This window comes from Pseudomonas sp. GM50 (genome assembly GCF_000282375.1).
GTDB lineage: Bacteria > Pseudomonadota > Gammaproteobacteria > Pseudomonadales > Pseudomonadaceae > Aquipseudomonas.
In genome coordinates this window covers 170,993-227,239 of sequence record NZ_AKJK01000040.1, presented here as the reverse complement: position 1 = coordinate 227,239, position 56,247 = coordinate 170,993, and the positions used below count along the sequence as shown (strand labels likewise).

Below are 56,247 nucleotides of genomic sequence, written 5' to 3'. Positions count from 1 at the left end.
AACTGGAAGTATTTAAAAGCAGGAATTTATTTCTTGAGAACCACCAGAACATCTTCCAGCTCGGCGATCATCTGGCGGATCATTTGTTTGTATTGGGTGGTGTCGTCTTTGGCTTCATCGCCGGACAAACGCAAGCGTGCGCCGCCGATGGTAAACCCCTGATCGTAAAGAAGCGCACGGATCTGCCGGATCATCAGCACGTCCTGGCGCTGATAATACCGGCGGTTTCCGCGGCGTTTGACGGGGTTGAGTTGAGGAAACTCCTGCTCCCAGTAGCGCAGCACGTGCGGTTTTACGGCACATAGCTCGCTGACTTCACCAATGGTGAAGTAGCGTTTGCCCGGGATGACGGGTAGTTCGTCGTTATGACTTGGTTCCAGCATAAGCCTCAACTCGGGCCTTCAACTTCTGCCCTGGACGAAAGGTGACCACACGGCGAGCCGTGATCGGGATTTCTTCTCCCGTTTTCGGATTGCGGCCAGGCCGCTGGCGTTTGTCCCGAAGGTCAAAATTGCCGAAACCGGACAATTTGACCTGTTCGTTGTCTTCAAGAGCGTGCCTGATTTCTTCAAAGAACAGTTCGACCAATTCCTTGGCCTCCCGCTTGTTCAGGCCCAGCTCTTCATACAGACGTTCCGCCATCTCAGCTTTCGTCAAAGCCCCCATACGTCACTTCCTTAACGTGGCGTTCAACCTTTGTTCGAGCGAGGTGAGGATGTTTTGCGTCGTGGTATTCACCTCATCGTCATTAAGAGTGCGCGATGGATGCTGCCAGGTCAAGCCAACTGCAAGGCTTTTTCTATGCGGATCAATGCCTTTACCCTGATACACGTCAAATAGCCTGAGGTCTGTCAGCCATTCACCTGCATTTTCACGGATTACGTCCAGTACGGCAGTGGCCGCAACGTCTTTGTCCGCCAGCAGTGCAAGGTCACGACGCACTTCAGGAAAGCGTGATAACTCCTGGAATTCAGGCATTTTGCCCAACGCCACTTCGGCCAGAACCAGCTCGAATACGAAGACCGGACGGTCGAGACCGAGGGTTTTCGACAATTCAGGGTGGATCGCGCCAACGAAACCTACCAAACGGCCTTCACGTTCGATGCGCGCGGTTTGACCCGGGTGCAATGCTGGGTGTTTGCCCGGCACGAAAGTGAACGAATCCAGTGCGCCGGCGAAGCCCAGTACCGCTTCCACATCAGCTTTGACGTCGAAGAAGTCCACGACATCGCGACCTTGTGCCCAGCCTTCCGGCAGACGGCTACCGCACACCACACCCGCCAGCATCGGCTCTTGCTTCAAGCCTTCCAGCTGACCGACGAAGCGCAGGCCGCTTTCGAACAGACGGACGCGATCCTGCTGACGGTTCAGGTTGTGCTGAAGCGCCTTGACCAGACCAGGCCACAGGGACGAACGCATGGCAGCCATGTCGTTGGAAATCGGGTTGGCCAGCAGCAGCGGCTCGACACCCGGATTAAACAACTCGAACTGTTTCGGATCGATGAAACTGTAAGTGATCGCTTCCTGATAACCACGAGCCACCAGCAGACGACGCAGCTCAGGCAGATCGCTGCGCGCTTCGGCCTTGGCTTGCGGTGCCAGACGGGCTTGCGGGTAGCGAACCGGCAGACGGTTGTAACCGTACAGACGGGCCAGCTCTTCGATCAGGTCGACTTCCAGGCTGATATCGAAGCGGAAGCTTGGCACTTCTACGCGCCACTGCCCTGCCCCATCGGCGGCAATGGTCAGGCCCAAAGCGCTGAGCAGACGCTCGACTTCGGCCGAATCCATTTCCATGCCCAGCATCTGGGTGATGCGCTGGGCACGCAGGGTGATCGGCGCGATCGACGGCAGGTGCTGCTCGCTGACGGTTTCGATGATCGGGCCGGCTTCGCCACCGGTGATTTCCAGCAGCAGGCCAGTGGCGCGCTCCATGGCTTCGCGGGCCAGCTTCCAGTCCACGCCACGCTCGTAGCGGTGCGAGGCGTCGGTGTGCAAGCCGTAGGAACGCGCCTTGCCAGCGACAGCAATCTGGTCGAAGAACGCGCTTTCCAGGAAAATATCGCGAGTGGTCGCGGTGTTGACGCCGCTGTGCTCGCCACCCATAACGCCGGCGATAGCCAAGGCACGGGTGTGGTCTGCAATCACCAGCGTATCGCTACGCAGGCTGACTTCCTGACCATCAAGCAGCACCAGCTTCTCGCCTTCTTCGGCCATGCGTACGCGGATGCCGCCATTGATTTCGGCGAGATCGAACGCGTGCAGCGGCTGACCCAGTTCCAGCATCACGTAGTTGGTGATGTCGACGGCAGCGTCGATGCTGCGCACGTCGGCACGACGCAGACGCTCGACCATCCACAGCGGCGTAGGCTTGGACAGGTCAACGTTACGGATCACACGACCCAGGTAACGCGGGCACGCGGCCGGTGCCAGTACTTCAATCGAACGCACTTCATCGTGCACGGCCGGAACGCTGGCAATCGCCGGGCGCACGACTTGGGCAGCATAAAGCGCACCGACTTCGCGGGCCAGACCGGCCAGCGACAGGCAGTCACCGCGGTTCGGGGTCAGATCGACCTCGATGCTGGCGTCATCCAGGCTCAGGTACTCACGAATGTCCTGACCGACCGGCGCATCAGCCGGCAATTCCATCAGGCCATCGTTGCCTTCGCCGATTTGCAGCTCGGCCTGGGAGCACAGCATGCCGTTGGATTCAACGCCACGCAGCTTGGCTTTCTTGATTTTGAAGTCGCCTGGCAGTTCGGCACCGATCATGGCGAACGGGATCTTCAGGCCCGGGCGCACGTTTGGCGCACCGCACACGACCTGGAAGGTCTCCGAGCCATTGCTGACCTGGCAAACACGCAATTTGTCGGCGTCCGGGTGTTGCTCGGTGCTCAGCACCTCGCCAACCACCACGCCACTGAATTCACCGGCGGCCGGCGTAACGCTATCGACCTCAAGACCGGCCATCGACAGACGAGCAACCAGCTCGTCGCGACTTACCTGCGGGCTTACCCAGCCACGCAGCCATTGTTCACTGAATTTCATCCTGCTCTCCTAAGAATTCGTTACGACTAGCGAAATTGCGCGAGGAACCGCAAGTCGTTGTCGAAGAACAGACGCAAGTCGTTCACGCCGTAACGCAGCATGGCCAGACGCTCAACGCCCATGCCGAAGGCAAAGCCCGAAAACTCTTCCGGGTCGATCCCGGACATGCGCAGCACATTCGGGTGAACCATGCCGCAGCCCATCACTTCCAGCCAGCCAGTCTGCTTGCAGACGCGGCAGCCTTTACCGCTGCACATCACGCATTCCATGTCGACTTCAGCGGATGGCTCGGTGAACGGGAAGTACGAAGGACGGAAACGCACGGCCAGTTCTTTTTCGAAGAACACGCGCAGGAACTCTTCGATGGTGCCTTTCAGGTCGGCGAAATTGATATCGCGGTCGACCAGCAGGCCTTCGACCTGGTGGAACATCGGGGAGTGAGTGATATCGGAGTCGCTACGGTACACACGGCCTGGGCAGACGATGCGGATCGGCGGCTGTTTCGATTCCATGGTGCGGACCTGTACCGGCGAGGTATGGGTGCGCAGCAACATGTTGGCATTGAAATAGAAGGTGTCATGCATCGACCGGGCCGGGTGATGGCCTGGGATGTTGAGCGCTTCAAAGTTGTGGTAATCGTCTTCGACCTCAGGGCCTTCGGCGATGCCGTAGCCGATATGGGTGAAGAACTGTTCGATACGTTCCAGAGTGCGAGTAACCGGATGCAGACCACCGGAGGTCTGACCGCGGCCAGGCAGGGTCACGTCAATGGACTCGGCAGACAGTTTGGCGGCCAGGTCGGCCTCTTCAAACAGTGCCTTGCGGGCATTGAGAACCTCTGTGACACGCTCCTTGGCAACGTTGATCAGCGCGCCGACTTGCGGGCGCTCTTCTGCCGGCAAATTCCCCAGGGTCTTCATCACCTGAGTCAATTCGCCCTTTTTGCCAAGGTAGTGAACCCGGATTTGCTCCAGGGCATTGATATCTTCAGCGCTTTGCACAGCCTCTAGTGCTTGAGAGACGAGCGCATCCAGGTTTTCCATGTACAGACTCCAGATACAAAATAGGGGAAGAGCTTGAAGGCTCTTCCCCTATTTATGACGTTTAACACCTGGCCCCACAGAGGTGAGGCCGGGTGACTGTCGGGGGTACTTAAGCCAAGGTGGCTTTAGCTTTCTCGACAATCGCAGCAAACGCCGCTTTTTCGTTCACTGCCAGATCAGCCAGAACCTTACGGTCGATCTCGATGGACGCTTTTTTCAGGCCGGCGATGAAACGGCTGTAGGACAGACCGTTGATACGTGCACCAGCGTTGATACGAGCGATCCACAGAGCGCGGAACTGACGTTTTTTCTGACGACGGTCACGGTAGGCGTATTGGCCTGCCTTGATTACCGCTTGCTTGGCAACACGGAATACGCGCGAGCGAGCACCGTAGTAGCCTTTAGCAAGTTTCAGAATTTTTTTGTGACGTTTACGGGCAATGACGCCACGCTTTACACGAGCCATGAGTTACTTCCTCTATTCTTGACTAAAATTAACGAAGGCGCAGCATGCGCTCGACTTTTGCCACGTCAGACGGATGCAGCAAGCTGCTACCGCGCAGTTGACGCTTACGCTTGGTCGACATTTTAGTCAGGATGTGGCTCTTGAAAGCGTGCTTGTGCTTGATACCGTTAGCAGTTTTCAAAAACCGCTTAGCAGCACCACTTTTAGTTTTCATTTTTGGCATGTTCGGATACTCCGCATTCAGTTGATAAACATAATCAGAAGGCCTGCCGTGCCCTATTGATTACTTCTTCTTTTTCGGGGCGATGACCATGATCAGCTGGCGTCCTTCCATCTTAGGATGCTGTTCGACCGAACCGTACTCGAGCAAGTCACCTTCAACTCGCTTGAGGAGTTCCATCCCCAGCTCCTGGTGGGCCATCTCACGGCCGCGGAATCGCAAGGATACCTTGGCCCTGTCCCCATCACTCAGGAAACGTACCAGGTTGCGCAGTTTTACCTGGTAATCCCCTTCCTCCGTCCCTGGACGAAACTTGATTTCTTTAACCTGAATCTGCTTCTGGTTTTTCTTGGCCGCGGCAATCTGCTTCTTCTTCTCGAAGATCGATTTGCCGTAGTCCATCAGTTTGCAAACAGGGGGTACTGCATCGGCGGAAATTTCCACCAAATCCAGCTTGGCCTCTTCAGCCTTAAGAAGCGCGTCTTCAATTGACACAATCCCAAGCTGTTCACCTTCAGCCCCAATTAACCGAACCTCGCGTGCCGAGATATTCTCGTTGATCGGGGCTTTCGGTGCAGCTCGTTTATCTTGTCTCATTTCACGCTTAATAGTAATTACTCCGAATCTGGGCGACCACGCCGGGAAACCGCTTGCGCGAGAAACTCAGCGAACTGGGCGACGGGCATCGAGCCCAGGTCAGCACCTTCACGAGTACGCACAGCGACAGTCTGCATCTCGACTTCCCGATCTCCGATAACCAAGAGATAGGGAACCTTGAGCAAAGTATGCTCGCGGATTTTAAAGCCGATCTTTTCATTTCTCAAGTCAGACTTGGCACGAAATCCGCTTTCATTGAGGGTTTTTTCAACCTCGGCGGCAAAATCAGCCTGTTTATCAGTGATATTCATGATCACTGCCTGGGTCGGAGCCAGCCACGCGGGGAATGCACCCTCGTAGTGCTCGATCAGGATTCCGACGAAACGTTCGAACGAACCCAGGATCGCCCGGTGCAACATAACCGGGTGCTTGCGACTGTTGTCTTCGGAGACGTATTCGGCTCCCAGACGGACAGGCAGGTTAAAATCGAGCTGAAGGGTACCACACTGCCAGACACGGCCAAGGCAATCTTTCAGCGAGAACTCGATCTTCGGACCGTAGAACGCACCCTCGCCTGGCTGCAGATCGTACGGCAAGCCAGCGCTATCAAGGGCTGCAGCCAGTGCAGCTTCAGCGCGATCCCACAGTTCGTCGGAGCCGACGCGTTTTTCCGGACGAGTGGACAGCTTCATCTCGACGTCCTTGAAGCCGAAGTCGGCATAAACGTCCATGGTCAGCTTGATGAACGCAGCGGATTCGGCCTGCATCTGCTCTTCAGTACAGAAGATGTGAGCATCGTCCTGAGTGAAGGCGCGAACGCGCATGATGCCGTGCAGTGCACCCGACGGCTCGTTACGGTGGCAGGCACCGAACTCGGCCAGACGCATCGGCAGCTCGCGGTAGCTTTTCAGGCCCTGATTGAACACCTGCACGTGGCACGGGCAGTTCATCGGCTTGATGGCGTAGTCGCGGTTTTCCGACTGAGTGGTAAACATGTTGTCGGCGTAGTTGGCCCAGTGCCCGGATTTCTCCCACAGGCTGCGGTCAACGACTTGTGGAGTTTTGATCTCCAGGTAACCGTTGTCGCGCTGAACCTTGCGCATGTATTGCTCGAGCACCTGGTACAAAGTCCAGCCGTTCGGGTGCCAGAACACCATGCCCGGCGACTCTTCCTGGGTGTGGAACAGGCCCAGGCGCTTGCCGATCTTGCGGTGATCGCGCTTCTCGGCTTCTTCGATGCGCTGGATGTAAGCCGCCAGTTGCTTCTTGTCCGCCCATGCGGTGCCGTAAACGCGCTGCAATTGCTCGTTCTTGGCATCGCCACGCCAGTAAGCGCCGGACAGCTTGGTCAGCTTGAAGGATTTCAGGAAGCGCGTGTTCGGCACGTGCGGACCGCGGCACATGTCGACGTATTCTTCGTGATAGTACAGGCCCATGGCCTGCTCGTTCGGCATGTCTTCGACCAGACGCAGCTTGTAGTCTTCGCCGCGGGCCTTGAACACTTCGATCACTTCGGCGCGCGGAGTAACCTTCTTGATCACGTCGTAATCTTTCTCGATCAGCTGCTGCATGCGCTGTTCGATGGCGGCCAGGTCGTCCGGCGTGAAAGGACGCTCGAAGGCGATGTCGTAATAGAAGCCTTCGTCGATGACCGGACCGATGACCATCTTGGCCGTCGGGTACAGCTGCTTGACCGCGTGGCCAACCAGGTGGGCGCAAGAGTGGCGAATGATCTCCAGCCCCTCTTCATCCTTTGGTGTAATGATTTGCAGCGAGGAATCGCTGTCGATGATGTCGCTGGCGTCGACCAGCTTGCCATTGACCTTGCCGGCCACGGTGGCCTTGGCCAGACCGGCACCGATGGATGCGGCGACCTCGGCTACGGAAACCGGGTGATCGAATGAACGTTGACTGCCGTCGGGAAGAGTAATAGTTGGCATGGCGCCTCCTCTCCTAGTGGTGACCCCTACCAAAGGTCACGTGGGTTGGGATGAGCCAGTACAAGATCCGATCCAGGCCATTCAATAACGAACGCCTGCCTTACAGCGGCAGGAGCCTTGCGGCCAACCGGAAAACCGAACCAGAGTGACTGGGATTCAAATCAGGGTTATTCGAGCCGCTGCCGCTACCGGGACTGAAGGTCATCCGGAGCCTGCAAACGCCCGAGCGAAGCATGCTAGCACAGATGAACGGTCATCGCGGTGGCAAGGTTTTCTGCTGGGGCAAATCAGGCATTTTTATGCCAGAGTGCTGAACTTGAACCCCGCTTTACCCCTCAGATAACAAGACATTGACCCAAAAGGAGCATCCCAGCATGCGTCTGAATCGTTTATTCGCCATCGTCGCACCCGTCGTCCTGTTGCTGCCGCTGGCTGCCCATGCCGATTGGCCAAAGGGCGAGCGCGAGAAATACATGGCTCAGTGCACTCAGGCGGCCACTCCGCAGATCGGCGCTGCGGCAGCCAAGTCGCACTGCGCGTGCGGGGCCGACGCAATCAAATCGTACCCGGCCAGCGACATTCAGTCGTTGATGGACAACAAGGCCAGCCCGGAACTGCAACAGAAGGCACTGGGCCAGATCGCCAAATGCAAGGCCAATGCACCGGCGAAAAAGTGAGAAAAAAGCCCTTGTGATTCGGCCCATCGCTGAAAAAAAGGGCCGGATTTCACCTTTTTCGTACGATTTATGCAGGTTTTACAGCTTTTTTTATTGTCTTTACTTTCGGCTGAAAGCCTTTTAAACCGGGGCTTTCAGCCACACGAAGCAACAAAGCAAACGCTACTGAAGGGCAAACAGCACACCCGGGGGGCTCCCAAAGCGAACATTTCGACTATGATACTCCGGTGTGCCCAGTTGGCCTGAGCAGCACAGTACTACTGAAAATATATGTTTCTTGGAGATACACCATGTCTAATCGCCAAACCGGCACCGTTAAATGGTTCAACGATGAAAAAGGCTTCGGCTTCATCACTCCTCAAGGTGGCGGTGACGACCTGTTCGTACACTTCAAAGCTATCGAAAGCGACGGTTTCAAAAGCCTGAAAGAAGGCCAGACCGTTTCCTTCGTGGCTGAGAAAGGCCAAAAGGGTATGCAAGCTGCACAAGTCCGCGCTGAGTAATTTTCAGCCGCACTAAAAAAACCCCGTCCATGTGACGGGGTTTTTTATGGGCGAAACAAAAGCCTGAAGCAATCAGCCGCAGTTGACGCGGGTGACCACCAGATTGTTATCGGTGTTCAGGTTCAAGCGATCGGAGCGGTACTCCAGGGTCACCATGTCATCAGGCTTGAGGAACCGGGCATTCTGCGCGCCTGCGCGGGTACGTGCCTGCTCCAGCAGTTCGGGCGAAGCCTTTTTGCCAATGGTGAATTCGGCAGCCTTTGCTTCACAACGGCTGTGGCCGGTGTCGGTCACCACAGGGTCCTTTGCCGACTCGGTGGACGTACTGCTGCAACCGGCCAGCAGGGTGGCGGCCAACAAAGTACCCAATGACGCGAGCTTCCAAGGCATGAAGCCTCCTTTTTTCAATAGTTAAGCTGAGATCGTGCGACCGCCATTTTGGCGTTTGGTTTCAGAGCGGGCTATCGCCCTGCCCTCGATCCAGGCAGCGGCGAGTGTGCCTGAGCATCGGCATGCCGTTCATCACTCAATCGTGACTGAATATGAATGGCGTTCAATAAACGTCGATGTAGTCGAAAGGCGGCTTCGGCCAGTTCTCCTTGAGCGCATTGAAGATCTGCATGACCCAGACCTCGTCGCTGGCCGCGACCAATCCGACATAACCGGAGCCCTTGGCCCAGGTCTCCAGGCGAAACAGCAACCCGTCGATGTCGGTGCCGCCCACAACGCCCGACGAAATGTAGGCTATGCCGCCCTTGGTGACCCGCAGCTGGGTGTGTTCATCGTCGCTGGCAGAGGCCAGCAGCTGACGCACCGCTTCGAGGGTCAAGCCGTCAGGAGTGTTCAAATCGATCTGCACAGCACGGTCCTTGAAAATTCTTCAAAGACCAAGTGTCGCATAGCCCTCCCCTCATGCCTAAGTCGGAGTGCCAAACGCCGCGCAAAATGGTTAACTCGACATTCAGACATCCCGATTTCACGAGCGCCATCATGACCACCGTAAGTATCGACGCCAACATCACAATCAAGTGGCCACAGGGCCACAGCTCTTACAGCCCGGGCAGCCCGGAAGAGTTGGCAATCATTGGTATCGATTTGCTGGTCAAGGAACTAGGGACACAAGCCGCCCAGACATTCATCGCCCAGACACTCGAGAAGTACCCTGCCGATTACATGGGCCTGACAGATAGCGAGTGAGTGTAAAAACCCGCAGGCTGGCACCTGCGGGGGCAGGGCTTACTTCAGACGCGCCAGACGCTGGGTCAGCAGGTCGAAGAAGCCCTGAGCGTCGCCATTTTCAACCCAGAAGGCGTTTTTCGGTGCCTTCAGGCCGTCATACCAGTCGACGATGGTCTGGCCGAAGGTCGGCCCTTCGCGACTATCAACCACTACGTTGACCGAACGCCCGGTGAACAGCTCCGGCTTGAGCAGGTAAGCGATGACTGTAGCGTCATGCACCGGGCCACCCGGAATGCCGTAGTGCTCCATGTCGCCTTTGACGTACTCGTTGAGAATATCGCCCACCAGCTTGCTGGCATTGTTGTTCAGGGCGGCGATCTGCTTCAGGCGCGCTTCACTGGTCAGGATCTTGTGGGTCACGTCCAGCGGCAGGTAGGTCAGCTTGACGCCACTTTTGAGCACCACTTCCGCAGCCTGAGGGTCGGCGAACAGGTTGAATTCGGCCACCGGGGTGATGTTGCCGCCGTTGAAGTGCGCACCACCCATGATCACCACTTCCTTGATGCCCTGAACGATTTCAGGTTCCTGGATCAGCGCCAGGGCCAGGTTGGTCTGTGGACCGAGCATGGCGATGGTGATGCTGTGGGGTTTGGCGCTCTTCAGGGTATCGATCAGATAGTTGACCGCATTGCCTTCGGCCAGGCCTTTCTTCGGCTCGTGCACCGTGACACCCGACAAGCCTTCCTTGCCGTGAATGTTCTCGGCATAGATCGGCGTGCGCATCATTGGCTTCGGCGCGCCCGCGTAAACAGGCACCTCCTCGCGCCCTGCCCACTCACGGGCCAGCCGCGCATTACGCGAGGTCTTGTCCAGACGCACGTTGCCAGCAACGGTGGTCAGCGCACGAATATTCAGCTCTTCAGGCGATGCCAGGGCAAACAGCAAGGCGACCACGTCATCGGCACCCGGATCGGTGTCGATGATCAAGTCGATCTTTTCCGCCGCTTGGGCGCTTGTTGCGGTAATCAGGGACAAAAGCAGCAGACTCCGAAGCAGATGATGCAGTTTCTGAGCATAGCGGTGCATAGCGCACTCCTTGTGCGTGGGAAGAACGGAACGTTAAAACGTTACTCCAGCCACCAAAACGATGTTGCAGTACGGCTGACATTCGCCTGTACGAACAATCGCCCGTGCTTGTCGGCTGAGTGCTTTGAATTGGTCGTGACTGAGCAGTTCGCGCCGGCCCAGCGCACCTTCGGCATTCAGTTCATCCAGCGCGCTCAAGGCCGACGGTTTCTTGTCCAGAATCTCATGGGCCAGCACATGGCTTTCGACCTGCATTTCGCTGAGCACGACCTTCAAGGTACTGATGAAATCCGGAATGCCGTGAGTCAAGGCCAGGTCGATCAATTCGACGCCGGGTGGAACCGGCAGGCCGGCATCGCCGATCACGACCGTGTCGCCATGGCCCAGGGAGGCGATCAGCCGCGACAGCGCGACGTTGAGCAAAGGAGTCTTTTTCATGGTGCTTTAAAGGCCTGTACGTCGGACAAGGTGGGAATCGAAGGTTGCGCGCCAGCCCGGGTGACCGACAGCGCCGCGGCGACCTGGCCGAAACGGATCGCATCGGCCTCGCTTTTGCCGGCTGCCAAGGCCGCTGCGAAACCACCGACGAACGTGTCGCCGGCCGCGGTGGTGTCGACCGCTTTCACTTTCGCTGCCGGGAAATGCTCGAAGCGTGTGCCATCGGCGAACAGTGATCCTTGAGAACCCAGGGTGATGATCACTTTGCCAGCACCCATGGCGATCAAGCGGGCCGCGGCGGTTTCGGCGCTGCTCAGGGAGTCCACCGGCAAACCGCTCAAGGCCGAGGCTTCGCTTTCGTTGGGGATCAGGTAATCGATGGCCGCATACCAATCCGCCGGCAGCGGGCGGCTGGCCGGCGCCGGATTGAGAATCACGGTTTTACCCAGCTCACGACCGCGCTTCAGAGCATGGCCGACCGTGGCATCCGGCACTTCCAGCTGACAGATGATGACATCCGCCGCTTGTAGCACCGCGTCGAAACGGTCGATCACTTCGGGCGTCAGCGCACCGTTGGCACCGGCGACAATCACGATCGCGTTCTGACTGTTGTCGTCGACCACGATCAACGCCACGCCGCTGGAGTCTTCGACCGTACTGACCGCCCGGCAATCGATCTGCTCGGCCAACAACGCCCCGCGCAGCGCTTCGCCATAGGCGTCGCTGCCGACACAACCGACCATCGACACCTGCGCCCCCAGCCGCGCCGCGGCCACGGCCTGGTTCGCGCCCTTGCCGCCGGAAACTGTGGCAAACGATTGGCCGATCAGCGTTTCACCACCACGGGGCAGCCGTGGCGCCCGGGTTACCAGGTCCATGTTCAGGCTGCCTATTACCACTACTTTTGCTGGCATACATCACTCGTCAATTCTGTTTCTGCGGTGCTTTTGGTTTTAGCGGTGCTTTTTGTTTAGCGGAATTGAGCGAACACACCGGCCAGCGGCGCAGTCGATTCTCGCAGGACAATACTGGGCGTCACGATGCGCTGATCGGTCGCCAGACCCGGTGTGGTAATCCTGCGCAACAGCACTTCGGCCGCCATCTCGCCAAGCTGCAGGATCGACTGGCCCACGGTGGTCAGCGCTGGATAGACGTAACGGCTCATCTGGATATCGTCGAAGCCAATCACGGACAGCTCGGTGGGCACGCGAATATTGCGCTCGGCAGCGGCGCGCAACACACCGATGCCAATCATGTCGTTACCGGCGAAGATCGCGCTGGGCGGGTTCTTTTCCAACAGGATCGCGGCGGCGTTGTAACCGCCCGTGCTGGTGAAGTCGCTCTCCAGCATGCGCTCGCGCGGCACTTCGACGCCTGCCTCTTTCAAGGCGCGGCAATAACCGGCCAGACGCATCTGCGCCACGCTGGTGCTTGCCGGTCCACCAATCGTGGCGATGTCGCGGTGCCCCAGATCCAGCAGGTGCCGGGTCGCCAGATAGGCACCGTATTCGTGATCGATGCGCACCAGATCGGCATCGAGACCTTCGAGCCCACGGTCGACGATCACCATTGGCGTACGCACACCCGCCAGACCTTCGGCAAGGCCGCTGTCACCACCGGCAGAAGCAACGATCAAGCCGTCAATGCGTTTTTCCAGCAACACGCGAAGGTAGCTGCGTTGCTTGTCCGGGTTGTCGTCGGAGTTGCAGAGGATGACGCAATAGCCGTTGCGCTCGCAGTAATCCTCGATGCCACGGGCCAACTCGGCGAAGTACGGGTTGAGGCTGTTGGGCACCAGCAGGCCGATGGTCGCGGTGGTTTTCGCTTTCAATGACCGAGCCACGGCACTGGGTACGTAGTCGAGGCTTTTGATCGCCGCCTCGACCTTGACCCGCACTTCCTCACTGACCGGCCGCGTCTTGTTCACCACATGGGAAACCGTGGTGTAGGAAATGCCCGCGAGTGCCGCTACATCCTTGATTGTTGCCATGACTCAGGTCCGCCGGCTTGCGCGCTGACTGCGATAAGTATCAAGCACCACCGCCACCACGATCACCGCACCGGTGATGATGCGTTTGGTGGGTTCGGTCGCGCCGATCTGCGCCAGACCAGCCGCCAGTACGGAGATGATCAGCACACCGAAGAACGTGCTGATGACCGAGCCGCGCCCGCCCATCAGGCTGGTGCCGCCAATCACGACCGCGGCGATCACCTGCAGCTCCAGACCGGAGCCGGCATTCGGGTCCGCCGCTTCCAGGCGAGAAATCTGAAACAACGCAGCGATACCGGCCAGCAGCCCCATCAGACTGAAGACCAGGATCTTGTAGGGCTTCGGATTGATCCCCGCCAGACGCACCGCCTCTTCGTTGGTGCCGATGCCGATCAGGTAACGACCGAACACCGTACGCGTCAGCACGGCCTGGGCGATGAAGATAATCAGCAAGGCAATGATGAATGACGGGGAGATGCCGAAAGCGATAGGGTTGGACAGCCAGGCAAAGGCATCACCGATGTAGGCGGTGCGCGAACCGGTCATTTGATACGCCAGGCCCCGCGCCATTTCCAGCACGCCGAGGGACACAATGAACGACGGAATCCGCCAGGCCACGGTGATCGAGCCGGTGATGGTCCCGGCCAATGCCGCCACCGCCATGCCGAGCAAGGCCGCAGGCAAGACGCTCCAGCCCCAACCGAGAATCGCCACACTGACCGCCGAGGCCGCGAGCGCCAGTACCGACCCCACCGACAAGTCGATACCGCCGATGATCAATACGAAGGTCATGCCGACCGCCAGTACCATCAAATCGGGAATCTGGTTGGCCAGGGTGCTGAAGGTGTCGTAAGACAGGAAATGGCTGCTCAGGACCGAGAACAGCGCGACCATCGCCAGCAAGGCACCGGCCAGGCCCAGATATGTGCCAAGGCCGTAAAAATTGCCACTACGTTTGCCGGCCAAAGATGCAGTATTCATGGAAGATCCCTAGGCGCTGCTTCGTTGAGCAACGCATCACGTTTTTGGTAGCCGGCGAAAGCGGCGGCAAGCAAATCATCCTGGGTCCAGCTGTCACGCTCGAAGGTGTCGATCAGACGCCCTGCCGACAGCACACCGATGCGATCGCAGATCAGCATCAGTTCGCGCAGGTCGCTGGACACCACTACCAGCGCTTTGCCCTGACGGGTCAACTCACCGAGTAATGCGTAGATATCGAACTTGGCGCCGACGTCGATGCCACGGGTCGGCTCGTCGAACAACATCACCGTGCAGTCGCGCTCGAGCCAGCGGCCGATCACGACTTTCTGCTGATTGCCGCCGGACAGTTCCGAGACCAATTGCGTCGGGCTGGAGCTGCGAATGCGCATGGCGTTGATCTGACGCTGGGCCAGAGACATCTCGTCACCGTTATTGACGAAACCACCGCTGGAAATCACCGGCATATTGCCCAAGGCAATGTTGGCGCTGATCGATTGCGTCAGCAGCAGGCCTTCGCCCTTGCGGTCTTCGGTGATCAGGGCGACACCGTGACCGACCGCGTCGGCCGGCGAACGAATACTCACCACCTGAGCCGACGCCCCCAGCGCGACGGTGCCGCTGTCAGCTGTATCGGCGCCGAAGATCAGGCGCAGTAACTCGGTGCGCCCTGCCCCGATCAAACCGGAAATTCCGAAAATTTCGCCGGCGCGCACTTCGAAGGACACATCGCGGACTTTGTCGGAACGGGTCAGCCCTTTGACCGTCAAGGCCGGCGCGCCAATCTTGCGCGGCCCCATGTCGATGTGCTCGCCCAATTCACGGCCGACCATCAGGGTGACCAGCTGCTCGCCGTTGTAATTGGCCATCGGCTCGACACAGACCAGGTTTCCGTCGCGCAATACCGCGATGCGCTGGGCCACTCTCGCCAGTTCTTCGAGGCGGTGGGAAATGTAGATGATCGACACGCCACGAGCCTGCAGGCGAGTGATCTGCTCGAACAGCATTTCGACTTCACGGGCCGTGAGCATTGCTGTCGGCTCGTCGAGAATCAGCACGTGGCAATCGCCGATCAGATTGCGGGCGATCTCCACCATTTGCTGATGGCCGATACCCAGTTCGCCGACCAAAGTATCTGGATCGATGGCGTCCAGGCCGACCTGGGCCATGGCCTCGATCGCCGCCTTGCGCAGTTGCTTGCGGCTGATCCAGCCACCGTGGCTGGGCAGGTTGTCGAGAAACAGGTTTTCCGCCACCGACAACGTCGGCAACAGATTGAGTTCTTGCATGACCATGCGGATGCCCAGCTCTTCGGCCTGGCTCCGGCTGCCGGGACGGTAATCCTGCCCCTGGAATTGCATCTGGCCGGTGGTTGGCGTGACCAGTCCGCCAATGATTTTCGACAGCGTACTTTTGCCGGCACCATTCTCACCGGTCAGCGCCAGCACTTCACCGCGCATCAGCGTCAGGTCGATACCGGTGAGGACGGGTTGGGCATAGGTTTTACCGATACCGCTGACCGAGAGCACAGCGTTCGGGGCGCAAACGGACATAAAAACTCTCCATGTGCTCGTCCCAAGAGGCGAGCACCGTTGTGTCGCCAGAAGGACTACTTGGTAACCAGCTCTACCGGAGTTTCGATGACGCCATTGACGCCGCTATCGACTGCCTCGCCCTTGATGATTTTCAGCGCAGTCTCAATGCCGAACACCGCTTGCCGGGCAGCAAACTGGTCGGCGGTGGCCAGGACGCGGCCATCCTTGAGCATTGGCTTGATGGCGTTGATGTTGTCGTAACCGACCACTTGCACCTTGCCGGCCTTGCCCGCCGCGCGCACGGCAGATACTGCGCCGACGGCCATGCTGTCGTTGCCGGCCAACAGGGCCTTGATGTTCGGGTATTCGCTGAGCATCGACGAGGCAACCTTGCCGCCCTTGTCGATTTCCCAATCGCCGGACTGCAGGGACACGACTTTGATCTGCGCCGCCTCCATCGCATCCTTGAAGCCCGCCGTACGCTGCTGGGCGTTGGTGGTGGTGGAAACGCCTTCGATGATGCCGACTTCGTCACCAGCCTTCAGCTGTTTGGCCAGGTACTCACCCACCAGTCGCGCGCCTTTGCGGTTGTCCGGGCCTACGAACGGAACGGTAATGTTTTTGCTTTTGACCACGGCCGGGTCCAGCTGGTTATCGATGTTGATTACGGTGATGCCGGCATCGACTGCTTTCTTGATGACCGGGACCATGGCCTTGGAGTCTGCCGGGGCGATGACCAATGCGTTGACTTTGGACAAAATCATTTGCTCGACGATACGCGTCTGGCCGGCCGTGTCCGTTTCGTCCTTGATGCCGTTGGAGATCAGTTCGAAGTCGCCGGAGTGGTCTTTCTGGTAGGACTTGGCGCCGTCTTCCATGGTCAGGAAGAATTCGTTGGCCAGCGATTTCATGACCAGTGCGACTTTGGGTTTTTCCGGGGTTTCGGCGAAAGCCGAAGAAACAGGCAAAGCGGCGGATGCGGCAGCCAGCATTGCGACAGCGAGAAGACGTCCAGCGAATGGCAGCTTCATGGGTTCACTCCGATCTTATGATTATTCTGAGCAACGCTTGCGCTGGAGTACGCCTGGACCCTGAGCCTCACTGGGTCAAGCTCATCGAAGGCGACCGCGCAAACGTTTGCGTAGACCGAACTATGCGAACCCTGTCGAGATTTGTCAACGACCCGTTAGTGTCTCGGTTGGCCCTTTTACATCACGCCGTTGTGCTGACCAGACTGCCACTGCTGGAACCCTTTGCCAGCTCTTTGACCAGATTGCCTGTCACTTGCGCGAGCGCACCGCTGGTATCGGCGATTTGCCCCTGAATCGACATGACCGCGGTGGCTTTGGCTTCCGGAGTTGGATAATTCGCTGCCTGAGCGGCCGCCAGTTGCTGCTGCTGTTCGCGCAGTTGCTGCTGCAGTTCCTGCATGCGCTTGAGCAGTACCTGCACCGCAATACTTTGATTGCTGCTTTTTTCGGATTTGGTTTCGCCCTGAGTCTGCGCAGCACCACCGGTTCTGACTACTTGGTTGTCGCTCCCCTCCTCTTCACCCAGCGCTTGGGCCGAGGCGTCGGAGGTCGCTTCACTCAAGGCATTGATGGTCGCCGGGGACTTGCCCGCGATAGTGATTGCGCCTGCATTTGGAAAACCGACAGTAAACGACATATGAACTCCTGGAAAATATCCCTTTAGAGGAGCATCGACCTGTGCGGGGATTTCTTTAGCACTGATTTCCGATTTTGCAAGGCGACTTTCTCAATGAAGGTCGGAGAGCCGAACGTAAAAGCTACATATGTTCGGAAACCCGGACAGCCAAGTGCGAACACTTTTCCAGACGTTTCAATAATTTATATAAAAATCATAAGGTTAAAAGATCTTATTGTTGAATATCAGGCTGGTACAGATCCTGCTCTTCTCCTGCACCCCCGGCGTTCAGATTTGCTTGGGGCCGTGTCTAGATGAACCTGCATCCGCAACGTTTCACTACGAGAGAAAACAATAATGAAATCTGCCTTCAACACTTTTATTCCGGGCGCTATGGCCCTGCTATTGCTTCTGCCCACCGCCCTTCAGGCAAAAGAAGTCGAAACCCAACAGAAATTGGCAAACGTGGTGATCCTGGCCACCGGCGGCACCATTGCCGGCGCGGGAGCCAGTGCCGCGAATAGCGCCACCTATCAAGCGGCGAAAGTCGGTATCGAACAGTTGATCGCAGGGGTTCCGGAACTGAGCCAATTGGCCAACGTTCGCGGCGAACAGGTCATGCAGATCGCGTCCGAAAGCATCACCAACGACAACCTGCTGCAACTGGGCCGTCGCGTGGCTGAGCTGGCCGACAGCAAAGACGTCGATGGCATTGTCATCACCCACGGCACCGACACGCTGGAAGAAACCGCTTACTTCCTCAACCTGGTGGAAAAAACCGACAAGCCGATCATCGTCGTCGGCTCCATGCGCCCTGGCACCGCCATGTCGGCCGACGGCATGCTGAACCTGTACAACGCCGTCGCCGTGGCCAGCAGCAAAGACGCGCGCGGCAAAGGCGTACTGGTGACCATGAACGATGAAATCCAGTCGGGTCGCGATGTCAGCAAAATGATCAACATCAAGACCGAGGCATTCAAAAGTGCCTGGGGCCCACTGGGCATGGTGGTCGAAGGCAAATCCTACTGGTTCCGCTTGCCAGCCAAGCGCCACACCATGGATTCGGAATTCGACATCAAAACCATCAAGAGCCTGGCTGACGTCGAAATCGCCTATTCCTATGGCAACGTCAGCGACACCGCCTACAAAGCCCTGGCTCAATCGGGCGCCAAAGCCATCATCCACGCCGGTACCGGCAATGGCTCGGTTTCGTCTCGCGTGGTTCCCGCCCTGCAAGCCCTGCGCAAGGACGGCGTACAAATCATTCGTTCTTCCCACGTCAACGCCGGTGGTTTCGTACTGCGTAACGCCGAACAGCCTGACGACAAGTACGACTGGGTTGTGGCTAACGACCTGAACCCGCAAAAAGCCCGCATCCTGGCCATGGTCGCGCTGACCAAGACCAACGACAGCAAAGAGCTGCAACGGATGTTCTGGGAGTACTGATTCGCCCTCGCCCGACCTGTTCTGGTCGGGCATCGCTGCCACCACTCGCCAGCCTTGGTGAGTGGTTCACGACCTTTTCCGATAAAAAAATCCCCATCGTCCTACACCAAACGGAAAAAACTACTGTCAGAGGATTTTCTTGAATTTTAAGCAGTTGCGAAAATGCTTACAGTTAAATACTGTATGCACGTACAGCTTAATAAGGATTATTCCGTGGCCACTCCCTCTGTCTCTCCTGACGCCTATGAACGCCTGGGTATGCGCGTTCAGAAAATCATCAATTCCCCCACCGCCCAGAAAGCCAAAGCTGCGCTGATCTTCCGTCTTCCGGACGAACCCATGGATGAGTGGGAGCGCTTGCTCGAAGAAATCGACGAGAACGACAACGTCACCCTCGCCCATCGCGACGATGGCGGTGTGCAGATTTTCTGGGTTGTGCCGAAGGAAGATTGAGTCAATGAGTGTCCGCTGGTTTGCTTTACTACTTCTGTTCATCACCCTCGGCGCCCAGGCTGGCGCCCCACGCACCTTCAACGAAGCCAAGAAAGTCGCGTGGAAGTTGTACGCCCCGCAATCCACCGAGTTTTATTGCGGCTGCAAATACACCGGCAACCGCGTGGACCTGGCCGCCTGCGGCTATGTGCCGCGCAAAAACGCCAAACGCGCCTCGCGCATCGAGTGGGAACACATTGTCCCGGCCTGGCAGATCGGCCATCAGCGCGAATGCTGGCAACAAGGTGGTCGCAAGAACTGCACGCGGTACGACCCGACCTATCAGAAAGCCGAGGCCGATCTGCACAATCTGGTGCCAAGCATCGGCGAGGTGAATGGCGATCGCAGCAACTTCAGCTTCGGCTGGTTGCCGGTGCAAACCGGTCAATACGGTTCGTGCCTGACACAGGTCGACTTCAAGGCGAAGAAGGTCATGCCCCGCCCTTCCATTCGCGGCATGATCGCCCGGACTTACTTCTACATGAGCAAGCAGTACGGCTTGCGCCTGTCAAAACAGGATCGGCAACTGTATGAAGCCTGGAACAAGACCTATCCGGTACAGGCCTGGGAACGTCAGCGCAACCAGAGCGTGGCGTGCGTGATGGGGCGCGGCAACGAGTTTGTCGGCCCGGTAGACATGAAAACCTGCGGCTGACCGGCCGCTGAAAACACAAAGGCCTGGGGCATTACACCCCAGGCCTTTGTTCGTTTCTAATCGGCGCTTTTGGTTATTGGGCTGTCGGGTGTTCAACGACCAACGACTCGATGTTCCTTTTTTTCGCCCGGGTGAGCGCTGCCGTCACTTCAGCTTGCTTGGCTTCTGCCTCGGCTTTCGAATTGAACGGTCCGACCAGAATACGAACCTTTCCATTCTCCCTGATGACGCTGGAAACGAAGCTATGCTCAATCAACCAGCCGCTCAGGTCGCTGACCGCCTGGGGGGTTTCGCCACGCACCTCGACGTCCCATTGCGGACCGGTTGTCGCCGCGGGTGCGGAAGCGACTGTCGGTTGCGGCTTTTGCGCGCCAACCCCCTTACCCTCATCGCACCCGGCCAACGTCAATACTGCGATTACCAAGGCCATTTTGCGCACAACGCTTCCCTCTGAATGCTGAAAGCGGCGATTTTAACACTCATGGATCCTGCTCGAGCGCCGCAAAATGGGCGCAAAACAACGAGAATGATGGTTGCGGCCTCTGTATAGTTACGCCTTGGGAATTAATGCAGCATCTGCGCGTCAGAAAGAGGCACCCAAACTGCGAGACTTCGCACTAATCTATACCTATACCGACCTCTGCACTGTCCGAATCAGGTGCCCTACAAAGCAATCAAGGAGAAAACCATGCTGATACTCACCCGCAAAGTCGGTGAAAGCATAAACATCGGTGACAACATTACGATCACCATTCTGGGCGTTAGCGGCCAGCAAGTCCGGATCGGCATCAACGCCCCGAAAGACGTTGCGGTGCATCGCGAAGAAATCTATCAACGCATTCAGGCCGGCCTGACCGCCCCAGACAAACCGCAAACCCCCTGAATCCTGCTGTGGTCAGTAGCCAGCCCATTCTGCCTCGAATAACGGCTGGCTAAAGATTCAAGCACCGCATCGCCCCTCTGCCCAGCCTCTTTGCGATACCGTCGCAACGTGGAGCCGATACTACCGCCCCCGCTCATGCCATGACTGTCAGACGTTTCGGATTTACTGCGAGAAAGAGCTTCCTCCTTCCTGGCTAACCAAACGTTACCCCACGCGCCATGCCCGTGGCGGCCACGACCATCAGCATCAGCAGCAGCGCTTCGATATGACTGATACGGGCAAACAGTGTTGCGCGCCCGGTATTGATCGCCGCCCCACGCCCCAGCGCAATCCGCCATTTGATCAGCGCCACCATCGGCGCAATTTCAAGCAACAGGATAAGGACGAAGAGCGTCATCTTGAGATGAAACAGCGGTTGGTGAAGATAGTAATCAGTGCCTTTTTCATACCCGCCAAAGGCTCGCATCCCACCCGTGACCAAGAGAATGACTGCAGAGATCCCCCACAGATTATCCGCAACCAAAACGCTGCGCGCCTCCCCCACCCCGGCAATCAGACGACGTAAAGCCGTGCCGCGGGTCAGTACCGCCCAGAAGCCCAGCGCAAAGGCCAAGAGGTGAATCGCCGCCAGAAACCAGTGAGCCAGCATCGACATACTCCCTACAGACGAAGTTGAAACAGCCCTACAGTAGTAGTTCATCGGAGGGGATTTGCCCACGTACCTGGCTCCGCTGATTACCCGCACATCACCACCGCCAGGGCGACCAATATGCCGGGGGTTTCAACGTCAGACTCAACTGGTAAATAGCAGGCACAAAAAAACCGGGTTCCTGATGGATACCCGGCTTGAGAGTCTTTGACTCAATGCGTTCTTTTTGAAATCGAAGTGCGAGCGTTACTCAACCCTTTCGTGTTGTGATCGCCAGGCCTGGAGGCCGAAATGGCAGAGGCCTTCGCCACCCCTCGCGTATCCCTGGAATGGGCAATGCCCGAAGTGACTGAACCACGGCCGCGATCACCGTTACGATCGCTACCATAGTGGTTGCCACTGAGGCCATGGTCCCGAACCGCTCTGCCTGCGTGATCACTGCTCAAACCTGCGCCGTGGCCATTGCTGCTGACGCCGCCAGAATGGCCGGAATTACCGCTGCCTCCATGACCACCGCCGTTACCGCCGCCATTGCCACCGCCGTTACCACCGCCACCGCCACCATCCTTCGCGTAGGCGGAACTCATGATGGACAGATCAGCGGGTAATAATGGGGCGGCTGCAAGCATCAGCACGCAGGACATGACAGCTGCAAAACTCTTGTTTTTTAATAACATGGGTGGGTTCCGTGAGGTTGATATCGCACGGAGTAATTGACTGTTTCGGCACCACACAGTTCAAAGGTTGACGACCAGCGGGCAGGCAATGTGCAGCTATCGAACGATGCACATTGCTTCCCGTGATTTTGCCGGTCGCTATGCGGCGAGGGAGCGGTTGGAATTTGTCGCTTTCATATCAATCGAACGCGCCATTAAGAACTTCATAGATGATTCCGGTAGCGATCGCTACCAATATCAAATCAGTGCCAGCCTGTCGCCACTCGTAGCCATCGTAGTGTGGAAGCCTGCCGAGCAATCGGCCATCGAGTTTCTTGGCGATCCCCGGCGGTAATGGTTTTCCGCGTGCGAGATTTTTTTGAATGCCGGGTGGCAAGGCAGGCCCGGGGCTCCAGTAGTCGCGATAACCACCCACGATTCCAAGGACACTCCCGTGGTTGATGCTCGGGCCGTGACTCCAATCATCACCCCCTGAACCTTTGCCTTTGTTTCCATGGCTGGCGTTGCCATGGTCCTGGATGTTTTGTGGATTTCCCTTGCCGCTTCCCTGGCCCTTCCCGTTTCCCGGGTCGGCCAATGCAGTCATTGAACCGGACGCCAAGGCAAGACACGTCATAGCGGCAATCAACGAGCGAGATCTAAACATATCCGTTCTCTCAGAAAGGGGATGCCCCCTGCAATGTATAGACGGTTATGGGAGTGTTAGTTCAGAAGCTGTGCGCACTGGAGATGGCGACAGGGCCAGACGGGAAAAACCGAACGATTGGAGAGTAAAGCTGGCCCAGTCAGTTGATAGCCTGGGGCTGCAAAGTTTTGCAAATCACAGACAACAAAAAAGGGCCCACCTTTCGGTGAGCCCTTCTAGACCGCCCAGCAGAGCGGATTTTGTTTGGTAGGCGCGATTGGACTCGAACCAACGACCCCCACCATGTCAAGGTGGTGCTCTAACCAACTGAGCTACGTGCCTGCTGTGAGGCGGCATTCTACGGAATTCCGGAGGGGTGTCAACACCTTTTTTTCACCTAACCCTATGAATATGCAAAATATTTAATTTTGCTGCGGCAAAGAAGATTTTCCGGTGGCTGGCGGTCATTTTTTAACTCGGGTAGGATCGATGCACTCGTAAAATATATTAAACAGAGGCTGCAGGATGGCGAACACTCCCTACCCAGAGTCCTATTACGCCGCGTCGGCTAATGTGGCGCCGCCGCGCCCGGCCTTGCAGGATGATGTAGAGACTGATGTCTGTGTCATCGGCGCCGGTTATACCGGCCTGTCCTCTGCCCTGTTTCTGCTGGAGAACGGTTTTCGGGTAACGGTCCTGGAAGCCGCCAAAGTGGGTTTTGGCGCATCGGGGCGCAACGGTGGCCAGATCGTTAACAGCTACAGCCGTGATATCGATGTGATCGAGCGCAGTGTCGGCCCCAAGCAAGCTCAGCTGCTGGGGCAAATGGCGTTCGAGGGTGGACGGATCATTCGTGAGCGGGTGGCCAAATACAACATCCAGTGCGACCTGAAGGACGGCGGTGTGTTCGCCGCCATTACCGCCAAGCAGATGGGCCACTTGGAATCCCAGAAGCGCCTGTGGGAGCGTTTCGGTCATACGCAACTTGAGCTATTGGATCAGCGACGCATCCGTGAAGTGGTGGCTTGCGATCAATACGTCGGCGGCATGCTCGACATGAGCGGCGGGCATATTCATCCGCTCAACCTTGTCTTGGGCGAGGCAGCAGCCGTGGAGTCGCTGGGCGGCACTATTTACGAGCAGTCGCCAGCGGTGCGCATCGAGCGCGGCGCCAATCCGGTGGTGCATACGCCTCAGGGCAAGGTCAGGGCCAAATTCATCATCGTCGCCGGCAATGCTTACATCGGTAATCTGGTGCCGGAGCTGGCGGCCAAGTCGATGCCCTGCGGGACTCAAGTGATCGCAACCGAACCCTTGGGCGATGAATTGGCCAAGCGCTTGTTGCCCCAGGACTACTGTGTCGAAGACTGTAACTACCTGCTCGACTACTACCGCCTGAGCGCTGACAAACGCCTGATTTTCGGCGGCGGCGTGGTCTATGGCGCGCGCGATCCGGCGAACATCGAGGCGATCATTCGACCGAAGATGCTCAAGGCCTTCCCGCAGCTCAAGGACGTGAAAATCGATTACGCCTGGACCGGCAATTTCCTGCTGACGCTATCACGCCTCCCCCAAGTCGGACGGCTGGGCGACAACATCTACTATTCCCAAGGTTGCAGCGGCCATGGCGTGACGTATACGCACCTGGCGGGCAAGGTACTGGCCGAAGCATTGCGCGGCCAGGCCGAGCGCTTCGACGCCTTTGCCGACCTGCCCCACTACCCGTTCCCGGGCGGACAATTGCTGCGTACACCGTTCGCTGCGTTGGGCGCCTGGTACTACGGATTGCGGGACAAGTTCGGATACTGATCGATAGAGGTGAAACGGGGCCGCTGAATGCGGCCAGGACACGTAGGAGCCAGGCTTGCCGGCGAAGGCGTCATCAAGTGCGCCTTCGCCACCAAGCCTGGCGCCTACGAAAAGCGGCCCTGTCGCTGACTCAGAAGTCGACCGTCGCCGAAAGGAGGTAGGTGCGCGGGGTCGACAACGTCAAGCCAGGCTCGCTGTCATCCGAGGCCCCAGCCGAACTCCAGTAGCGTTTGTCCGCCACGTTCTCGACATTGGCACGCAGGGTGATGTTCTTTTCGTCAACCTTGAACGCGTAGCGTGCACCCACGTCGAAACGCTCCCAGGCGTCGATTTCCTTGTTGTTGGACTGGTCCAGATACTGCGAGCTGGAATAGAGGCCGCGGCTGGTCAGGGTCAGGCCCTGTACGGTCGGTACATCCCACTCCGCGCCCAGGTTGACGTTGTATTTCGGCGTGGCCGGTGCCCGGTTGCCGTCATAGGTGCCATTGGTGGTATTGGTCAACTCGCTGTCGATGTACATGACACCGCCGAGCAGGCGAAAGCCTTTGAGCGGCTCACCGAACACACTCAGTTCCACACCCGTGTTCTCACGCTTGCCGTTCGGGCCGAAAACCCGGGTCGTAGCGTTGGTCTCATAGGCCGGCTGCTTGATCCGGAACACCGCGGCAGTCACGGCGAACGCACCCGCGTCATACTTGGCGCCAACCTCGACCTGGCGGCTGATGAACGGCGGGAATATCTCGTCCTCGTTCACAGAGGTCGACGGCGCGATCTTGCCCTGGCTCAGGCCCTCCATGTAATTGGCATACAGCGACAGCTTATCGGTTGCCTTGAACAGGATGCCGCCCGACGGAGAAACCTTTTCCTCATCGTAGGCCGTGGCGCCTTTGACATCATCCGTCCAGTCGTCAACCTTCACGCGCTGCCAGCGGGCGCCGAGGGTCAGCAGCAGCCGGTCATCGAAGAAACCCAGCGTGTCGGACAACGCCACGCCGCTGAAGCGGTTCTCGGTGTAGACCTTCGAATCGAGTCGAGTCGGTCTGCCAGGAGTTGGTGTTTCCACCGGGTCGTAGAGGTTGCTGCGGGACGCGGCATAACGGGCGCCGCCATTTTCGAAATCCATGTAGAAATAGCTGGCGGCCAGGTTGATCTCATGGCTCACCGGGCCGGTATGAAACCAGTTGCGCACCCCTGCCGTGGCCGTCCGGACATTTTCGTCACGGGTGAAATCTCGCGGCTGAACGCTGAAATCGCCAGCGTCATTGGTGACAGCAACGGCATGCCGGAGAAAGTCATGATTGCTTTTACGCGCGCCCACACCGCCGTACAGCATGACGGAATCGCTGACATCGAATTCACCGTTCACCGCCCCGAACGTGTCGTTGGTACTCGCCTTGCTCCAGGGTTGCGCATAGTTGTCGCGCACATCGTTCGCATTCGGCACCTTCGCATTGGCGCCGACCTGCACGCGCTCCTGCGGGGCGTCGGTATCACGCTCGGTGCGCCCGAGGTCCGTCGAGAGTCGCAGGCGCTCACCACGAAAATCCAGGCCCAGCACGGCCATCTCGCGGTCGACACTCTGGTGATCCCATTCGGTGTCGCCGGACTGCTTCACGCCGTTGAAGCGAACACCGAACTTGTTGTCCTCACCAAAGCGCCGACCGACATCCACCGCACCGCCGACCTGGTTGTCGGAAGCGTAGCTACCGGTAAACGAAGTGATGGGCTTGTCGGTCGCGCGCTTGGGCACCACGTTGATCCCGCCACCCACACTGCCCCGCGGCGATATGCCGTTAATGAGCTGGCTCGGGCCTTTGATGATGTCGACACGGTCGGCCATCTCCATGTCGATCGTATAGGTCGGCAGGACGCCGTAGAGACCGTTGTAGGCGACATCACTGTTGAACAGGCTGAGCCCGCGAATGGTGAACTGCTCATAACGCCCACCCGCCGGGTTGGTGGCACGAACCGAAGGATCACTGGCGATCAGGTCGCCCAAGGTACGAGCCTGCAGGTTTTTGACCGCCTCGCCGGTGTAGGTGGTCATGCTGAACGGCGTTTCCATAAAGTCTTTCGAGCCCAGCAAACCTTGCGAACCGCGGCGCGCGACCTGGCCGCCGGCATACACCTCGCCGTCCGCCCCGCCCGTGGCACCGAGAATCGAGGTGGGGGCCAGTTGCAGGCTGCTGCCTTCTGGCGCCGGAGTCAGGATGTAGGCCTGCTCTCCCACCGGCTGCAGTTGCAGACCAGAACCCTGCAACAACCGGGCAAAGCCTTCCTCGACCGCGTATTCGCCGGAAAGACCAGGGCTGGTGCGACCGCCCACCAGTGCCGGATCGACCGAGAGATTGACGCCAGACAGACCGGCAAACCGGGTCAGCGCATCGCTCAGGCTACCGGCAGGCACCTGATAATTGCGCCGGGCACTGTCTTCGGCCCAACTGGCAGTGATGAACAACGGACTGGCACTCAGGCCCAACAACAGGCTCAAGTGCAACAACGGACGCAGGCGAGAAGAAGCCGGACGCGGACAGCAAGGTATTACTGCGGGCATTGAAATAGCTCTCTTGATTCGTTCACATGCCTTGAATGACAAGCGAGTCGAAAAAAGGGGACAGGCTTCACACACTATTTTTGCGCGGCAGCAACGTCACCCAATAACGGGTACGTGAATGCACCTCCAGCGGCAGGCTGGCCGCGAGCAATGCGAGGACGCGATCGGTGTCGTCCAGGCGGAAACTGCCGGTGACCCGCAACGCTTCAAGCTCCGGCTCCCAACGCAACACGCCCGGTCGATACGTCCTGAGTTCGCGCAGGAAATCTCCCAGCGGCTGGTTTTTCGCCATCAGCACGCCCTCTCGCCAACCCGGCGCAAGCACATCGAATGGGCTGATCGACCCGACGCCGACGGCTTGAAGACTGACTTGTTGACCACTGCGCAAAGCCAACACCGCCCCCTGCAAGGGCTGCAATTGCACGGCGCCGCTGTACACCGACACGCGGCAACCGCGCGCCTCCTGGCGAACACAGACTTCGCTTTGGCTGACCATGATCTGTCCAAACTTCGTTTGGATCGTCAGCGGCGATGCACTCGGGACCTTCAGCGACAGCTCGCCCTCAATCAGCTTCAAGCGACGGCTCTGCAAATCCACATCGACGGCACTGGCCGTATTGAGCTGCAAGGAACTGCCATCAGCGAGCTGCACCTTTTTGCGCTCTCCGGTGGCCGTATGCAGATCAGCTCGCCAGACATCCAGGGGCAATTGTCGGCTGATCAGCCAAGCGGCCGGCACCAACGCCACCGCACCCAATGCACGCTTGAGCACAACGCGCCGCCCCGGCTCGGGGCGATCCAGACTTTTGAGCGCCAACGCTGAAGGCAGACTGGCAAACCGCTGACGCAAGGCTTGAGCCTTCTGCCAAGCCTGCTCGTGACTGACGCAACTGTCGCGCCAACGCTGCAGATTCGCTCGATCCTGCTCACTGGCACTTCCAGATTCCAGCAAGGCGAGCCACTGCGCGGCAGCTCGCACCGCCTGACGGGCATCGGGCACCGGACTGTTCACAGTTCCACCAACAGACAATGCTCATAGGCTTGCGCCATGTAGCGTTTGATCGTGCGCTCCGATACCTGCAGGCGCTCGGCGATTTGCTGATAGTTCAAGCCTTCCAGCTGACTCCAGAGAAACGCCCTACGCACCGCCGCTGGCAGTCCATCGAGCAGTTCATCCAGGGCTTGCAGGGTTTCGAGCAACAACCAGCGCTGTTCGGGCGATGGCACACAGTCTTCCGGCAACGCCGCCAGTGCCGTCAGATAAGCCTGCTCGAGGCTTCGACGCTTATAGAAATTACTCAGCAGGCGCTTGCCCACCGTCAGCAGATAGGCACGGGGCTCTTGCAGATCGGCAATTCGTTGAGAGCTGGCGAGCAAACGCAGGAACGTATCCTGGCTCAGGTCCGCCGCATCACAGCCATTGCCCATGCGTCTTCTCAACCAGCCTTCCAGCCAGCCACGGTGATCGCGGTACAGGTCGTGGAAGGTTTGCTCCTTCGGCATCGCTGCATCACTCATCTCAAGAAGCCCTGTGCCAAGGAGTTATCGTAAATGAGAGTGATTCTAATTAATGTCGAAGCGGTGAACCAAGTCCTTTATGCAATTGGGGCGCAGAAAGGTTGGGCGGGAAGGACATGAGAGAGGAAAAGCCAAATCGCAGACACAAAAAACCCCGGTCTTTCGACCAGGGTCTTTGCTATCGACTCGAAACAGAAACTGGCTTTACCAGCGGCTTGCTTCGTAGCTCCAAGGCGTTCAGTGGGCCTTGAAGCAGATATGGCGCAGCGGACGGGACTCGAACCCGCGACCCCCGGCGTGACAGGCCGGTATTCTAACCGACTGAACTACCGCTGCGTATCGCTTTGGACTTTCGCCCAAGTAACTCGTCTGACTGGAAAGCTTCGAGGCTTTTCAATCTCGAGTCAGGTAAACCTGACTCGGAAAATATGGCGCAGCGGACGGGACTCGAACCCGCGACCCCCGGCGTGACAGGCCGGTATTCTAACCGACTGAACTACCGCTGCGCGTCGGTGGAGGCTTTTAAAAGCTTCCATCTTGCTTTCGCAAGACTCTCGGAAGTGGTGGGTGATGACGGGATCGAACCGCCGACATTCTGCTTGTAAGGCAGACGCTCTCCCAGCTGAGCTAATCACCCGTTTGCATCTCCGAGGCCGCGAAATTTACGCAGGTACCGAAGCTAAGTCAATACCCCGCTTGAAGTTTTTCGAAAAAAGACAAAATCGTGTCATTCCGAACGAGGTCGGCAACCGTCAGACCGCTTTCGCGAGCAGGCTCGCTCCCACAGGGGACCGCGTTTATTCAGACAACATGCTTTCTAATGTGGGAGCGAGCCTGCTCGCGATGATGGCGGCACATTCAACATCAATGCTGGAGACAGCGCCCCGCCCTATTACTCGCTGTAAATCATCTTCTTGGTCATGCCACCATCGACCACGAATTCCTGGCCCGTGACGAAACCGGCGTTCTTGGACAGCAACCACGCCACCATCGCCGCCACGTCCTCGACCGTCCCTACCCTGCCCGCCGGATGTTGCGCATGATCGGCGTCGGTCAACGGTTCGGCACGCCGCGCTGCCGGGTCTCGCGCGTCGATCCAGCCCGGGCTGACCGCATTGACGCGAATCTCCGGCCCTAGGCTGATGGCCAAGGCGTGCGTCAGGGCCAACAAACCGCCCTTGCTCGCCGCATAAGCCTCTGTGTCGGGTTCTGACTGCGCGGCACGGGTCGAGGCCAGATTGACGATCGCGCCGCTGTGAGCTCGCAGGTACGGCGCACAGTGCTTGGCCAACAGCATCGGCCCGCTGAGGTTCACCGCCAACACCCGGTTCCAGTAGGCCAGGTCGAGGCTTTCCAGGGTGATGTTGTGCGGGTCGGCCACCGCCGCATTGCACACCAGCGCATCCAGGCGCCCGAACTGTCCCAGCACCTCGGCCACGCCTAGTGCCACCTGCGCTTCATTCGCGACGTCCATGGCGATGAACCAGGCGTTTTCGCCAAGCACCTTCGCCACTTTCGAACCGCGCTCACGATCCAGATCGGTCAGCACCACCTGCCAGCCTTCGCTGATCAGCCAGGCCGCAATCCCCAGACCGATGCCGCGCGCAGCACCGGTGACCAGCGCGACGCGGCCATGGGTACCCGTGGTCGGCGTCGACAACTCGATCACAAGGCAGCCAACCCACGCGCCAGATCGGCCTGCAGGTCTGCCACATCTTCCAGGCCGACCGCTACGCGGATCAGGCTGTCACGAATCCCCGCCGCTTCACGCTCTTGCGGCGCGAGACGGCCGTGAGAGGTGGTGCTCGGGTGTGTGATAGTGGTTTTGCTGTCGCCCAGGTTGGCGGTGATGGAGATCAGGCGCGTCGCATCGATAAAGCGCCAGGCGCCCTCTTTGCCACCCTTGACCTCGAAACTCACGACCGCACCGAAACCCTTCTGCTGACGCTGGGCCAGTTCGTGTTGCGGATGGCTCTTGAGACCGGCGTAATGGACTTTCTCGATACCGTCCTGCTGCTCCAGCCATTCGGCCAGTTGCTGAGCATTGGCGCAGTGCGCCTTCATGCGCAGGCCCAGCGTTTCCAGACCCTTGAGGAAGATCCAGGCGTTGAACGGGCTCAGGGTCGGCCCGGCAGTACGCAGGAAACCGACGACTTCTTTCATTTGCTCGCTACGACCGGCCACAACGCCGCCCATGCAACGACCCTGGCCGTCGATGAACTTGGTCGCCGAGTGCACAACGATGTCCGCGCCCAGCTTCAACGGCTGCTGCAACGCCGGTGTGCAGAAGCAGTTGTCGACTACCAGCATCGTGCCCTTGGCGTGCGCGATTTCCGACAGAGCCTTGATGTCTACCAACTCGGCCAGCGGGTTGGAGGGCGACTCGACGAACAGTAACTTGGTGTTGGCCTTGATCGCCGCATCCCAGCCGGACAAGTCCGCCAGGGGCACGTAATCGACTTCGATGCCGAAGCGCTTGAAGTACTTCTCGAACAGGCTGATGGTCGAACCAAACACGCTGCGCGAGACCAGCACATGATCGCCGGCGCTGCACAGGCTCATTACCACAGCCATGATCGCGGCCATACCGGTGGCAGTAGCCACGGCTTGCTCGGCGCTTTCCAGCGCGGCAATACGCTCTTCAAACGCGCGCACGGTCGGGTTGGTGTAGCGCGAGTAAACGTTGCCCGGAACTTCGCCAGCAAAGCGCGCAGCCGCGTCGGCGGCGGTACGGAATACGTAGCTGGAAGTGAAGAACATCGGATCACCGTGCTCGCCTTCCGGCGTGCGGTGCTGACCGGCGCGTACGGCCAGGGTATCGAACGCTACGCCTTCGAGGTCGCTGTCCAGCCGACCGGCATCCCAATCCTGACTCATGCTGTCACTCCTTGCCTTGTTCGGTAGTAGATACAAAACCGGCCTTGAGGCAGGACACCATTGTAGGAGCGAGGCTTGCCCGCGAAGAGGCCCTTGGGAACGCCAAAAGCTTCGCGGGCAAGCCTCGCTCCTACAGGCCGGTTCTTACTCAGTTGTTGTACAGATCAATGATCGCGCTGACTGCCTGGGTCTTGACCTTGGAGGCATCGTTGCGCGCCTGCTCGATCTTGTTCAGGTAAGCCTCGTCGACGTCGCCGGTGACGTACTGGCCGTCGAACACCGCGCAATCGAATTTCTCGATCTTGATCTTGCCGCCACCGACCGCTTCGATCAAGTCAGGCAAGTCCTGATAGATCAACCAGTCTGCGCCGATCAGATCGGCAACGTCCTGGGTCGAACGGTTGTGGGCGATCAGCTCGTGAGCGCTCGGCATGTCGATGCCGTAGACGTTCGGGTAACGCACGGCCGGTGCCGCGGAGCAGAAATAGACGTTTTTGGCGCCGGCTTCGCGAGCCATCTGGATGATCTGCTTGCAGGTGGTGCCGCGAACGATCGAGTCGTCCACCAGCATCACGTTCTTGCCGCGGAATTCCAGCTCGATGGCGTTGAGCTTCTGGCGTACGGATTTTTTCCGTGCAGCCTGACCCGGCATGATGAAGGTCCGGCCGATATAGCGGTTCTTCACGAAACCTTCGCGGAACTTGACGCCCAAGTGGTTCGCCAACTCCAGGGCCGCGGTGCGGCTGGTATCCGGAATCGGGATAACCACGTCGATGTCGTGATCCGGACGCTCGCGCAGGATCTTCTCGGCAAGCTTCTCGCCCATGCGCAGGCGGGCCTTGTAGACCGAGACGCCGTCGATGATCGAGTCCGGACGCGCCAGGTAGACGTGTTCGAAGATGCACGGGGTCAGGGACGGGTTGGTCGCACACTGACGGGTATGCAGCTTGCCGTCTTCAGTGATGTAGACCGCTTCGCCCGGTGCCAGGTCGCGAATCAGGGTGAAACCGAGTACGTCCAGAGAAACGCTTTCGGAGGCGATCATGTACTCGACGCCTTCGTCGGTGTGACGCTGACCGAAAACGATCGGGCGGATGCCGTGCGGATCGCGGAAACCGACGATGCCGTAACCGGTCACCATCGCCACGACCGCGTAACCGCCGACGCAACGGTTGTGCACGTCGGTGACGGCAGCGAACACGTCTTCTTCGGTCGGCTGCAACTTGCCACGCTGGGCCAGCTCGTGTGCGAACACGTTCAGCAGCACTTCCGAATCGGAGTTGGTGTTGACGTGGCGCAGGTCAGATTCGTAAATCTCCTTGGCCAGTTGTTCAACGTTGGTCAGGTTACCGTTATGCGCCAGAGTGATGCCGTACGGCGAGTTGACGTAAAACGGTTGAGCTTCGGCCGAGGTCGAGCTGCCCGCGGTCGGGTAACGCACATGGCCAATGCCCATGTGCCCGACCAGGCGCTGCATGTGACGCTGATGGAACACGTCACGTACCAGGCCATTATCCTTGCGCAGGAATAACCGGCCATCATGGCTGGTCACGATACCGGCAGCGTCCTGGCCGCGGTGCTGGAGGACGGTTAGCGCGTCATACAGCGCCTGATTGACGTTCGACTTACCGACGATACCGACGATGCCACACATGCGACGCAACCCCTACTTAATGGATCTGAACTGAACACAACTCACTGAGGCGTTTTGGCCGTCGGCAAGAGGTGCTCCTTGAACGGTATATCAGCGGGTACGCTGATTCCGCTGGCAAGCCACTGACTGCTCCACCCAAGAATCAGGTTTTTGGACCAGTCTGCGACCAATAGAAATTTTGGCACGAGCTGTGATTCTTTCCACCACCCGTCCTGCTGTACCGGCCCCAGGCTCAACAGCCCGACCGCCACGACCACCAGCAACACGCCACGCGCGGCGCCGAAGGCCATGCCGAGGAATCGATCGGTCCCGGATAGCCCGGTGACGCGAACCAACTCGCCGATAAGATAATTGATCATTGCGCCCACGATTAAAGTGGCGACAAACATGATGGCACAGCCCGCGATCACGCGAGCCGACGGCGTTTCGATGTATCCGCCGAGGTACTCGGACAATGAGCCACCGAACATCCAGGCAACGGCTCCTGCGATGATCCACGTCAGCAGCGAGAGTGCTTCCTTGACGAAGCCGCGGCTAAGACTGATCAAAGCGGAGATGGCGACGATTGCAACGATCGCCCAGTCAACCCAGGTAAATGGCACAGTGCAGCCTACAGACAGATAAGGCGGCGCATTTTAGCAGAGCCCATGGCTATCGGTAAGCTGAGATTGTCAGTGCTTTTAAAATCGGGGCGATAGCTTTAACCGCGCTCAGGCTGGAAACGCACCACAAAACCTTTGAGATTCTGCTGGCGACTCAACAAGTCACGCAAACGATCGGCTTCCGCACGCTCGATCAGCGGCCCGACGAATACCCGATTCTTGCCATCGGCGGAGCGGATATAGGCGTTATAGCCTTGGCTGCGAAGGGTTTTCTGCAGGCTTTCAGCACTCTCACGGCTCGACAGGCTGGCCAGTTGCACGGACCAGCTGACAGACAGGCCATTGGCATCGACGCGGCTTGGGGTGGCAGCCGGCTTGGTCGGTGCAGCAGCGATTGGCTGGGCAGGTGCTGGCGCAGGCTTGGCGACGGGTGCCGGAGGCGGTGCGACCGGCTTGGCGGGCGGCGCTGGCGCTACGGGCGCACTTGGCGCAATCGGCGTCGAAGGCGCTTGCTGCGCGGCAATTTCCTCATCGCTTGGCACAGGCTCCTGCGGCAACGCCTGCGGTTCAGGCACCACCACCGGCTCGATCTGCACTTGCGGCACAGCCGGTGCTTGCGGTGCAGCCGGTGCGTCAACACTCACCTGGCGCTGTTCGTCCTGACGGGAAAACAGCATTGGCAGGAAAATCACCGCCAACGCCACCAACACCAGGGCACCGACCATGCGTTGCTTGTACGCCTTATCCAGCAAAGCCATTTGCCGCTTCCTCCGTGGAGCGCCGGGCCAGCCATTCAAGGGCCTCGGCGACACAATAAAATGATCCGAACAACAGAATTTCATCGTCGCTCGTCGCCTGCGCGCACTGCCCTTCCAGGGCGGCGGCCACGCTGTCATAGGACGTTACCGAGGCACCAAGGTTCTGCAACGCCGCGTGCAACTGCTCGACGGGCCGCGCCCTCGGTGAATCCAGCGGGGCGACTGCCCAATGCTGGACACTAGCATTCAATTCACCGACAACACCATCCAGATCCTTGTCCGCCAACAACCCGAACACCGCCAGACGCTTGCCTGCCGGCGGCCGACTGGCCAGACGACGGGCCAGGTATTCTGCCGCATGAGGATTGTGCCCCACGTCCAGCAACACATTCAGACGCTTGCCCTGCCAGTCGAACTGACGGCGATCGAGACGACCGACCACGCGTGTCGCTTTCAGGGCTTCAATAATCTGTGCATCCACCCAAGGCAAACCGAGCAGCAGGTAAGCTTGCAATGCCAGTGCGGCGTTCTCCATCGGCAGATCGAGCAATGGCAGATCATGCAACTCGACTGCACGCCCTTGAGCATCAATGCCGCGCCATTGCCAGTTGTGATCGGTGATACCCAGGTCAAAATCGCGCCCACGCAGGAAAAACGGGCAATTGAGCTCGCGCGCTTTATCCAGCAGAGGTTGAGGGGGATTCAGATCGCCACAGAGCGCAGGCGCGCCCTGGCGGAAAATACCGGCTTTTTCGTAAGCCACGGACTCACGGGTATCCCCCAGATAATCCGCGTGATCGACGCCGATGCTGGTGACCAGCGCCATGTCCGCGTCGACCACGTTGACCGTGTCCAGACGACCACCCAGGCCGACTTCCAGCACCACCGCATCAAGCCCTGCCTGTTGAAACAGCCAGAACGCCGCCAGGGTGCCCATCTCGAAGTACGTCAGGGAAGTGTCGCCACGACCGGCCTCGACCGCTGCGAAGGCTTCGCACAGCTGGGCGTCAGTGGCTTCGACGCCATTGACCTGCACCCGCTCGTTGTAACGCAGCAGGTGCGGAGAATTGTAGACACCCACGTTCAGGCACTGCGCCCGCAGCAACGAAGCCACGAACGCGCAGGTAGAACCCTTGCCGTTGGTGCCGGTGACCGTGATCACCCGAGGCGCCGGCTTGCCCAGTCCCATGCGGGACGCTACCTGCTGCGAACGCTCCAGCCCCATGTCGATGGCCGAAGGATGCAACTGTTCAAGGTAGGCGAGCCACTCGCCAAGGGTGCGTTGGGTCATATGTTGGCAGGCACCGGCGGAACCACGATCGGCTCGATCGGCGCGGCGACGAATTTTGGTGTCGGCAGACCCATCATTTGTGCCAGCAGGTTACCCAGACGCGGACGCAGTTCCTGACGGTGAATGATCATGTCGATCGCACCGTGTTCCAGCAGGAACTCACTGCGCTGGAAGCCTTCCGGCAGTTTTTCGCGAACGGTTTGTTCGATAACGCGCGGACCGGCGAACCCGATCAGGGCTTTCGGCTCACCGACGATTACGTCGCCGAGCATCGCCAGACTGGCGGAAACGCCGCCGTAGACCGGGTCGGTCAGTACCGAGATGAACGGAATGCCTTCTTCACGCAGACGCGCCAGCACCGCGGAGGTCTTGGCCATTTGCATCAGGGAGATCAGCGCTTCCTGCATCCGCGCACCACCGGAAGCGGCGAAGCAGATCATCGGGCAACGGTTTTCCAGGGCGTAATTGGCGGCGCGCACGAAGCGCTCACCGACGATGGCGCCCATCGAACCACCCATGAAGGAGAATTCGAAGGCCGATACCACGACCGGCATGCCCAGCAAGGTGCCGCTCATGGAGATCAGTGCATCTTTTTCGCCGGTCTGCTTTTGCGCAGCGGTGAGGCGATCCTTGTACTTCTTGCCGTCGCGGAATTTCAGACGGTCAACCGGCTCCAGGTCCGCGCCCAGTTCGGCACGGCCGTCAGCGTCGAGGAAGATGTCGATGCGCGCGCGAGCGCCGATACGCATGTGGTGGTTGCACTTGGGGCAAACGTCCAGGGTCTTTTCCAGCTCCGGACGATACAGCACCGCCTCGCAAGACGGGCATTTGTGCCACAGACCTTCAGGCACCGAGCTCTTCTTGACCTCGGAACGCATGATCGAAGGGATCAGTTTGTCTACTAACCAGTTGCTCATGCTTTCTTTCTCCAGTACCGGCGGCCCGAACGCTCTGGTTCGCAGCCCCGCGTATGCCCTTGAGCTAAATTCATATGTGTGGCGATGATTGATCGGGTGGCCGGGTCAGCGAGACGTGACCTGCGTACAACCCATCAATCCTCAGCCGTGCCTGCTGTGTGCAGGTGCACCTCTTTTGTACAGAGCAGTGGACGGCGGCAGTCTGCCAGCCGTCACATCAACATCCGGATCAAAAGATCGCAGCCTCGTTTCACTCGACAGCTCCTACAGGCTCCTGCGTACAGCTTTGATGAATGCCTGAATCTTTGCGTGATCCTTGATGCCCTTGCTCGCCTCTACTCCACCGCTGACGTCCACCGCGTAAGGCCGAACCCGGGCAATCGCCTCGGCGACGTTGTCCGGTGTCAAACCGCCAGCCAGGATGATCGGCTTGCTCAGGCCTTGCGGTATCAGAGACCAGTCGAACGCTTCACCGGTTCCGCCGGGAACGCCTTCGACGTAAGTGTCGAGCAGGATCCCGCTGGCACTGGCGTAGGCATCGCAAGCTGCGGCGATGTCATCACCGGCCTTGACCCGCAACGCCTTGATGTATGGCCGATGCCAGCCTTCGCAGTCGGCCGCGGTTTCGTCGCCATGGAACTGCAACAGGTCCAGCGGCACGGCGTCGAGGATTTCCCCCAACTCGCAGCGACTGGCATTGACGAACAAACCCACGGTGGTCACGAACGGCGGCAAGGCCTTGATGATTGCCCTCGCCTGCTGAAACGTCACGGCCCGCGGGCTTTTGGCGTAGAACACAAATCCGATGGCATCAGCCCCGGCCTCAACCGCCGCCAACGCATCCTCTATGCGGGTAATCCCACAAATTTTGCTGCGAACGGCTGACATGTCGATAGAACCTCAGGACAAATCCGGGAAAGTCCCGGATGGTAACAAAAGCGTTCGAGGGCGTCAGCCGTCAAGTTCCGAGAAACCGGTGAGGAAGTGTGGGCCGATGTAACGCTCGGGGAGTTCGAACTCGTCGCGGTACTCGACCTGAACCAGGTACAGGCCAAACGGATGGGCCGTCACCCCGCCGGAACGACGGATACGACTTTCCAGGACTTCCTTCATCCATTCCACGGGACGCTCGCCGGCGCCGATGGTCATCAGAACCCCGGCGATGTTGCGCACCATGTGATGCAGGAACGCGCTGGCGCGGATATCCAGCACGATCATTTTGCCATGGCGCGTGACGCGCAGGTGATGCAGCTCCTTGATCGGCGACTTGGCCTGGCACTGACCGGCGCGAAATGCACTGAAGTCGTGGGTGCCGACCAGATACTGGGCAGCCTCGGCCATGCGCTCGACGTCCAGCGGGCGGTGGTTCCAGGTAATTTCATCGTTCAGGTGCGCCGGACGGATCTGATCGTTGTAGATCACATAGCGATAGCGCCGGGCGATGGCCTTGAACCGCGCATGAAAATGCGCCGGCATGACTTTGGCCCAACTGACGCTGACGTCATGGGGCAAGTTGATATTGGCGCCCATGACCCAGGCCTTCATTGAACGCTCGACCTGGGTATCGAAATGCACCACCTGACCGCAGGCATGCACACCGGCATCAGTGCGCCCGGCGCAGAGCAGCGACACGGGTGAGTCGGCGACTTTGGACAAGGCCTTTTCGAGGGTTTCCTGCACCGTGAGCACACCGGAGGCCTGACGCTGCCAGCCGCGATAACGCGAACCTTTGTATTCAACGCCCAACGCGATCCGGAAAAAGCCGTCGGCTGCCATTTCGGCGGCCGGATTATCTATATTTGCCAAGGGGTGACAGCCTGCTGATCTGCGCAAAGGCAGGCATTATAAGGCCGCCGGACCGGGATGCCAGAGCCGCGTGATCTTCGCGCCCTGCCCGACCGGCGCAATGTCGGCCTTGATGTTGAACGGGATGCCCTCATCGCGAGCAGGCTCGCTCCCACAGGGGAATGGGTGGCAGACACAAACGATGCGGACATCCCCGATCAAATGTGGGAGCAAGCCTGCTCGCGATGGCGGTATAACTGCCGACAGTTGGGTTGAATGTGTCGGCCTCTTCGCGGGCAAGCCTCGCTCCTACAGAGGAATGGGTGCCAGGCGCAAATAACGCGAATAACCCCGATCAATGTAGGAGCGAGGCTTGCCCGCGAAGGCGATCCAACAGACGCCATCGCATCACCGCCCAAACAAAAACGGCAGCCTCGATGGGCTGCCGTTTTGTTTACGCACCGATGACTCACGCCAGACGCGAGAGCATTTCCTTGGCTTCGCTCTTCTGCCCCGCATCACCCTCGGTTACCACCTCATTGAGGATGTCCCGAGCGCCGTCGTTGTCGCCCATGTCGATATAGGCCTGGGCCAGGTCGAGTTTGGTGGCGACTTCGTCGGTGCCGGAGAGGAAATCGAAGTCCGGCTCATCAGCCGCGGTAGCCAACGCGTCTTCGGCGGTGAAGCTAGGCTCACCTAAACTCTGGGACAGACGATCCAGCTCGGCGTTGACGTCGTTGAGTTCGCTTTCGAAGGCGTCAGGCTGATCGCTTTCGAAAGCGCCAAGCTGATCCGGGGCGGCGTCCATTTCATCGGCCAGTGACAGGTCGAAATCCGCAGGTAACTCCAGGTCGTCGAGCACCGCCTCGGTCACGGTTGGCGCTTCGGTGGCAGGCAAGTCCTTGAGATCCTCATCCAGACTCAGCAGGAAGTCATCTTCGGCCAGGGTTGCCGGCGAGGCGTCGCCGCCCAGATCCATGTCCAGGTCGAAGTCCGACAGATCGTCGAGGTTTTCCTTGATTTCAGTCTGCTGCTGCAACACCGACTCAAAGCTCAGATCGTCGTCCAGCGGGAATTCATCCAGCTCAGCCAGAGCTTCTGGTGCTGGTGTTGACTCTGGTGCTGGTGTTGACTCTGGTGCTGGCTCTGGCTCCGCAGCGACAACTGGCGCGATCGGAGTAACCGCCTCCAGATCGTCCAGGCTCAGATCGAAGGCGCTATCAAAGTCGGACAATGCCGGCTCCGGGGCTTGCGGCTCGTCCAGCAGCAGGTCCTTGACGTATTGCGCGTCCAGCTCTGCGGCGATGGCGGCGGCAGCCAGACCGCTGGCCGCCACAACAGCCATGGCCGGGAAGCGGCTTTTCAATTCTTCAACCCGGGCGAAGTTATCGCCGTTGGCCACCAGTTGACGCTCCTGGGCGACGAACGCATCGCGGTCGCCCTGCTGACCGTACACTTCCATCAGCTTCAAGCGCAGGTCACTGCGTTGCGGCTCTTGTTTGATCGCATCTTCCAACAATGCGGCGGCCTGATTCAGACGACCGCCTGCAATGTGCGACTGTGCCTGAGCCAGTACGTCGTCGGAACGATCGGAACGCTCGGCGGCAGGCGACACCAGTGGCGCAGCGATCGGCGGCGTTACCACAACTGGAGTAATCACCGGGGCCGGTGCTGGCGCAGGCGTTGGTGCGGTTGCAAGCTTCACGCTCGGCGGCGGAACCTCCAGACCTTCGAAGCTGCTTTCCGGCAGGTCCTGGTCGGCGGAAAACTCTTGCTCCTCCGCCAAGGCACGAGCCATGCGCAGATGCTTCTCGGCCTCTTGCTGGGCTTTGCGGCGACGGGCCAGCAACAGCAGCAAGAGCAGCAGAACCACCGCACCGCCACCCACCAGACCCAGCAGGATCGGGTTGGTCAGCAGCTCGTTGAACTTCTGATCGTCGGATGTCGCAGGCGCTGGCTCGACGGCTGGCGCTGGAACGGCTTCCGGTGCGGCAGCCTCTGGCGCAGGGGCCGGGACCGCGTCCGCAGGCGTTGCCGCAGGACCGGCTGTCAGCTCAGCCGACATCGCCGGAGCGGTCGTAGCCGCCGTCGGTGCGTCCGCGCCGCCTTCAGCCTGCAACTTGGCCAATTGGTTGTTCTTCAGTTCGATCAGGCGTTGCAGCTTGTCCAGCTGGCTTTGCAGATCGCTCATGCGGCTTTTCAGTTCAGCGTTGTCACGACGAGTAGTGTCGAGGCTTTCCTGGGTGACGGCCAGTTTGTTGCTCAACGCTTTCGCATCACCAGCGGCACCTTTGCCACCCTTGCCGGTATCGGCAGAGACCAGGCTCAGTTTGTCTGTGGCGGCTTGCGACGAAGCACCTTCACCGCGAGCGCGTTTGGTGGCGTCGAGTTGCTGCTGACCGGTTCCCGGTTTCGCCACGTAGCGACGACCCTGACGCCAAGCGGTGTTCTGCGCGGCGACTTCAGCGATGGCCTTGGGTTGTGGCAGGTTGGTGCTCTGCACCTGATCAGGCAGGCGCAGCACATGACCGGTTTTCAGTCGATTGATGTTGCCGTCGATGAACGCATCCGGATTCAGCGCCTGGATGGCCAGCATGGTCTGCTGAATCGAACCGCCATTACGCGCCTTCGCGGCGATTTCCCACAGGGTATCGCGCGGCGTGGTGGTGTATTGCGACGATTTGGTCGCGCCAGTGACCGGTGCGGTCACTGTTTGGGCTGGCGCCGGTTGTGCGGCAGCATCGGCGGTCTGCGGCGAAAACTTGGATGGATCGAGCAGCACGCTGTAATCGCGCAGCAAACGACCGTTGGGCCACATCACCTGAACCAGGAATTTCACCATCGGTTCGGACAGCGGTTTGCTGGACGTGACGCGCAAGATGCTTTTGCCGCTGGCGTTAAGCACTGGGGTGAAGGTCAGGTCATTGAGAAACGCCTGACGATCGACACCGGCCTTGGCGAAATCGTCGGGCGAGGCCAAGCTCGGCACCACTTCGGCAGCCGTAAGGTCCTTGACGTCGAGCAACTCGATTTCTGCTACCAGAGGCTGGTTCAGCGTCGATTTCAGGGTCAATTCCCCGAGCCCGAGGGCATGCGCCATACCGGAGGACAGCGCCGAGGCGGCCGCTATTGCTAACACCAGTTTGCGAACTTGAACCATAACCTCTTCCTTTGTTTGAACATTCCTCGGCCAGCGAGAAGGTGTTGATTGCCGCTGCCGTAAGGCATTGCGCGCGGCGGCGAAGGTCGTCGCGCGCGATCATTTCATTCATGCAATGGGAAGCCCTGCGGGGTGGCTCACCTTAAGCATTCCAGCCAAGCATGACGCTCGACGGGAATCATTCGATAAATTGTTGCCAAGTATCTTTTACAGCAGGTCTTTTATCAACAATTCAGCCACCTGCACAGCATTGAGCGCGGCGCCTTTGCGTACGTTATCTGACGTCAGCCACACATTTAGTTCCGCCGGGTCGTCGATCCCGCTACGAACCCGACCAACGTAAACCACGTCCTGCCCTACCGCATCGCCTACCGGGGTCGGGTAATCGCCCGCCTCGACCAGTTCGATACCGGGCGCCGCCTCCAGAGCCGCGTTGACTTTCGCCAGGTCGACAGCGCTCGACGACTGCAAGGTCACGCTAAAGCTATCGCCAAAAAACACCGGAGCTTGAATGCAAGTGACGGAAATCTTTAATGAAGGTAGCGCCATGACCTGACGCAGCTCGCGCACCAGGCGTTTTTCCAGCAGCGTATGACCTTGAGCATCAGGTGTACCGACTTGCGCCAGCAGGTTGAACGCCATCTGCCGATCGAAAAACGCTGGCTCCAGCGGGCGCACATTGAGCAGCTCGGCGGTTTGCCGGGCCAGCTCGCTGACCGCTTCGCGGCCTTGGGCAGAAACCGCCAGACACGCCGTCAAGCTGATGCGTTGCAGGTCGAGCAAACCGAGCAACGGCGCCAGCACCACCGCCAGCGTCGCAGCCGAAGGGCTTGGGCTGCTGACCTGGAAGGGCTTTTTCAGGCTGGCCAGAATTTCAGCGTTAGCCTCAGGCACCACTTGCGGCGCCTGATCGGCCGGCAAGGCGCCGGACAGGTCGATCAGCGAGCAACCGGCGGCCGTGGCACGCGGAGCGAAACTGAGGGTCACCGCCGGACCGGCGGCAAAGAACACCAACTGGACTTTGCTGAAATCGAACTCATCGACTTCCCGCACCCGCACGTTCTTGCCGCGAAACGGCACCGAATGACCGGCCGACTCACTGCTCGCCAGCAGGTGCAGGTTACCGACCGGAAAGTCCCGCTCTTCGAGAATCTGGACGAGTGTTTCGCCGACAGTACCGGTGGCGCCGATCACGGCAATATCAAAGGACTGGCTCATGGTTCTACCTCTGGCGAAACGGGGGGAGCGGCACTTTACCGGGTGGTTGGCAGTGAGGCAATTCGACAGGGGATTTGTGATGGGTGTACCGGCCTCTTCGCGGGCAAGCCTCGCTCCTACAAGGTGAGTGTCGAACCCATCATCGACTCGGTCCTGTAGGAGCGAGGCTTGCCCGCGAAGAGGCCCTGACAGACGGCACAACTCCAAAAAAAAACCCGCACCTCTTTCAAGGCGCGGGCTCTTCATTACTTCAACAGATCAACGTTCAAGCAGAATCCGCAGCATGCGACGCAGCGGTTCGGCCGCGCCCCACAGCAGTTGGTCGCCAACGGTGAAGGCACCAACGAACTGCGAACCCATGTTCAGCTTGCGCAGACGGCCAACCGGCACGTTCAGGGTACCGGTAACCTTTGTAGGGCTCAGCTCCTGCATGCTGATCTCGCGGTTGTTCGGCACCAGTTTGACCCAAGGGTTGTGCTGGCTGATCAGCCCTTCGATGTCGGCGATCGGCACGTCTTTGTTCAGCTTGATGGTCAGCGCCTGGCTGTGGCAACGCATGGCGCCGACGCGCACGCAGATGCCGTCCACCGGGATCGGGCTCTTGAAGCGACCGAGGATCTTGTTGGTCTCGGCCTGGGCCTTCCACTCTTCGCGGCTCTGACCGTTCGGCAGTTCCTTGTCGATCCACGGGATCAGGCTGCCAGCCAGCGGTACGCCGAAGTTTTCGGTCGGGTACGCGTCGCTGCGCATGGCTTCGGCAACACGGCGGTCGATGTCGAGGATGGCGCTGGCCGGGTCGGCCAGTTGATCGGCGACAGCGGTGTGGGTCACACCCATTTGCTTGATCAGTTCACGCATGTGCTGCGCACCGCCACCGGAGGCCGCCTGATAGGTCATGGCGCTCATCCACTCGACCAGACCGGCTTCAAACAGGCCACCCAGGCCCATCAGCATCAGGCTGACGGTGCAGTTGCCGCCAATGTAGTTCTTGGTGCCCGCGTCGAGCTGCTGGTCGATGACCTTGCGGTTCACCGGGTCCAGCACGATCACCGCGTCATCCTGCATGCGCAGGCTGGAAGCGGCGTCGATCCAGTAACCCTGCCAGCCGGCTTCGCGCAGCTTCGGGAAGACTTCGCTGGTGTAGTCGCCACCCTGGCAGGTCAGAATCACGTCGAGGGTTTTCAGCTCTTCAATGCTGTAAGCGTCCTTGAGCGGAGCAATGTCCTTGCCCACGGACGGGCCTTGGCCACCGACATTGGAAGTGGTGAAAAACACCGGCTCAATAAGATCGAAATCCTGCTCTTCCAGCATCCGCTGCATGAGCACGGAACCGACCATACCGCGCCAACCGATCAGACCTACACGTTTCATCGCAACTACACCTTCTTAAAAGTGGGCCGCTGCTTTCATGGTTGAAAGTTGCAGCGGGCCAAAGAGATTACAGATTCCGCAGCGCGGCGACTACTGCATCGCCCATTTCCTGCGTACCGACCTTGGTGCAACCGGCCGACCAGATGTCGCCCGTGCGCAGGCCCTGATCCAATACCAGGCTCACGGCCTTCTCGATAGCATCGGCCGCATCCTGCAGATTGAAGCTGTAACGCAGCATCATCGACACCGACAAAATGGTCGCCAACGGGTTGGCAATGCCCTTGCCAGCGATGTCCGGCGCCGAACCGTGGCACGGCTCGTACATGCCTTTGTTGTTGGCATCCAGCGACGCCGACGGCAGCATGCCGATGGAGCCGGTGAGCATCGACGCTTCGTCGGAAAGAATGTCGCCGAACAGGTTGTCGGTGACGATCACGTCGAACTGCTTCGGTGCTCGCACCAGTTGCATGGCGGCGTTATCGACGTACATGTGGCTCAGTTCGACGTCCGGGTAGTCCTTGGCCACTTGTTCGACGACTTCACGCCACAGTTGGCTGGACGCCAGCACGTTGGCCTTGTCCACCGAGCACAGCTTCTTGCCGCGTACGCGGGCCATGTCGAAACCGACACGGGCGATACGGCGGATTTCAGTTTCGCTGTACGGCAGAGTGTCGTAAGCCTGACGCTCGCCGTTTTCCAGCTCGCGCACGCCACGTGGCGCGCCGAAGTAGATGCCGCCGGTCAACTCACGGACGATCAGGATGTCCAGGCCCGCCACGATTTCCGCCTTCAGGCTGGAAGCCTCGGCCAATTGCGGATACAGGATTGCCGGACGCAGGTTGCCGAACAGGCCCAGTTGCGCACGGATTTTCAGCAGGCCGCGCTCAGGGCGGATGTCACGTTCGATGGTGTCCCATTTCGGACCGCCCACGGCGCCCAGCAATACCGCATCGGCGGCACGGGCACGGGCTAGGGTTTCGTCGGCCAGCGGCACGCCGTGCTTGTCGATGGCAGCGCCACCGATCACGTCATGGCTCAGTTCGAAGCCCAGGCTGTACTTGTCGTTCGCCAGCTCCAGCACCTTGACCGCTTCGGCCATGATTTCCGGGCCAATACCGTCACCCGGGAGAATCAGAATCTGCTTGCTCATGCTTTCCTCATGTCATCAGTCGGTACGCCCGCGGGCGCACCCGGAAAAAGTCTTGGCGCTTATCGTTCAGCCATCAGCACGAGTACATCTGTACTGAACGAACCATCGGCCTCAATCTCAAAATATTCGCGAACTTCACTGCCCATCGATTGCTGCAACTCGCGGATTGCCGCGCGCATCACTTGTGGCGTACGCATGCGCTCGACCCAGGACGTATATTCAAGGCGCAGCCGTTGGCGCGTGGTGCTGCGGGTATGCAACCCCGCTTCGCTGACCTGACGCAGCCACTCGCCAGCAGAATAATCGCGCACGTGGCTGGTGTCGCGCAGCACTTCGACGCTTTGCAGGTAAGTGTCGAACAACGGGCTGCCTGGTGACAACACATCGATGAACGCCGCCACGCCGCCCGGCTTCAGCACCCGACGAACTTCGCGCAGGGCCAGCCCGAGGTCGCTCCAATGGTGCGCCGAATAGCGGCTGAAAACGAAATCGAACTCGCCATCGGCGAACGGCAGGCGCTCGGCGGCACCGAGCACGGTGGACACATTGCTCAAGCCGCGATCGACGGCAGCCGCGGCCACCACGTCGAGCATCTGCTGGGACAAGTCATAAGCCACCACTTCCTTGACCAGCGAAGCCACATGAAAACTCACATGACCGGCGCCGCAACCGAGGTCGAGCACGCGAGCATCACCCTGCCCCGCCAGTTCAGCCTGTAGCAGCGCGAACTCAGTGCCTTGAGCGTGTACGGCGCTGCTCAGGTAGGCCGAGGCCTGTTCACCGAATTGCTTTTGTACGACCTGACTGTGCTGGGCGGTGCTGGTCATCGGGACTTCCTTTTGGGAATGAGTCTGTGGTGTCTGTACGGGCCTCTTCGCGGGCAAGCCTTACGCAAAATCACGCGTCGCGAAACAACCACGGCTGGCTCGCGCGGTGTTTGGCTTCAAACGTGGCAATCGCCTCGTGGTCCTGCAAGGTCAGGCCGATGTCGTCCAGGCCATTGAGCAGGCAGTGCTTGCGGAACGCGTCAATCTCAAAGCTCAACACCTTGCCATCCGGACGGGTCACGGTCTGAGCCTGCAGATCAACCTGCAACTGATAGCCCGGAGTCGCCTCAACCTGCTGGAACAGTTCATCAACCTCAGCGTCGCTCAGGATGATCGGCAGCAAGCCGTTCTTGAAGCTGTTGTTGAAGAAGATGTCGGCATAGCTCGGCGCGATGATGCTGCGGAAACCGTACTCTTCCAGCGCCCACGGCGCGTGCTCGCGGCTGGAGCCGCAACCGAAGTTTTCGCGGGCCAGCAACACACTGGCGCCTTGATAACGCTCGGCATTGAGGACGAAGTCCTTGTTCAACGGGCGCTTGGAGTTGTCCTGATACGGCTGCCCGACATCCAGGTAACGCCACTCATCGAACAGGTTCGGGCCGAAACCGGTGCGCTTGATCGACTTCAAGAACTGCTTCGGGATGATCTGGTCGGTGTCGACGTTGGCACGATCCAAAGGCGCGACAAGACCAGTGTGCTGGGTAAAAGCTTTCATGCTGCGCTCCTTTAGATCAATTCACGGACGTCGACGAAACGACCGTTCACAGCGGCGGCGGCGGCCATGGCCGGGCTGACGAGGTGCGTACGGCCACCGGCGCCCTGACGGCCTTCGAAGTTACGGTTGGAGGTCGACGCGCAATGCTCGCCCGACTCCAAACGGTCCGGGTTCATCGCCAGGCACATCGAGCAACCCGGCTCGCGCCATTCAAAACCGGCTTCGAGGAAAATCTTGTCCAGGCCTTCGGATTCAGCCTGAGCCTTCACCAGCCCCGAGCCCGGCACCACGATGGCCTGCTTGATGGTCGAAGCCACTTTGCGGCCCTTGGCGATCACGGCAGCGGCGCGCAGGTCTTCGATCCGCGAGTTGGTGCAGGAGCCAATGAATACGCGGTCCAGCTGAATGTCGGTGATCGCCTGATTGGCGGTCAAACCCATGTATTTCAAGGCGCGTTCGATGGAGCCACGCTTGACCAGGTCCATTTCCTTCGCAGGATCGGGAACGTTCTGATCCACCGCCAATACCATCTCGGGCGAGGTGCCCCAGCTGACTTGCGGCTTGATCTGAGTGGCATCGAGCTCGACGATGGTGTCGAACTTGGCATCCGCGTCGGAAACCAGGTCTTTCCAGGCCTCGACAGCCAAATCCCATTCCGCGCCTTTCGGAGCAAATGGACGGCCCTTCACGTAAGCCACGGTTTTTTCGTCAGCCGCCACCAGGCCAACGCGAGCGCCGGCCTCGATGGACATGTTGCAGATAGTCATGCGGCCTTCGACCGACAGATCGCGAATCGCGCTACCGGCGAATTCGATGGCATGGCCGTTACCGCCGGCGGTGCCGATTTTGCCGATCACGGCGAGGACGATGTCCTTGGCGGTCACGCCGAACGGCAATTGACCTTCGACCGATACCAGCATGTTTTTCATCTTTTTCGCGACCAGGCACTGCGTGGCGAGCACGTGCTCGACCTCGGAAGTGCCGATACCGTGAGCCAAGGCACCGAACGCGCCGTGGGTCGAGGTATGGGAGTCGCCGCAAACCACGGTCATGCCCGGCAAGGTTGCGCCCTGCTCCGGGCCGATGACGTGGACGATGCCTTGGCGGACATCATTCATCTTGAATTCGACGATGCCGTATTCGTCGCAGTTATCGTCGAGGGTCTGAACCTGCAAACGCGAGACCTGGTCGACAATCGCTTCGATGCCGCCCTTGCGCTCCGGAGTAGTCGGAACGTTGTGGTCCGGGGTCGCGATATTGGCATCGATGCGCCAAGGCTTGCGCCCGGCCAGACGCAGGCCTTCGAAGGCTTGCGGCGAAGTCACTTCGTGGATGATGTGACGATCGATATAGATCAGCGCCGAGCCATCGTCGCGCTGCTTGACCAAATGCGAATCCCAGAGCTTGTCGTAGAGCGTTTTGCCGGCCATCAGACGGTTCCTCATCAGCTTGTTTCTATGCCCCGGATTTTGAAAGTTTCAATAACCCTTTGGCTTGTGAGGTCGATCCTAGGGGGTTACATTAAATAACTCAAATTCATATTTTTCATGCTTTGCATAACCAACTGGAATGCCACCGAGACATCATCATGGACCTCGCCAACCTCAATGCTTTTATCGCGATTGCCGAGACCGGAAGCTTCTCCGGCGCTGGCGAACGGCTACACCTGACGCAACCCGCCATTAGCAAGCGCATCGCCGGGCTGGAGCAGCAATTGAAGGTGCGGCTGTTCGATCGTCTGGGCCGGGAAGTCAGCCTGACCGAAGCCGGTCGCGCCCTGCTGCCACGGGCCTATCAGATTCTCAATGTGCTGGATGACACCCGCCGCGCCCTGACCAACCTGACCGGCGAAGTCACCGGTCGTCTGACATTGGCCACCAGTCATCACATTGGCCTGCACCGTTTACCACCCTTGTTAAGGGAGTTCACTCGACGTTACCCACAAGTGGCGCTGGATATTCAGTTCCTCGATTCGGAAGTGGCTTACGAAGAAATCCTCCATGGCCGCGCCGAGCTGGCGGTAATCACTCTTGCACCGGAGCCCCACGCACTGGTCAAGGCCACGCCCGTGTGGGACGACCCGCTGGATTTCGTGGTCGCCCCGGAGCATTCGCTGATCGCTAACGGCCCGGTCAGCCTGGCGGATATTGCCCTGCACCCCGCGGTTTTCCCCGGTGGCAACACCTTTACCCACCACATCGTGCAGCGCCTGTTCGAGGCCCAGGGCCTGACGCCGAACATCGCCATGAGCACGAATTATCTGGAAACCATAAAAATGATGGTCTCGATCGGCCTCGCCTGGAGCGTTTTGCCGCGCACCATGCTGGACGATCAAGTGGCGCGCATACCTTTGCCGGGCATACAGCTCACTCGCCAGCTAGGCTATATCCTGCACACCGAACGGACGCTGTCGAACGCGGCACGGGCCTTTATGGCCTTGCTGGATGCACAAATCGATCAGCCAGGGACTCGCGGCTAAGCTGTGCTACTTCTTTTTGTGCTACGCCTATAGAGCCCCAAAACCCTGTGCCTAACGCCCAATTCAGCCCAAGGCCTGTTATCCATGCCCAAATCTGTTGAACGTATGCCGCCGATGCCGCGAATTCAGGCACTTGACCCCAAACGGTCCGAGCAGAGCTGGGAAAGCGCCCCGCAGTTGCTGGCGGCCCTTAACGGCGCTCGGCTAGGCGCCTGGTATTGGGACATCGAGCGGGGGCAAATCAGTTGGTCCCGGGGGACTCAGGCGTTGTTCGGCTTCGATCCCCGGCAACCGTTGCCCGAGGACCTGGAATACCTCGACCTGCTGCCCCAGGAGGATCGGGCGAAAGCCATCCGCGCCTTCAATGCAGTGATCGCCGGCGCCCCGCTGGAACAGGCCATGCATCATCGCATCCGCTGGCCCGATGGCAGTCTGCATTGGCTGGAGATCAACGGCAGCCTGCTGCCGGACAAAAACGGCCGGCCGCGCATGATCGGGGTCATTCGTGAAATCACCCATCAGCGCCAGCGCGAACAGGCGCTGAGCAGCTCGGAAAAACGCTTCGCCACGCTGTTTCACCTGTGCCCGAACATGGTCCTGCTGACCCGTCAGGAAGACGGCCTGATCAGCGAAGCCAACCAGTACTTCGAAAGCCTGTTCGGCTGGCCGGTGCAAGACGCCATCGGCCGAACTACGCTGGAACTGGGCCTTTGGGTCAATCCGGAACAACGGGTGCAACTGGTCAAGGCCACTAAAGCCAAAGGCGAGCTTATCAACATGGAGGTGCAGTTTCGCGCCAGCAATGGGCAGGTTCACGACGGCATCCTCAGCGCGCAAAAGGTCGAACTCGAAGGTCAGCCTTATCTGCTGAGCACGTTCCTCGACACCACCGAACGTAAAATTGCCGAGCACGCCCTCAAAGACAGCCAGGAACGCCTCGACCTGGCCCTGGACTCAGCGCAACTCGGCACCTGGGACTGGCACATTCCCAGCGGCATGCTTTACGGCTCGGCACGGGCCGCCCAGTTGCATGGGCTAGAGCCCAAACCCTTCCATGAATCCTTCGATGCTTTTTTCGAAGGCGTTCCCGACGAAGAACGCGGCACCATGCGCGATGCCTACCGCAGCTTGCGCGAAGGCCCGGCCGGCAATTACCAGCTGACTTATCGCGTGCAGCTAACGGATGGCAGCTCGCGCTACCTGGAAAGCCGCGCCAGACTCTACCGCGATGAACAGGGCAACCCGCTGCGCATGGCCGGCACGCTGCTGGACATCACTGATCAGGTAGAGCGCGAACAGCAACTGGTGGCGTCGGAAGAGAAATTCGCCACCTTGTTCCAGGTCAGCCCGGACCCGATCTGCGTTACGCGCCAGGACACCGGTCACTTCATCGAGATCAACTCCAGCTTCACTCAAACGTTCGGCTGGAGCACCGTCGACGTGATTGGCCGCAGCGCCGACGAAATCGGCCTGTGGGACGCTTCGGCGAAAAGCCTGCAAAGGATCGAGCGGGTCATCCGCGAACAGGGCCTGAACAATGTGGCGATCATCGTCCAGCACAAGGACGGACAGTCCCTGACCTGCGTGATATCGAGCCGGCAGATCAGCGTCGGCGACCAACCGTGCATCGTCACCACCCTGCGCGACATCACCCAGCAGCAACGCTCGGAAGCGGCGCTCAAGGCCAGCGAGGAGAAGTTCGCCAAGGCCTTCCACTCAAGCCCCGACGCCATCACCATTACCGAGCGCGACACCGGACGCTACCTGGAAGTTAACGATGGTTTCTGTCGCCTGACTGGCTACCGCGCCGATGAAGTGGTCGGCCGCACGGTGTATCAGGTGGGCATCTGGGCCGAAGAGAAACAACGCTCGGCGTTGCTGGCGGAACTACAGATCAAGGGCCGGGTTCACCATCAGGAAATGCTCGGGCGCAACAAACGCGGCGAGTTGTTGACCGTCGAAGTCTCGGTGGAGCCGATCACCCTCAACGAAACGGCGTGCCTGCTGCTGACCGCCCGGGACGTCAGCTTGCTGAAAAACGCTGAAGCGCAGATCCGTCACCTGGCCTACCACGACCCGCTGACCAACCTGCCTAACCGCGCCCTGTTGATGGATCGCCTGAGCCAGCAGATCGCCCTGCTCAAACGCCACAACCTTCGCGGCGCGCTGATGTTCCTCGACCTCGATCACTTCAAGCACATCAACGACTCCCTCGGTCACCCGGTGGGCGATACGGTGCTGAAGATCATCACCGCGCGCCTTGAAGCCAGCGTGCGCATGGAGGACACCGTCGCGCGCCTGGGCGGTGACGAATTCGTGGTGTTGCTCAGCGGTCTGGAAGGCTCGCGCAGCGACGTCAGCGTTCAGGTCCGGGAGTTGGCGGACACCTTGCGCGAACTGCTGTCCGAACCGATGTTCCTCGACGGACAGCGCCTGCAAGTGACCCCGAGCATCGGCATCGCGCTGATCCCCGACCACGGCTCGACTCCGACCGACCTGCTCAAACGCGCCGATATCGCCCTTTACCGCGCCAAGGACTCGGGCCGCAACACCACGCAGATGTATCACAACACCATGCAAAAGGCCGCCAGCGAACGCCTGCGCATGGAAACCGATCTGCGCCTGGCCCTTTCCCGGGGTGAGTTCAGCGTGCAGTACCAACCTCAGGTGGACGCCCGAAACAACCGCATTACCGGCGCCGAAGCCTTGGTGCGCTGGCACCATCCGCAGCTGGGCGCGCAATCGCCCACCGAGTTCATCAAGGTGCTGGAAGACAGCGGGCTGATTCTGGAAGTCGGCACGTGGATCCTCGATGAAGCCTGCGCGGCCTTCAAACATCTGATCGCCAAAGGCCTGATCGACCCGCTCGATTTCAGCCTGTGCGTGAATATCAGCCCACGGCAATTTCGCCAGACCGATTTCGTCGAACGCATCGAACACAGCCTCGGCAGCTACGGCCTGCCCTGCTCGTTGCTGAAACTGGAAATCACCGAAGGCATCGTCATCCAGAACCTGGACGACACCATCAGCAAAATGCGGCGCCTGAAAAAACTCGGTGTGAGCTTTGCGATGGACGATTTTGGTACCGGTTATTCCTCGCTGACCTACCTCAAGCGCCTGCCGGTGGACACCCTGAAAATCGATCAATCGTTCATCCGCGACGCCACCACCGACCCCAACGATGCCGAAATCATTCGCGCCATCGTCGCCATGGCGCGCAGCCTGGAGCTGGAAGTCATCGCCGAAGGGGTGGAAACCCTGGAGCAGCTGGAGTTTTTGCAGGGGCTGGGCTGTCATTTGTATCAAGGGTATTTGCACAGTCGGCCGCTGCCGGTTGAGGAGTTTCAGAAACTCCTCAAATGAGTCGGACACAGGCACAAAAAAGGGCGCCAGTGGATGGCGCCCTTTTTTTTGCTCTGACTCAGCGTTGCAGAGCTGGCTTCTGCGTCCCGTTGATCGGGATGCGTTTGGCTTTCGCCTCTTCCGGAATCACGCGCAGCAGGTCGATGCTCAACAAACCGTTGCGCAGTTCGGCGGCCTTGATTTCAATATGGTCCGCCAGACGGAACGACAGTTTGAAGGCGCGCTGAGCGATGCCTTGGTACAGGTAAGTGACGCTTTCGTCCGCGTCACGTTTGCCGCCACTGATGGTCAGCACACCTTTCTCCACTTGCAGGTCCAGGTCTTCTTCCTGGAAACCGGCGGCCGCTACGACAATGCGGTATTGATCATCACCGTATTTTTCAACGTTGTAGGGTGGATAGGTGCTGCCTGGCTCATTGCGCAGGGCGGTTTCGAACAGATCGTTGAAACGGTCGAAACCTACCGAGGAACGGAACAGTGGGGCCAGGGAAAATGCAGTACTCATGATTCAAATCTCCTGAACATAATCAGCAAGTTTTTTTGTCTCCGCGACCCGAATTCGGCATCGCGTAATCCTTAGATAAGGACCGCTGATTGCTTTTCAAGAGATTATTTCAAGATTTTTTCAGGCCGCTTCAGACACCTGCAGACCCAATAAACGCGAGACATTATCCAGTTCGGTCTCACGACGCAGGACGGTGAACAGCTCTACCGCTTCGGGATAATTACGGGTCAGCATCGCCAGCCACTGCTTCAAGCGACCCGGCGATTGGCGTGGCGTCATCTGCGCCTTGGCTTGCAGCCAGAAGTCCTGAATCAGCGGCAGCAGCTCGGCCCAGGTCATCTCGACGACCTCTTCACCGGCACGGGCGGCGGCGATCTGCCTGGCCAGATCCGGGCGCGATACCAGACCACGACCGAGCATGATGTCTTCGACGCCGCTGATCTCGCGGCAACGACGCCAGTCCTCAACGCTCCAGATGTCGCCGTTGGCAAACACCGGCACCTTGACCACGTCCTGCACCCGAGGGATCCACTCCCAGTGAGCTGGCGGCTTGTAGCCATCGGTCTTGGTCCGTGCGTGAACCACGATATGCGCCGCGCCGCCTTCGGCCAGGGCCGTGGCGCAAACCAGCGCACCGTCCGGGCTGTCAAAACCGAGGCGCATCTTGGCAGTCACTGGAATGTGCGCTGGCACCGCACGACGGACATGTTCGACGATTTGGTTAAGCAGCTCAGGCTCTTTGAGCAGCACCGCGCCGCCACGGGATTTGTTGACGGTCTTGGCCGGGCAGCCGAAGTTCAGGTCGATGACCTCGGAACCCAGCTCGCAGGCCAGTGCAGCGTTTTCCGCCAGGCACACCGGATCGGAGCCGAGCAGTTGCACTCGCAGCGGCACGCCGGAGGCGGTTCGGGCGTCGGTCAGCAGTTCCGGGCCGAACTTGTGATAATAGGCAGGCGTGAGCAGTTGATCGTTGATCCGAATGAATTCGGTCACGCACCAATCAATACCGCCCACACGGGTCAGCACGTCCCGCAGGATATTGTCGACCAACCCCTCCATGGGCGCCAAAGCAATTTGCATGAAAAACACACTCAACGAAAAACGTGCGGCAGTTTACTGGATTGCGCGGAAAATCTGCAGAACATCGCAGATCCCTTGTGGGAGCGAGCCTGCTCGCGATGAACGATGACGCTGTGTACTTGATAAACCGCGCCGCCTGAATCGCGAGCAGGCTCGCTCCCACATTAGATTTGGGTTGTATCCAGATTTTGTATTTGCAACGCCGGGCCATAGCCCTCGATAAACTCCGCCGGCATGCGCTTGGGCTTGCCGGTCGATAGTTCGATGCACACGAAAGTGGTTTGTGCCCGCAGTAACGTCGTGTTGTCGCTGAGGCGCTTCAATTGAAAGTGTCGGGTCATTTTCAGGCGCTGGTCCCAATCGACGATCCAGGTCGCCAACTGCAACTCATCGCCCTCATAGGCCGCCGCCAGATAGTCGATCTCGTGCCGTACCACCGCCATCGCCCGATCCAGCCGCCGGTACTCGACCAGATCCAGCCCAAGCCGTTGCGAGTGGCGCCAGGCGCAGCGCTCGAGCCAGGTCACGTACACCGCGTTGTTCGCGTGGCCCAGCCCGTCGATGTCCTCGGCGGCCACTTCCAGATCAATGATAAACGGCGTTGCCCGATCCCAGCCCATGCCCCACTCCCGGTCAGATTATTTCGACAGGGGCAGTGTAACGGAAGCTCAGGCCGATTGGCGCGATTGCAGGCTGCGACCGGCCAGCAGCGAGAGAACGCCTTCGATCACCCGCGGATCCGCCAGCACCCGCTGATGCCCACCCTCTTCCAGGCGTAACAGACGGCTGTCGAACCAGGCTTCGTGGATCAACTGGGATTCCTTGACCGGGACAAAGTTGTCGTCCACGGCATGGACGATCAGCCCCGGCATGTCGAGCTGATAGCGCGCAACATCCAGCGCAGCGGCGCGCATACCGACGTCTTTCTCGACCTGGCGAATAAACGCCGAACGCGCTTTGGGCGGCAGGCGCACATAGCGTGCGAACCCACGCAGTACCCCGAGAATTCGCGCCGGGGCGGCGATCGAGACCAAGGTTTCGGTGCGCAAGCCCAACTGAACTGCGAGCATGGCACTGGCGCCGCCCATGGAGTGACCGATCACCGCTTGCAGCGGCGGCAATTCAGCGGCCGCTTCGAGCATGGCCCGAGCGAACAGCACCACATTAGCCTCACGACCTGGCGAACGACCGTGTGCCGGGCCGTCCAGGGCAACCACGGTGTAACCGGCATCGACCAGCGCCGTGATCAGCGCAGCAAACTGCGTTGGCCGGCCTTCCCAGCCGTGCATCAACAACACTGCCGGCCCCTGGCCCCAGCGCAGCGCCGAGAGGCCGAAGCGCAAAGTGATTCGTTCGGATTTCGCCAGTAGCGGCAACTCCCAATCACGCGGCAGCAATTGCCGCGGGGTCATGAATGCCAGACGCATCTTGCTCGCCACCAGCTTCGGCGCGAACCAGCCCAAGGTGCCATTAACGCCACGAACCCAGCTCAACGTGTTCATCGCCCATCTCCTCAGGCTGACGCCTTTAGGTCATAGCACCGCCGACTTGGCGGCGCGCAGCAATCGATCGGACAACTCTCCTGGCCCCAGCGCCCGTGCCAGAGCCAAACCACCGACCATCAAGGCCATGTCGGCCAAGGCTTTGTCAGCCTCTTCCGGGCTGGCCGCCAACTGCGCGACCATCAACTCGACATGTTCATTCAACGCCACACGAAACTCGTCCGGCAGACGGCCCAGCTCGCCGACCGACGCCGGAATCGGACATGCCTGCTCGGTGGAATCACGGTGTTTGCGCGACAGGTAGAACGCCGCGACCAACGCGCGACGCTCTTCGC

Annotated in this window: 56 protein-coding genes and 4 tRNA genes (1 of these 60 running past the window's edge); 10 read left to right on the top strand and 50 right to left on the bottom strand. The window is 59.4% G+C overall.

All coding sequences use genetic code 11. From position 1 onward, the window contains the following. Positions 1-26: 26 nt before the first annotated feature. From PMI30_RS22920 to thrS, 8 genes are all read right to left on the bottom strand, one after another. Complete coding sequence (locus PMI30_RS22920) at positions 27-383, bottom strand: MerR family transcriptional regulator (RefSeq protein WP_003179985.1); 357 nt, start codon at positions 381-383, stop codon at positions 27-29. Then, positions 364-666, bottom strand: coding sequence for an integration host factor subunit alpha (ihfA, locus tag PMI30_RS22925; protein WP_002553164.1), 303 nt, complete (start codon positions 664-666; stop codon positions 364-366). The genes PMI30_RS22920 and ihfA overlap by 20 nt, the downstream gene beginning before the upstream one ends. A 3-nt stretch (positions 667-669) precedes the next feature. Continuing rightward, positions 670-3,051: a phenylalanine--tRNA ligase subunit beta gene (gene pheT / locus PMI30_RS22930; RefSeq protein ID WP_008007262.1), complete on the bottom strand. Its 2,382-nt coding sequence runs from the start codon at positions 3,049-3,051 to the stop codon at positions 670-672. A 26-nt stretch (positions 3,052-3,077) separates the two neighbouring features. Further along, on the bottom strand, positions 3,078-4,094 hold the full coding sequence (gene pheS / locus PMI30_RS22935) for a phenylalanine--tRNA ligase subunit alpha (protein ID WP_007905876.1): 1,017 nt from the start codon (positions 4,092-4,094) through the stop codon (positions 3,078-3,080). A 109-nt stretch (positions 4,095-4,203) separates the two neighbouring features. Next, the gene (gene rplT / locus PMI30_RS22940) at positions 4,204-4,560 is read right to left on the bottom strand and encodes a 50S ribosomal protein L20 (protein ID WP_007905879.1); all 357 of its coding nucleotides are present in this window, start codon (positions 4,558-4,560) and stop codon (positions 4,204-4,206) included. Between the two features lie 28 nt (positions 4,561-4,588). Continuing rightward, positions 4,589-4,783 carry a 50S ribosomal protein L35 gene (rpmI, locus tag PMI30_RS22945; protein WP_002553160.1) on the bottom strand — a complete coding sequence of 65 codons (195 nt, stop codon included), beginning with the start codon at positions 4,781-4,783 and terminating at the stop codon, positions 4,589-4,591. Positions 4,784-4,843: 60 nt separating this feature from the next. Continuing rightward, on the bottom strand, positions 4,844-5,395 hold the full coding sequence (gene infC, locus PMI30_RS0129490) for a translation initiation factor IF-3 (protein ID WP_169857083.1): 552 nt from the start codon (positions 5,393-5,395) through the stop codon (positions 4,844-4,846). Then, complete coding sequence (gene thrS, locus PMI30_RS22950; RefSeq protein WP_008007259.1) at positions 5,395-7,317, bottom strand: threonine--tRNA ligase; 1,923 nt, start codon at positions 7,315-7,317, stop codon at positions 5,395-5,397. Before thrS ends, infC begins: the two co-directional genes overlap by 1 nt. A 374-nt stretch (positions 7,318-7,691) precedes the next feature. Between thrS and PMI30_RS22955 the strand changes: the two genes are divergently transcribed. Together PMI30_RS22955 and PMI30_RS22960 are read left to right on the top strand one after the other, a co-directional pair. Then, positions 7,692-7,994: a hypothetical protein gene (locus PMI30_RS22955; protein ID WP_007905881.1), complete on the top strand. Its 303-nt coding sequence runs from the start codon at positions 7,692-7,694 to the stop codon at positions 7,992-7,994. A 290-nt stretch (positions 7,995-8,284) separates the two neighbouring features. Continuing rightward, the gene (locus tag PMI30_RS22960; RefSeq protein WP_007905882.1) at positions 8,285-8,497 is read left to right on the top strand and encodes a cold-shock protein; all 213 of its coding nucleotides are present in this window, start codon (positions 8,285-8,287) and stop codon (positions 8,495-8,497) included. Between the two features lie 72 nt (positions 8,498-8,569). Here PMI30_RS22960 and PMI30_RS22965 read toward each other — a convergent pair whose 3' ends face one another. Together PMI30_RS22965 and PMI30_RS22970 are read right to left on the bottom strand one after the other, a co-directional pair. Beyond that, positions 8,570-8,887: an I78 family peptidase inhibitor gene (locus PMI30_RS22965; protein WP_008007258.1), complete on the bottom strand. Its 318-nt coding sequence runs from the start codon at positions 8,885-8,887 to the stop codon at positions 8,570-8,572. Between the two features lie 163 nt (positions 8,888-9,050). Next, the gene (locus PMI30_RS22970) at positions 9,051-9,356 is read right to left on the bottom strand and encodes a hypothetical protein (protein WP_007905888.1); all 306 of its coding nucleotides are present in this window, start codon (positions 9,354-9,356) and stop codon (positions 9,051-9,053) included. Between the two features lie 131 nt (positions 9,357-9,487). Between PMI30_RS22970 and PMI30_RS22975 the strand changes: the two genes are divergently transcribed. Beyond that, the gene (locus tag PMI30_RS22975; RefSeq protein ID WP_008007257.1) at positions 9,488-9,694 is read left to right on the top strand and encodes a hypothetical protein; all 207 of its coding nucleotides are present in this window, start codon (positions 9,488-9,490) and stop codon (positions 9,692-9,694) included. 39 nt (positions 9,695-9,733) lie between these two features. Here PMI30_RS22975 and PMI30_RS22980 read toward each other — a convergent pair whose 3' ends face one another. The 8 genes from PMI30_RS22980 to PMI30_RS23015 form a co-directional block, all read right to left on the bottom strand. After that, complete coding sequence (locus tag PMI30_RS22980) at positions 9,734-10,762, bottom strand: nucleoside hydrolase (protein ID WP_008007256.1); 1,029 nt, start codon at positions 10,760-10,762, stop codon at positions 9,734-9,736. A gap of 33 nt (positions 10,763-10,795) precedes the next feature. After that, positions 10,796-11,200, bottom strand: a complete 405-nt coding sequence (gene rbsD / locus PMI30_RS22985; protein WP_008007255.1) for a D-ribose pyranase — start codon at positions 11,198-11,200, stop codon at positions 10,796-10,798. Next, the gene (gene rbsK / locus PMI30_RS22990) at positions 11,197-12,114 is read right to left on the bottom strand and encodes a ribokinase (RefSeq protein WP_008007254.1); all 918 of its coding nucleotides are present in this window, start codon (positions 12,112-12,114) and stop codon (positions 11,197-11,199) included. The genes rbsD and rbsK overlap by 4 nt, the downstream gene beginning before the upstream one ends. A gap of 56 nt (positions 12,115-12,170) precedes the next feature. Next, entirely contained in the window at positions 12,171-13,190 is a 1,020-nt protein-coding gene (locus PMI30_RS22995; protein ID WP_008007253.1) for a LacI family DNA-binding transcriptional regulator, read from the bottom strand. A gap of 3 nt (positions 13,191-13,193) precedes the next feature. Next, entirely contained in the window at positions 13,194-14,171 is a 978-nt protein-coding gene (locus PMI30_RS23000; protein ID WP_007905898.1) for an ABC transporter permease, read from the bottom strand. Further along, the gene (locus tag PMI30_RS23005) at positions 14,168-15,721 is read right to left on the bottom strand and encodes a sugar ABC transporter ATP-binding protein (protein WP_008007252.1); all 1,554 of its coding nucleotides are present in this window, start codon (positions 15,719-15,721) and stop codon (positions 14,168-14,170) included. The genes PMI30_RS23000 and PMI30_RS23005 overlap by 4 nt, the downstream gene beginning before the upstream one ends. A gap of 56 nt (positions 15,722-15,777) precedes the next feature. Next, a complete protein-coding gene (locus PMI30_RS23010) occupies positions 15,778-16,734 on the bottom strand; it encodes a sugar ABC transporter substrate-binding protein (protein ID WP_008007251.1) in 957 nt (318 codons plus the stop codon). Positions 16,735-16,915: 181 nt separating this feature from the next. Then, entirely contained in the window at positions 16,916-17,371 is a 456-nt protein-coding gene (locus PMI30_RS23015; protein ID WP_008007250.1) for a hypothetical protein, read from the bottom strand. Between the two features lie 336 nt (positions 17,372-17,707). On the opposite strand from PMI30_RS23015, the gene PMI30_RS23020 reads away from it, so the two are divergent. From PMI30_RS23020 to PMI30_RS23030, 3 genes are all read left to right on the top strand, one after another. Continuing rightward, the gene (locus PMI30_RS23020; protein WP_008007248.1) at positions 17,708-18,796 is read left to right on the top strand and encodes an asparaginase; all 1,089 of its coding nucleotides are present in this window, start codon (positions 17,708-17,710) and stop codon (positions 18,794-18,796) included. 183 nt (positions 18,797-18,979) lie between these two features. Then, entirely contained in the window at positions 18,980-19,249 is a 270-nt protein-coding gene (locus PMI30_RS23025) for a DUF1654 domain-containing protein (RefSeq protein WP_177318834.1), read from the top strand. Positions 19,250-19,253: 4 nt separating this feature from the next. Further along, complete coding sequence (locus PMI30_RS23030; protein ID WP_008007243.1) at positions 19,254-19,943, top strand: endonuclease; 690 nt, start codon at positions 19,254-19,256, stop codon at positions 19,941-19,943. Positions 19,944-20,016: 73 nt separating this feature from the next. Here PMI30_RS23030 and PMI30_RS23035 read toward each other — a convergent pair whose 3' ends face one another. Then, entirely contained in the window at positions 20,017-20,382 is a 366-nt protein-coding gene (locus PMI30_RS23035; RefSeq protein WP_008007242.1) for a hypothetical protein, read from the bottom strand. A gap of 249 nt (positions 20,383-20,631) precedes the next feature. Here PMI30_RS23035 and csrA point away from each other — a divergent pair, with 249 nt between their 5' ends. Continuing rightward, positions 20,632-20,826 (top strand): carbon storage regulator CsrA, encoded by a 195-nt coding sequence (gene csrA / locus PMI30_RS23040; protein WP_007905913.1) that lies wholly within the window; start codon positions 20,632-20,634, stop codon positions 20,824-20,826. Positions 20,827-21,019: 193 nt separating this feature from the next. Here csrA and PMI30_RS23045 read toward each other — a convergent pair whose 3' ends face one another. The 4 genes from PMI30_RS23045 to PMI30_RS23050 form a co-directional block, all read right to left on the bottom strand. Next, complete coding sequence (locus PMI30_RS23045) at positions 21,020-21,475, bottom strand: DUF2214 family protein (protein WP_008007241.1); 456 nt, start codon at positions 21,473-21,475, stop codon at positions 21,020-21,022. A 212-nt stretch (positions 21,476-21,687) separates the two neighbouring features. Continuing rightward, positions 21,688-22,152 carry a hypothetical protein gene (locus PMI30_RS31665; protein WP_008007239.1) on the bottom strand — a complete coding sequence of 155 codons (465 nt, stop codon included), beginning with the start codon at positions 22,150-22,152 and terminating at the stop codon, positions 21,688-21,690. A 178-nt stretch (positions 22,153-22,330) separates the two neighbouring features. Then, on the bottom strand, positions 22,331-22,798 hold the full coding sequence (locus tag PMI30_RS30355; protein ID WP_008007237.1) for an anti-virulence regulator CigR family protein: 468 nt from the start codon (positions 22,796-22,798) through the stop codon (positions 22,331-22,333). Positions 22,799-23,042: 244 nt separating this feature from the next. After that, positions 23,043-23,119, bottom strand: a tRNA-Val gene (locus PMI30_RS23050). Positions 23,120-23,302: 183 nt separating this feature from the next. On the opposite strand from PMI30_RS23050, the gene PMI30_RS23055 reads away from it, so the two are divergent. Further along, on the top strand, positions 23,303-24,586 hold the full coding sequence (locus PMI30_RS23055) for an NAD(P)/FAD-dependent oxidoreductase (protein ID WP_008007235.1): 1,284 nt from the start codon (positions 23,303-23,305) through the stop codon (positions 24,584-24,586). A 130-nt stretch (positions 24,587-24,716) separates the two neighbouring features. On the opposite strand, the gene PMI30_RS23060 is transcribed toward PMI30_RS23055, so the two are convergent. The 22 genes from PMI30_RS23060 to leuC form a co-directional block, all read right to left on the bottom strand. Further along, positions 24,717-27,140 (bottom strand): TonB-dependent receptor, encoded by a 2,424-nt coding sequence (locus tag PMI30_RS23060; RefSeq protein ID WP_008007233.1) that lies wholly within the window; start codon positions 27,138-27,140, stop codon positions 24,717-24,719. A 67-nt stretch (positions 27,141-27,207) separates the two neighbouring features. After that, complete coding sequence (locus PMI30_RS23065) at positions 27,208-28,152, bottom strand: FecR domain-containing protein (protein ID WP_008007230.1); 945 nt, start codon at positions 28,150-28,152, stop codon at positions 27,208-27,210. Beyond that, positions 28,149-28,658, bottom strand: coding sequence for a sigma-70 family RNA polymerase sigma factor (locus tag PMI30_RS23070; RefSeq protein ID WP_008007228.1), 510 nt, complete (start codon positions 28,656-28,658; stop codon positions 28,149-28,151). The genes PMI30_RS23065 and PMI30_RS23070 overlap by 4 nt, the downstream gene beginning before the upstream one ends. Before the next feature lie 259 nt (positions 28,659-28,917). Then, a tRNA-Asp gene (locus PMI30_RS23075) sits at positions 28,918-28,994 on the bottom strand. A gap of 93 nt (positions 28,995-29,087) precedes the next feature. Further along, positions 29,088-29,164, bottom strand: a tRNA-Asp gene (locus PMI30_RS23080). Between the two features lie 55 nt (positions 29,165-29,219). After that, positions 29,220-29,295 (bottom strand) — tRNA-Val (locus tag PMI30_RS23085). Between the two features lie 255 nt (positions 29,296-29,550). Then, complete coding sequence (locus PMI30_RS23090; protein WP_008007225.1) at positions 29,551-30,327, bottom strand: SDR family oxidoreductase; 777 nt, start codon at positions 30,325-30,327, stop codon at positions 29,551-29,553. Beyond that, a complete protein-coding gene (locus PMI30_RS23095; protein WP_008007223.1) occupies positions 30,324-31,535 on the bottom strand; it encodes an O-succinylhomoserine sulfhydrylase in 1,212 nt (403 codons plus the stop codon). The genes PMI30_RS23090 and PMI30_RS23095 overlap by 4 nt, the downstream gene beginning before the upstream one ends. 148 nt (positions 31,536-31,683) lie before the next feature. Next, positions 31,684-33,189 carry an amidophosphoribosyltransferase gene (gene purF / locus PMI30_RS23100; RefSeq protein ID WP_007905939.1) on the bottom strand — a complete coding sequence of 502 codons (1,506 nt, stop codon included), beginning with the start codon at positions 33,187-33,189 and terminating at the stop codon, positions 31,684-31,686. Positions 33,190-33,230: 41 nt separating this feature from the next. Further along, the gene (locus PMI30_RS23105; RefSeq protein WP_008007221.1) at positions 33,231-33,791 is read right to left on the bottom strand and encodes a CvpA family protein; all 561 of its coding nucleotides are present in this window, start codon (positions 33,789-33,791) and stop codon (positions 33,231-33,233) included. Positions 33,792-33,889: 98 nt separating this feature from the next. Continuing rightward, the gene (locus tag PMI30_RS23110; protein ID WP_008007219.1) at positions 33,890-34,549 is read right to left on the bottom strand and encodes an SPOR domain-containing protein; all 660 of its coding nucleotides are present in this window, start codon (positions 34,547-34,549) and stop codon (positions 33,890-33,892) included. Beyond that, positions 34,533-35,840 carry a bifunctional tetrahydrofolate synthase/dihydrofolate synthase gene (gene folC / locus PMI30_RS23115; RefSeq protein ID WP_008007217.1) on the bottom strand — a complete coding sequence of 436 codons (1,308 nt, stop codon included), beginning with the start codon at positions 35,838-35,840 and terminating at the stop codon, positions 34,533-34,535. The genes PMI30_RS23110 and folC overlap by 17 nt, the downstream gene beginning before the upstream one ends. Beyond that, a complete protein-coding gene (gene accD, locus PMI30_RS23120) occupies positions 35,837-36,757 on the bottom strand; it encodes an acetyl-CoA carboxylase, carboxyltransferase subunit beta (RefSeq protein WP_007905946.1) in 921 nt (306 codons plus the stop codon). The genes folC and accD overlap by 4 nt, the downstream gene beginning before the upstream one ends. 264 nt (positions 36,758-37,021) lie before the next feature. After that, complete coding sequence (locus PMI30_RS23125; protein WP_008007215.1) at positions 37,022-37,645, bottom strand: phosphoribosylanthranilate isomerase; 624 nt, start codon at positions 37,643-37,645, stop codon at positions 37,022-37,024. 63 nt (positions 37,646-37,708) lie between these two features. Next, a complete protein-coding gene (gene truA, locus PMI30_RS23130; protein WP_032835007.1) occupies positions 37,709-38,533 on the bottom strand; it encodes a tRNA pseudouridine(38-40) synthase TruA in 825 nt (274 codons plus the stop codon). A gap of 478 nt (positions 38,534-39,011) precedes the next feature. Next, positions 39,012-41,702, bottom strand: coding sequence for a FimV/HubP family polar landmark protein (locus PMI30_RS23135; protein WP_008007210.1), 2,691 nt, complete (start codon positions 41,700-41,702; stop codon positions 39,012-39,014). Positions 41,703-41,909: 207 nt separating this feature from the next. Continuing rightward, the gene (locus PMI30_RS23140; protein ID WP_008007207.1) at positions 41,910-42,920 is read right to left on the bottom strand and encodes an aspartate-semialdehyde dehydrogenase; all 1,011 of its coding nucleotides are present in this window, start codon (positions 42,918-42,920) and stop codon (positions 41,910-41,912) included. A gap of 258 nt (positions 42,921-43,178) precedes the next feature. Then, a complete protein-coding gene (asd, locus tag PMI30_RS23145) occupies positions 43,179-44,291 on the bottom strand; it encodes an aspartate-semialdehyde dehydrogenase (protein ID WP_008007205.1) in 1,113 nt (370 codons plus the stop codon). Positions 44,292-44,358: 67 nt separating this feature from the next. Further along, positions 44,359-45,441, bottom strand: coding sequence for a 3-isopropylmalate dehydrogenase (leuB, locus tag PMI30_RS23150; protein ID WP_008007203.1), 1,083 nt, complete (start codon positions 45,439-45,441; stop codon positions 44,359-44,361). Between the two features lie 59 nt (positions 45,442-45,500). Continuing rightward, positions 45,501-46,268, bottom strand: coding sequence for a class I SAM-dependent methyltransferase (locus PMI30_RS23155; protein ID WP_008007201.1), 768 nt, complete (start codon positions 46,266-46,268; stop codon positions 45,501-45,503). Between the two features lie 70 nt (positions 46,269-46,338). Continuing rightward, positions 46,339-46,983, bottom strand: a complete 645-nt coding sequence (leuD, locus tag PMI30_RS23160; protein WP_007905962.1) for a 3-isopropylmalate dehydratase small subunit — start codon at positions 46,981-46,983, stop codon at positions 46,339-46,341. A gap of 11 nt (positions 46,984-46,994) precedes the next feature. Continuing rightward, positions 46,995-48,413 carry a 3-isopropylmalate dehydratase large subunit gene (leuC, locus tag PMI30_RS23165; protein WP_008007198.1) on the bottom strand — a complete coding sequence of 473 codons (1,419 nt, stop codon included), beginning with the start codon at positions 48,411-48,413 and terminating at the stop codon, positions 46,995-46,997. 158 nt (positions 48,414-48,571) lie between these two features. Here leuC and PMI30_RS23170 point away from each other — a divergent pair, with 158 nt between their 5' ends. Together PMI30_RS23170 and PMI30_RS23175 are read left to right on the top strand one after the other, a co-directional pair. Further along, positions 48,572-49,462, top strand: coding sequence for a LysR family transcriptional regulator (locus PMI30_RS23170; RefSeq protein WP_008007197.1), 891 nt, complete (start codon positions 48,572-48,574; stop codon positions 49,460-49,462). Positions 49,463-49,546: 84 nt separating this feature from the next. Next, complete coding sequence (locus tag PMI30_RS23175; protein WP_008007196.1) at positions 49,547-52,825, top strand: PAS domain S-box protein; 3,279 nt, start codon at positions 49,547-49,549, stop codon at positions 52,823-52,825. Between the two features lie 58 nt (positions 52,826-52,883). Here PMI30_RS23175 and PMI30_RS23180 read toward each other — a convergent pair whose 3' ends face one another. From PMI30_RS23180 to PMI30_RS23200, 5 genes are all read right to left on the bottom strand, one after another. Further along, complete coding sequence (locus PMI30_RS23180) at positions 52,884-53,330, bottom strand: Hsp20 family protein (protein ID WP_008007195.1); 447 nt, start codon at positions 53,328-53,330, stop codon at positions 52,884-52,886. Between the two features lie 120 nt (positions 53,331-53,450). Beyond that, positions 53,451-54,410 carry a tRNA dihydrouridine synthase gene (locus PMI30_RS23185; RefSeq protein ID WP_008007194.1) on the bottom strand — a complete coding sequence of 320 codons (960 nt, stop codon included), beginning with the start codon at positions 54,408-54,410 and terminating at the stop codon, positions 53,451-53,453. 164 nt (positions 54,411-54,574) lie between these two features. Next, the gene (locus PMI30_RS23190; protein WP_008007193.1) at positions 54,575-55,030 is read right to left on the bottom strand and encodes an acyl-CoA thioesterase; all 456 of its coding nucleotides are present in this window, start codon (positions 55,028-55,030) and stop codon (positions 54,575-54,577) included. A 48-nt stretch (positions 55,031-55,078) separates the two neighbouring features. Further along, on the bottom strand, positions 55,079-55,912 hold the full coding sequence (locus tag PMI30_RS23195) for an alpha/beta fold hydrolase (protein ID WP_008007192.1): 834 nt from the start codon (positions 55,910-55,912) through the stop codon (positions 55,079-55,081). A gap of 30 nt (positions 55,913-55,942) precedes the next feature. Further along, positions 55,943-56,247 carry the 3' portion of a TetR/AcrR family transcriptional regulator gene (locus PMI30_RS23200; RefSeq protein ID WP_008007191.1) on the bottom strand. The gene runs 235 nt beyond the window's last position, so only the last 305 of its 540 coding nucleotides appear in the window; its start codon lies off the right edge, out of view — the gene reads right to left on this strand; the stop codon is at positions 55,943-55,945.

Excerpts from the sequence above, each read along its gene's own strand:
- PMI30_RS22920 (WP_003179985.1), bottom strand. The coding sequence starts at position 383 with ATGCTGGAACCAAGTCATAACGACGAACTACCCGTCATCCCGGGCAAA.
- ihfA (WP_002553164.1), bottom strand. The coding sequence starts at position 666 with ATGGGGGCTTTGACGAAAGCTGAGATGGCGGAACGTCTGTATGAAGAG.
- pheT (WP_008007262.1), bottom strand. The coding sequence starts at position 3,051 with ATGAAATTCAGTGAACAATGGCTGCGTGGCTGGGTAAGCCCGCAGGTA.
- pheS (WP_007905876.1), bottom strand. The coding sequence starts at position 4,094 with ATGGAAAACCTGGATGCGCTCGTCTCTCAAGCACTAGAGGCTGTGCAA.
- rplT (WP_007905879.1), bottom strand. The coding sequence starts at position 4,560 with ATGGCTCGTGTAAAGCGTGGCGTCATTGCCCGTAAACGTCACAAAAAA.
- rpmI (WP_002553160.1), bottom strand. The coding sequence starts at position 4,783 with ATGCCAAAAATGAAAACTAAAAGTGGTGCTGCTAAGCGGTTTTTGAAA.
- thrS (WP_008007259.1), bottom strand. The coding sequence starts at position 7,317 with ATGCCAACTATTACTCTTCCCGACGGCAGTCAACGTTCATTCGATCAC.
- PMI30_RS22955 (WP_007905881.1), top strand. The coding sequence starts at position 7,692 with ATGCGTCTGAATCGTTTATTCGCCATCGTCGCACCCGTCGTCCTGTTG.
- PMI30_RS22960 (WP_007905882.1), top strand. The coding sequence starts at position 8,285 with ATGTCTAATCGCCAAACCGGCACCGTTAAATGGTTCAACGATGAAAAA.
- PMI30_RS22965 (WP_008007258.1), bottom strand. The coding sequence starts at position 8,887 with ATGCCTTGGAAGCTCGCGTCATTGGGTACTTTGTTGGCCGCCACCCTG.
- PMI30_RS22975 (WP_008007257.1), top strand. The coding sequence starts at position 9,488 with ATGACCACCGTAAGTATCGACGCCAACATCACAATCAAGTGGCCACAG.
- PMI30_RS22980 (WP_008007256.1), bottom strand. The coding sequence starts at position 10,762 with ATGCACCGCTATGCTCAGAAACTGCATCATCTGCTTCGGAGTCTGCTG.
- rbsD (WP_008007255.1), bottom strand. The coding sequence starts at position 11,200 with ATGAAAAAGACTCCTTTGCTCAACGTCGCGCTGTCGCGGCTGATCGCC.
- rbsK (WP_008007254.1), bottom strand. The coding sequence starts at position 12,114 with ATGCCAGCAAAAGTAGTGGTAATAGGCAGCCTGAACATGGACCTGGTA.
- PMI30_RS22995 (WP_008007253.1), bottom strand. The coding sequence starts at position 13,190 with ATGGCAACAATCAAGGATGTAGCGGCACTCGCGGGCATTTCCTACACC.
- PMI30_RS23000 (WP_007905898.1), bottom strand. The coding sequence starts at position 14,171 with ATGAATACTGCATCTTTGGCCGGCAAACGTAGTGGCAATTTTTACGGC.
- PMI30_RS23005 (WP_008007252.1), bottom strand. The coding sequence starts at position 15,721 with ATGTCCGTTTGCGCCCCGAACGCTGTGCTCTCGGTCAGCGGTATCGGT.
- PMI30_RS23010 (WP_008007251.1), bottom strand. The coding sequence starts at position 16,734 with ATGAAGCTGCCATTCGCTGGACGTCTTCTCGCTGTCGCAATGCTGGCT.
- PMI30_RS23015 (WP_008007250.1), bottom strand. The coding sequence starts at position 17,371 with ATGTCGTTTACTGTCGGTTTTCCAAATGCAGGCGCAATCACTATCGCG.
- PMI30_RS23020 (WP_008007248.1), top strand. The coding sequence starts at position 17,708 with ATGAAATCTGCCTTCAACACTTTTATTCCGGGCGCTATGGCCCTGCTA.
- PMI30_RS23025 (WP_177318834.1), top strand. The coding sequence starts at position 18,980 with ATGCACGTACAGCTTAATAAGGATTATTCCGTGGCCACTCCCTCTGTC.
- PMI30_RS23030 (WP_008007243.1), top strand. The coding sequence starts at position 19,254 with ATGAGTGTCCGCTGGTTTGCTTTACTACTTCTGTTCATCACCCTCGGC.
- csrA (WP_007905913.1), top strand. The coding sequence starts at position 20,632 with ATGCTGATACTCACCCGCAAAGTCGGTGAAAGCATAAACATCGGTGAC.
- PMI30_RS23045 (WP_008007241.1), bottom strand. The coding sequence starts at position 21,475 with ATGCTGGCTCACTGGTTTCTGGCGGCGATTCACCTCTTGGCCTTTGCG.
- PMI30_RS31665 (WP_008007239.1), bottom strand. The coding sequence starts at position 22,152 with ATGTTATTAAAAAACAAGAGTTTTGCAGCTGTCATGTCCTGCGTGCTG.
- PMI30_RS30355 (WP_008007237.1), bottom strand. The coding sequence starts at position 22,798 with ATGTTTAGATCTCGCTCGTTGATTGCCGCTATGACGTGTCTTGCCTTG.
- PMI30_RS23055 (WP_008007235.1), top strand. The coding sequence starts at position 23,303 with ATGGCGAACACTCCCTACCCAGAGTCCTATTACGCCGCGTCGGCTAAT.
- PMI30_RS23060 (WP_008007233.1), bottom strand. The coding sequence starts at position 27,140 with ATGCCCGCAGTAATACCTTGCTGTCCGCGTCCGGCTTCTTCTCGCCTG.
- PMI30_RS23070 (WP_008007228.1), bottom strand. The coding sequence starts at position 28,658 with ATGAGTGATGCAGCGATGCCGAAGGAGCAAACCTTCCACGACCTGTAC.
- PMI30_RS23095 (WP_008007223.1), bottom strand. The coding sequence starts at position 31,535 with ATGAGTCAGGATTGGGATGCCGGTCGGCTGGACAGCGACCTCGAAGGC.
- purF (WP_007905939.1), bottom strand. The coding sequence starts at position 33,189 with ATGTGTGGCATCGTCGGTATCGTCGGTAAGTCGAACGTCAATCAGGCG.
- PMI30_RS23110 (WP_008007219.1), bottom strand. The coding sequence starts at position 34,549 with ATGGCTTTGCTGGATAAGGCGTACAAGCAACGCATGGTCGGTGCCCTG.
- folC (WP_008007217.1), bottom strand. The coding sequence starts at position 35,840 with ATGACCCAACGCACCCTTGGCGAGTGGCTCGCCTACCTTGAACAGTTG.
- accD (WP_007905946.1), bottom strand. The coding sequence starts at position 36,757 with ATGAGCAACTGGTTAGTAGACAAACTGATCCCTTCGATCATGCGTTCC.
- PMI30_RS23125 (WP_008007215.1), bottom strand. The coding sequence starts at position 37,645 with ATGTCAGCCGTTCGCAGCAAAATTTGTGGGATTACCCGCATAGAGGAT.
- truA (WP_032835007.1), bottom strand. The coding sequence starts at position 38,533 with ATGGCAGCCGACGGCTTTTTCCGGATCGCGTTGGGCGTTGAATACAAA.
- PMI30_RS23135 (WP_008007210.1), bottom strand. The coding sequence starts at position 41,702 with ATGGTTCAAGTTCGCAAACTGGTGTTAGCAATAGCGGCCGCCTCGGCG.
- PMI30_RS23140 (WP_008007207.1), bottom strand. The coding sequence starts at position 42,920 with ATGAGCCAGTCCTTTGATATTGCCGTGATCGGCGCCACCGGTACTGTC.
- asd (WP_008007205.1), bottom strand. The coding sequence starts at position 44,291 with ATGAAACGTGTAGGTCTGATCGGTTGGCGCGGTATGGTCGGTTCCGTG.
- leuB (WP_008007203.1), bottom strand. The coding sequence starts at position 45,441 with ATGAGCAAGCAGATTCTGATTCTCCCGGGTGACGGTATTGGCCCGGAA.
- PMI30_RS23155 (WP_008007201.1), bottom strand. The coding sequence starts at position 46,268 with ATGACCAGCACCGCCCAGCACAGTCAGGTCGTACAAAAGCAATTCGGT.
- leuD (WP_007905962.1), bottom strand. The coding sequence starts at position 46,983 with ATGAAAGCTTTTACCCAGCACACTGGTCTTGTCGCGCCTTTGGATCGT.
- leuC (WP_008007198.1), bottom strand. The coding sequence starts at position 48,413 with ATGGCCGGCAAAACGCTCTACGACAAGCTCTGGGATTCGCATTTGGTC.
- PMI30_RS23170 (WP_008007197.1), top strand. The coding sequence starts at position 48,572 with ATGGACCTCGCCAACCTCAATGCTTTTATCGCGATTGCCGAGACCGGA.
- PMI30_RS23175 (WP_008007196.1), top strand. The coding sequence starts at position 49,547 with ATGCCCAAATCTGTTGAACGTATGCCGCCGATGCCGCGAATTCAGGCA.
- PMI30_RS23180 (WP_008007195.1), bottom strand. The coding sequence starts at position 53,330 with ATGAGTACTGCATTTTCCCTGGCCCCACTGTTCCGTTCCTCGGTAGGT.
- PMI30_RS23185 (WP_008007194.1), bottom strand. The coding sequence starts at position 54,410 with ATGCAAATTGCTTTGGCGCCCATGGAGGGGTTGGTCGACAATATCCTG.
- PMI30_RS23190 (WP_008007193.1), bottom strand. The coding sequence starts at position 55,030 with ATGGGCTGGGATCGGGCAACGCCGTTTATCATTGATCTGGAAGTGGCC.
- PMI30_RS23195 (WP_008007192.1), bottom strand. The coding sequence starts at position 55,912 with ATGAACACGTTGAGCTGGGTTCGTGGCGTTAATGGCACCTTGGGCTGG.